The organism is Salipiger aestuarii (genome assembly GCF_003259905.1).
GTDB lineage: Bacteria > Pseudomonadota > Alphaproteobacteria > Rhodobacterales > Rhodobacteraceae > Salipiger > Salipiger aestuarii.
The window spans coordinates 1-50,840 of record NZ_QLMG01000031.1; the positions used below are offsets into that span (position 1 = coordinate 1).

Sequence of the window (50,840 nt, forward strand, 5' to 3'; positions counted from 1 at the left end):
CGCCGGAGGGATACGATAAGGCGGATCGCAAGGACAGCGTGGGAGGTCCTCGAACTGCTGCTCAAGGCCGTCCCTTATCGCATCCACACGATTCTGACGGACAACGGCATCCAGTTCGCCGAGCAGCCTCGCAACCGAAACACAGCATATTCGCGGCAGATGCGCTTCGACATGATCTGCGAGGCGAATGGGATCGAGCACCGGCTGACCAAACCCAACCATCCATGGACCAATGGCCAGGTCGAACGGATGAACCGCACGATCAAGGAAGCGACGGTGAAAAGATACCACTACGACAGCCACGACCAACTGCGCACGCCCCTCGCCGACTGCATGGCGGCCTGCAACTTCGCACGCAGGCTCAAGACACTCGGCGGCCTCACGCCCTACGAATACATCCGCAAGATCTGGACTTCGGAGCCAGACAGATTCATCCTGAATCCGATCCACCAGATGCCGGGACTAAACACCTAAGCCCTTCATATTTGCGAATATCAAATAAGTTATTGAATTAACGGGATTTTAGACTCTTTGGTATCATCCGCGACGCGCAAACTTATGCGCGCCACGCAATTTTATGCGCTTCGCTACAACCCATCAAAAATCCAAATTCTCAACACTCAGCGCATTCTGCTGGATAAATTCGCGCCTCGGCTCCACGACATCACCCATCAGTTTGGTGAAAATGTCGTCCGCCTCGGCCATGTCATCGACTCGAACCTGAAGCAATGTGCGGGCGTCCGGGTCCAGCGTGGTTTCCCAAAGCTGACCGGGGTTCATTTCGCCCAAGCCCTTGTAACGTTGCAAGGAAAGCCCCTTTTCGCCTTCATCCAGGATCGCCTTCAAAAGCCCTATTGGCCCAAAGATTGCTTCGCGGCGATCCTTGCGATCAAAGCTCGCGGGGGTGTTGTAAACCGACTGAAGGGACCGGGTGAAGCTGCCGGTCTTGCGCGCCTCCCCAGAGCGCAGCATGGGGCCGTCGAGCGTGCGAACCTCTTCGACCCCGCGCAGAATCCGAGCGAGACGAACACCGCGATCCTGGGTGATACGCCCCTGCCAGCCCTTTTCGTATTCCAGAGCAACCATGTCGAGACGCGCCGCCACCTGGTCGGCGACGCTTTGCAGATCCCCATCCACCGCGCCAGGCACAAAGGCCCCGGCGATGGCGGCCTGCTCCAGAATGTGGCGCGGATAATGTGTCGGGAAGGCATCAAGTACGCGCTTGAGCTGGCGTGCTTCGTCGATGACGCGCTTCAGATCCTGCCCGGCGATCGCTTCGCCGTTGCCAAGCCGCAACTGGGCACCGTCGATGCCCTGATTGATCAGGTAATCGTCCAGCGCGGCCTGATCCTTGACATAGACCTCGGACTTGCCGCGCGCCACCTTGAACAGCGGCGGCTGGGCGATGTAAAGATAGCCGCCCTCGATCAGCTCGGGCATCTGCCGGTAGAAGAAGGTCAGCAAAAGCGTCCGGATGTGCGCGCCGTCGACGTCAGCGTCGGTCATCAGGATGATCTTGTGATAGCGCAGCTTGTCGATGTTGAATTCATCGCGGCCAATGCCGGTGCCAAGCGCCATCACGAGGTTGCCGATTTCCTGACTGCCCAGCATCCGGTCGAACCGGGCGCGTTCGACGTTGAGGATCTTGCCCTTGAGCGGCAGGATGGCCTGCGTGCCACGGTCGCGCCCGGTCTGGGCCGACCCACCGGCGGAGTCACCCTCGACAATGAACAGTTCGGTTTTGGACGGGTCTTTTTCCGAACAATCCTTGAGCTTGCCGGCCAGAAAATTCACGTCCATCGGGTTCTTGCGACGGGTGAGTTCACGCGCCTTGCGCGCGGCTTCGCGGGCGTGCGCGGCCTCGACGATCTTGCTGACGATGGTGCGGGCCTCGCCGGGGTGCTCTTCGAGCCATTCAGCCAGCTTTTCGTTCACCAGGTTTTCGACGGCGGGGCGCACCTCGGAGGAGACCAGCTTTTCTTTGGTCTGGCTGGAAAATTTCGGGTCGGGCACTTTGACGGACAGCACGCAGGTCAGACCTTCGCGCGCGTCGTCGCCGGTAAAGCTGACCTTTTCGCGCTTGGCGATGCCGCTTTCGGTGGCGTATTTGGTCAATGAACGTGTCAGTGCGCCGCGAAAGCCCGCGATATGCGCGCCGCCGTCGCGCTGCGGGATGTTGTTGGTAAAGGGCAGCACGTTTTCATGGTAGCTGTCGTTCCACCACATCGCCACTTCGATGCCGATACCATCCTTTTCGCCCGTCATGAAGATCGGCTCGGGCAGCATCGCATGCTTTGACCGGTCAAGATATTTGACGAATTCCTTGACCCCTCCGTCGTAATGCAATTCCGTCTTGAGAGGCGTTGCGGGGCGTTCGTCTTCGACGATGATCCGCACACCGGAATTCAGGAAGGCCAGCTCGCGCAGACGCTTTTCCAGCGTCTCGAACTGATAGTCGAGGTTGCTGAACGTGTCGGTGGACGCAAGAAAGCGCACCTCGGTCCCGGATTCGCCGGGGGCGTCGCCGACGACGCGCAGATGTTCGACCGTGTCGCCATGGCTGAACTTGGCGTAATGTTCCTTGCCGTTGCGCCAGACGCGCAGCTCCAGCCACACCGACAGCGCGTTCACCACCGACACGCCGACGCCGTGGAGGCCGCCCGACACCTTGTACGAATTCTGGTCGAACTTGCCGCCCGCGTGCAGCTGGGTCATGATGACCTCGGCCGCAGACACGCCCTCTTCCTGGTGCATGTCGACAGGGATGCCACGACCGTTGTCGCGCACGGACACGCTGTTGTCGGCGTGGATTTTCACGCGCACGAAATCGGCATGACCGGCGAGCGCCTCGTCGATGCCGTTGTCGACCACTTCGTAGACCATGTGATGCAGGCCCGAGCCGTCATCGGTGTCGCCGATATACATGCCGGGGCGTTTGCGAACGGCCTCCAGGCCCTTGAGAACCTTAATGGAATCCGCGCCGTATTCCTGCGGAGCGCCTGCGGGCTCGGCCATGTAGCCATCCTCTTGTCTTGTTTGCGCATTTTATACGGGCAAGAGCCGCCTTTGTCACGCAGATGACACCCTATTTGGGCTTATTCGCCGGTCTTTTCCACGAAGGATCGCCCGTGTTCATCCCGCACCACGATCTGCTGCGCGCGGGGGCCGAGCTCGGCGAAAAGTTCTGGCCCGGTGCCGGTCATCCAGGCCTGTGCGCCAAGGGCGCAGATCTCGTCATAGAGCGCGGCGCGGCGGGTGGCATCCAGATGCGCGGCGACCTCATCCAGCAGCAGGATCGGGGTGTCGCCGTCGGCGGCAAGCGCGCGCGCGTTGGCCAGGATCAGCGAGATCAGCAGCGCCTTTTGTTCGCCCGTGGAACACTCGGACGCGGGTACGCCCTTGGCGGCAAAGACACCGTAGAGGTCGGCGCGGTGCGGCCCGACCAGCGTGCGCCCGGCGGCTGTGTCGCGAAAGCGCCCCTCGGCAAGGGCGTCGCGCAGATCGGCGGCGGTGGCGGGGATGTCGGCTTCGGTCGAGATCAGTTCCAGATCCGCGACCGGGAAATGGGTTTCGGCGCTTCGCTGCGCCTGCGCCAACCGATCCAGAGCAGCCTGCCGCGCGCCTTGAATCGCCGCCCCGCTGGACGCCATCTGCTTTTCCAGCGCGCCGTACCAATGCGCGTCGCGCACCTGATCCTTGAGAAGGCGGTTGCGTTCGCGCATGGCCTTTTCGTAGCTCAGGCTTGCCTCGGCGTGATCGGGAAAGAACGACAGGGTCAGGCGGTCGAGAAAACGCCTGCGCCCCTCGGGGGCCTCGATCCACAGCCGGTCCATCGACGGGATCAGCCACAGCACGCGGGCGATGCGCCCCAGCGCCACCTGAGGCGCCGGCTTGCCGTCAATTTCCACCACACGAGCGGCGCCGGATTCGGACCGGATGTTCAGCTCATGCGTGCCGCGCGGTCCGGACAGCAGCGCCGAGACCTTCCATCCCAGCGCTTCGGGCCGCCGGGTCATGTCCTGGGCCGAGGCGCGGCGCATCCCGCGACCGGGCGACAACAACGAAATGGCCTCGATCAGGTTGGTCTTGCCCGCCCCGTTCGGCCCCCAGATCGCGACCGGGCGCGCGTCGACCGTCACGTCGGCCCTTTGATGCGAGCGGAAATGCGACAGGGTGAGCTTGGAAAGATGCAGGCTCATGCGCAGCGCGGATGGCGGGGCCGGGCGTGTCCGGTCACACCCGCATCGGCATCACGACATAGACCGCGCTGGTGTCGTTGCCTTCGCGCATCAGGGTCGGATCGCCGGACGAATTGAACATGAACACCGCATTCTCACGATCCACCTGGCTGGCGATTTCCAGCAGGTATTTCGCGTTGAATCCGATTTCCAGCGGCTCGTCCGAATAGGCCACGGCCAGTTCTTCCTCGGCAGCGCCGCTGTCGGGGGCGTTGACCGACAGGATCAGCCGATCCTCGTCAAGTTGCAGTTTGACCGCACGCGAGCGTTCCGACGACACCGTGGCCACCCGGTCCACCGCCTTGGCAAAATCCGAAGCGTCCACTTCAAGCCGGCGGGTGTTGCCGGACGGGATCACGCGCGAATAGTCGGGGAAGGTGCCGTCGATGACCTTGGAGGTCAGCGTGATGTCGGGGGTGGCAAAACGCACCTTGGTTTCGGAAACCGATACGGCGATGTCCATATCGTCTTCGTCGAGCAGCTTGCGCAGTTCGTTCACCGTCTTGCGGGGCACGATCACGCCGGGCATCGCGTCGGCCTCTTTGGGCAGCGGCGCGTCGATACGGGCCAGCCTGTGGCCATCGGTCGCCACGCAACGCAGCACGCGACCGTCTTCGCTTTCGGACACATGCATGTAGACGCCGTTCAGGTAGTAGCGCGTTTCCTCGGTCGAGATGGCGAATTTCGACTTGTCGAACAGCCTGCGCAACACCTCGGCCTTGGCGCTGAAATTCGTCGCGTATTCCGACGACGCCATCACCGGGAAATCTTCCTTTGGCAGGGTCGCGAGGTTGAAATTCGACTTGCCCGCCGTCACGGTCAACCGCCCCGCCACGCCATCGTCGGCCAGTTGAACCATTGCACCGTCAGGCAGCTTGCGCACGATTTCATGCAATGTCACCGCCGACACCGTGGTGGCCCCGGCGCGTTCGACCATGGCGGGAGCCTTGTCGAGCACCTCGATATCCAGATCGGTGGCGCGGAACGTGACCGTGCCACCTTCGGCCTCGATCAGCACGTTGGCCAGGATCGGGATCGTATTGCGGCGCTCCACCACCGATTGCGCCTGGCTTACCGCCTTGAGCAGCGTTGCCCGCTCGATACTGACCTTCATGCCCTTATCCTCTCCGCCGGCCGGAAGCGCAGGTTAGCGCCATCGCACGGCCAGTCCAATGCAAATGTTCCGCAATTGATCCGACTGTTTAACGATGACGTCAAGGCCGGGAGGCCCCCCGGTGGCAGCCCCGAGCCGTTTGTGTTGTCAGGAAAACTCAGCCATCATGCTTCCAGCGCGCGGCGCAGCAGTTCGATGTCGTCCGCAATCTGGCTGTCCTTGATGCGCAACTCTTCGATGCGCTTGACCCCGTGCATGACCGTGGTGTGGTCGCGCCCGCCGAAACGACGGCCGATTTCGGGCAGCGAGCGTGCGGTCAACTGCTTGCACAGATACATCGCCACCTGCCGGGGCCGCGCAAAGTTGCGTACCCGCTTCGGGCCGATCAGGTCGGACAGGCGGATATGGTAATGCTCGGCCACCTTGCGCTGGATTTCCTCGATCGAAATCTTGCGATCCGAGGCGCGCAGAACATCGGCGAGGCAATCCTGCGTCAGTTCCATGGTAATCGGCTGCCCGACCAGAGAGGCAAAGGCGAAGAGCCGGGTCAGCGCGCCTTCGAGCACTCGCACGTTGGTGGAAATGCGATGCGCCAGAAATTCGAGGATGCCGTCGTCGATCTGAAGCGACGGGTATTGTTCGCGGTAGGTCAACACCTTCGATTGCAGGATGCCGAGGCGCAGTTCGTAATCGGTGGGGTGCAGGTCCACCACCAGGCCCGATTGCAGACGCGACCGGATGCGGTTTTCCAGATCCTTGATTTCATCCGGGGCGCGATCGGCCGAGATGATGATCTGCTTGTTCTGATCGACCAGCGCGTTGAAGGTATGAAAGAATTCTTCCTGAGTGGAATCCTTGCCGGCGATGAACTGCACGTCATCGACCATCAACACATCGACAGAGCGGAACAGCTCTTTGAAATCCATCATGCGGCGTTCGCGCAACGCCTGAACGAAGCGGTACATGAACTGTTCCGCCGACAGGTACAGCACGTTCAGATCGGGGCGGTTGGTCTTCAGATCATGGGCAATGGCGTGCATCAGGTGTGTCTTGCCAAGCCCAACACCGCCATACAGGAACAGCGGATTGAACGTCACGAGACCGCCTTCGGCGACACGCTTGGCCGCCGCATGGGCCAGCTCGTTGGGCTTGCCCACAACGAAACGGTCAAAGGTGAACCGGGCATCCAGCGGCGCGCTTGGCAGAACGTCTGGCTGGGCGGATTGGGCAGGCGCGGGGCGCGGCTGGGCCTGTTGGGTGTCGGTATTGGCCAGCCGGAATTTCAGGCGGCTGACTTCGGGCGCGACGAGGCTGAGCTTGGCGAGCAGCAGATCGCCGTAATGCTGCGATACATAGGTGCCGAAAAAGTTGGTCGGGACGCTGAAAACCGCGACGCCATCCGCTTCGATCCTGTCGAAGTCGATGGGCGCGATCCAGGTCTTGTAATTGTTTTCGCCCACCGAGCTGCTCAGCTGGTCCTGCATTGCGCCCCATTGCTCTTTCGTCATTTGCCCCCGCTCCGAAACTATTTCTGCCATGTGCCCATCTCGATTTTTCCATCCGCAGCATTTCCGCTACGGCACCCGCGCGAACCGGTGCAAAGGGGAAACACCTTCGATCTCATGCCGCAAGGCATGAGCGAAGATGACACGCATCTCGAAACAGACAACAGCCAACCCGGCCTTCACTTCGCAGGCGAAAGCAGAATCGGGCGCTCTCCGAGCGTATGTTTTTTCGGACTGGCAGGGCTTGCGCCCAGTTCGGCAGGTTTACAGCAGACCACCGACGTTGCGGCGCGACCGACATGCAAAGATGTATGGCCGCCCCGCTTGCCTGTCCCCCCAAGCAATGTGACTCGCCCGGTAAAATTAGCAAGCCTGGCTGAGGGGCGGCAACCGATCTTCAATCTTGACTCAGGGTATTCCAGAAAAAGAATCTCTGAGCCCAAAATAGCGTGGTCGAAATATGAAAAGGCACCACATTTAGTGGTGCCTTTTCCGACAGTAAATTTCGAGGGCTGTGGCTTTTCAGCCCGGCACATTCGGCTTGCCGACACGCGCCAAAACGCGTCAGCCCAGCGACTTGACGCGCGATGCAAGCCGCGAAACCTTGCGCGACGCGGTGTTTTTGTGGAACACGCCCTTGGTCACGCCACGCATCAGTTCGGGTTGTGCAGCGCGCAAAGCGGCGGTCGCGGCTTCCTTGTCACCCGATGCGATGGCCTCTTCGACCTTGCGCAGGAAGGTGCGGATCCGCGAACGGCGCGCCTTATTGATGGCGAAACGGCTTTCGTTCTGGCGGGCGCGTTTTTTGGCTTGGGGTGTATTTGCCATGATGATCGGTCCTTGTGCTTCGTCTTGCGACGGGTGTCTTTGTTAAAAGTCGCTCGGGAAAGTTTTCGCCGGGGCGTCATGGATTCGGGGTCGCGCAATCGCACTCAGACCCGAAACAGTGTCGCCGGACCGATTCTTGCCAGAGCGGGCATCACGCGCATGTAGCGGCGGTCTATAAACCGTTCGGACGGAAACGCAATGAAAAAGGCCCGCCTGATGGCGAGCCCTTGCGTATCCTGACCCGGATCGTGCCTGAAACCGGTTCAGCGGTCGCGGAACTGCGCCGTGCGCTTTTCCTGAAACGCCGCCATGCCCTCGCTTTGATCCTCGGTCGCGAACAGCGAATGGAACAGGCGACGTTCGAACAACAGTCCTTCGGCGAGGGTGGTTTCGTAGGAACGGTTGACCGCCTGCTTGGCCGCCATCGCCGCGATCAGCGATTTCTCGGCGATCTTGTCGGCGGCCTTGCGCGCCTCTTCCATCAACTGCTTCACTGGCACGACGCGGGATACCAGTCCCGAACGCTCCGCCTCTTCGGCGTCCATGAAGCGGCCCGTCAGGTGCATGTCCATCGACTTGGACTTGCCCACATAGCGCGTCAGGCGCTGCGTGCCCCCGATCCCGGCGATGACGCCAAGATTGATCTCGGGCTGGCCGAATTTCGCCGTTTCCGACGCGATGATGAAATCGCACATCATCGCCAGCTCGCACCCGCCGCCCAGCGCATAGCCCGACACCGCGGCGATGATCGGCTTGCGCACCTTGGCCGCCGCATCCACCGTGGGTTCGAAGAAATCGCCCAGGAACATGTCGACAAAGGTTTTCTCCGACATCTCCTTGATGTCCGCGCCGGCGGCAAAGGCCTTGGCCGAACCGGTCAGGATGATGCAGCGCACCTTGTCGTTGGCATCCGCCTCGGTCAGCGCCTGCGCCAGCTCGGCCAGAAGGTGGCTGTTCAGAGCGTTCAGAGCGTCGGGCCGGTTGAGGGTGATGGTGGCGACGTGGTCCTCTACTTCGACGACGATCGTCTCATAAGCCATGACTGCGGGCTCCCGTCCGTTAGCGTCAAAACGCAGCCTTACCAGCTTGCGGCTCTCGATCAAGTTATCTTTGACAGGTGGGGCAGAAGAACGAAGACCGCCCGGATTGCACGATCCGATGCACGGTTTGCGCGCAATCCGGGGTGCGACAGGGCTGTCCTTCACGCCCGTAAACATCAAAGCTGTGCTGGAAATATCCCAGCTTTCCATCCGCTTGACGGAAATCTCGCAAGGACGAGCCGCCTGCGGCGATGGCGTCTTGCAGGACCGCGCGCACGATGGGTACCAATGTCGCGATACGCTTTTCCGCAATTTTATTGACGCGACGTTGCGGATGCAGACCTGCCCTGTAAAGCGCCTCGCAAACATAAATGTTGCCCAGTCCAGCGACGATTTTCTGGTCCAGAAGTGCTGATTTGACCGGCATCGACCGCCCCTTCAGCGCCGCGAGCAGTTGTGATTCATGAAAGCCGTTGCCAAGCGGTTCCGGGCCCAGCGCGGTCAGCAGCGGGTGGCTGTCGGCGGTCGCGGTCCGCATCAGGTCCATCGCGCCAAAGCGGCGGGGATCGTTGAAGGTGACCCGCGCGCCGTCTTGCATGTCGAACACGACGTGATCGTGTTTTTCCGGCGCCGGATGGTCGTGAACGAACTGGCCCAGCGCATCGCCCGATACCAGCATCCGGCCCGTCATGCCCAGATGCACCAGCAGCGTTTCGCCCGAGTCGAGGTCGGCAAGAATGTATTTCGACCGTCTGCGCAACCGTTCGATCCGCGCCCCTGTCAGCCGCTCGGCCATGCGATCCGGAAAGGGCCAGCGCAAGTCCGGGCGGTTGACCTGTGCATGGCGGATGCGGGCGCCTTCCATCACCGGGGCAAGCCCTCGGCGCACGGTTTCGACTTCTGGCAGCTCTGGCATGACGACTCCTTGACCATGGGCCGCATTGCAGCGGTCCCTGCACGCTCTATAAGGAGACAGAGCAAAAGGACGACAAGCCCCATGAGCGACCAGAGCCCCAAAACCACGCATTTCGGCTTCACCGATATTCCCGAATCCGAAAAGGCCGGGCGGGTCCGGGGCGTGTTCGGATCGGTTGCGTCGAAATACGATGTAATGAACGATGCGATGTCCTTTGGCATCCACCGCATCTGGAAGGATGCGATGATGGACTGGCTGGCGCCTCGCGCCGGGCAGACGCTGCTGGATGTCGCGGGCGGCACCGGCGACGTGTCCTTTCGGTTTCTCGGACGCGCCGGATCGGGGCACGCCACCGTGCTGGACCTGACCGAACCGATGCTGGTCGCCGGGCGCCAACGCGCCGAGGCCGGGTCCATGGCCGATATGCTGGACTGGGTGGTGGGCGACGCCATGGCCCTTCCGTTCGCGGACAATACGTTCGACGTTTACACGATCTCTTTCGGCATCCGGAACGTGACCCGCCCTCAGGAGGCGCTCAACGAAGCGTTCCGCGTCCTGAAACCCGGCGGACGCCTGATGGTGCTGGAATTTTCCCAAATTCCCAATGACATGATGCAGAAGATCTACGACCTGTATTCCTTCAACATCATTCCGCGCATGGGGCAGGTGATCGCGAACGACCGTGACAGCTATCAGTATCTGGTCGAATCGATCCGCAAATTTCCCGACCAGGACAGCTTTTTGTCGATGGTCCGCGCCGCAGGCTTCGAGCAGGCAAAGTTTCGCAATCTTTCCATGGGGATCGCCTGCCTTCATTCCGGGTGGAAGCTCTGAATGCGGGGACCTCACAACATGCTGCGGCTGATCCGGACCGGAGCGACCTTTGAACGCACCGGGGCGATGGGCGTCGTGCTGGATGCCTTTGATGCTCCGAAATCGATCCGGATCGCCTTTCGCATGCTGGTCTGGCCGTTCAAGTGGCTCGGGATCGAAGGCGATCCGGCAGCGCCTCCCGTCCCCCGCGCGCTGACGGCGCTGGGACCAGCCTACATCAAGTTCGGGCAGATCCTGTCGACGCGGCCCGACGTGGTGGGCGATGAACTGGCGCAACAATTGCGCGTGTTGCAGGACAAACTGCCACCCTTCGGGCTGGACGCCGCGCGCGCGCAGGTGGAATCGGAAATCGGCTATCCGGTCGATGAGCTGTTTTCAGAATTCAGCCAACCCGTGGCCGCAGCGTCGATCGCGCAAGTCCACAAGGCGCGGCGCACCGACACCGGCCAGGTGGTCGCGGTCAAGGTGTTGCGGCCGGGAATCGAACGCGCCTTTCGCACCGACATCGACGCATTTTATTTCGCCGCCAACATGATAGAAACCCTGTCGCCCGCGTCCCGCCGCCTGCGCCCCCGCGAGGTCGTAAAGCATTTCGAAAGCGTCGTGTCGGGCGAACTCGATCTGAGGCTGGAGAGCGCAAACTCCAGCGAATACGCAGCGAACACCCAAGGCGACGCAGGCTTTCAGTTGCCCGAAGTGGTCTGGGGCATGTCCGGCCGAAGAGTCCTGACAATGAGCTGGGCCGAAGGTGTGCCGCTGGGCGATAACGATGCAATAGATGCCGCGGGGCATGACCGCGAGGCGTTGTCAGAACGCGTTCTGCAATTGTTCCTGAATCACGCCCTGCGTGACGGGTTTTTTCATGCGGACATGCATCAGGGGAACCTGAAGGTCGCCGCGAATGGCGACATCATCGCTTATGATTTCGGCATCATGGGCCATATCGACGAATACACCCGGCGTGTTTATGCCGAGATCCTCTATGGATTCATTCGTCGTGACTACAAACGCGTGGCCGAGGTGCATTTCGAAGCGGGCTATGTGCCCGCTGATCACGATGTCGATGAATTTGCCCGCGCGCTGCGCGCGGTGGGCGAGCCGATCTTTGGCATGGATGCCACTCGTATTTCGATGGCGCGGCTCCTGGCCTATCTTTTCGATGTGACCGAACGGTTCGGAATGCAAACCCGAACCGAGCTGATCCTGCTGCAACGGACGATGGTCGTCGTCGAGGGCGTGTCGCGGTCATTGAATCCGCGGATGAACATCTGGAATGTCGCGAAGCCCGTGGTTGAAGACTACATCAAGCATTCCATAGGTCCGCGCGCGGCACTGAAAGACCTTACAGAAACCGCGCGCGTCCTTGTTCGATTCGGGCCCCGTCTTCCGGGCCTTGTCGAGGCCGCGCTTGTGCGTCAGGCCGAACAGGAGGTGGCCGAAGCGGAGAGCCTCTGGTTGCTTCGCTTCGGCTGGTGCGCAGCCGGGGTGTTGCTTGGCGCCATCCCGGTGTTGATTTGGGTTTCGCTCGTCTGACATCGCGTTATCGCACCGCGGTGATTTCCTCGGCATCGACTTCGCTGCCATCGGACAGGGTCAGCTTGATCGCGTCGCCGACCTGGCGCACCTCAATGACCGGGTTGTAAACCTGCGCCGGGCTTTCGCTTTTCAGGACACCATCGGTATAGCTTTGAATCGAAAAGGAATAGGTCCCGCTTGCAAGCTGTGTGCCGTCGCTGCCGAGCCCGGCCCAAGCCACCATGGGGTCGGACATGTCAAGCGCCAGCGTCTGCACCGCCGCCCCGGAGTCGTTTTTCACCACCAGCTTGGCACTGTTGACCCCGTCGGCATATTCGGGGCGCATGACGACGGGATTGCCGTTGAAATAGACCGGTGCGTCCGCAAGCACCTTACGGTCGATCCAGGCGCCCATTTCCTTGAAGGAGCTGTTGGTCAGGGCCGCGGTCAGGTCGGTCAGCAGATCATTGGTCAGAACCTGTTGTTCCACCGACGAAAAAGTCGCAAGCTGTGTCGCATAGTCGGCTGAATCCAGCGGATCGAGAGGATCCTGGTTTTGCATTTGTGCGGTGAGCATTTTCAAAAATGTCTCAAAATCCGAGCTGACGACAGGCGTGCTCGGATTTTTCGAGGCCGCGCTGCTTGCAGCTGACGCGGTTGTTGCGGTCGAAGACGTGACGGTTCCGGTGTCCATCGGAAGCTCCTTAAATACGAAGGTCAAGACCGCCTGAGGCGATCGGCAGGGGGGCAGCAATTTCGGCGGGATCTGCGGCTTGCGGGATGTCTTGCGGCGTCACTGGCATGGAGCGTCCGCCGCCGTTCTGGCTACCCGCCTGGCCGTCTCCAAAGGTGAAACCGGTTGACGAATACCCAAGATCGGAAAGATAGCGCGAAAGCTGGTCGATGTTCCGGCGCAGCATATCAAGCGTCTCCGGTCGATCCGCCACGATGTTCACGGTCAGGCCGTGCTCACCCTGTGCCATCCTGAACCGCACATTCCCCAGCTCGTCAGGGCTAACCCGCAATTCGATGGTATCGCCGCTTGCCGAGGGGGCCGCTGCGATTGCATCGACCAGTTGACGCACGACCGACGCCGCTTGATCGGCGCGCGCCTGAGGTGCAGCATGACCTGCTGCGGGTCCGATGCGAATGTCTCCGGATGCGACGCCGGGTGACTGGCTCTCGGCAAAACGCTCCGCATCCTCCAGAGATTTTCCAAAGCTCGTGGCCCCCGATTTTGGCGAGGAGGCATCGGTCGTTGTCTCGGGCGTAAAGATGTCAGCCCTGTCGAACGGCGCACTGGGGGCCGTCATCGTTTTCGCCGCTCCTGCGCGGGGATCTCGTAAGGAAAGGTGCCGGGTATCTGCGACAGGCACCGCCTCCTCATCGAGCACGCGGGGCTCTGTCGCTGCAACCGGATGTTTCGAAATGGCTTTTGCGTTCGTTTGCGTGGAAGCTGAGATAACCCGCGCCATATCGATCGTGGCAATGGGTTGCGAAGGTGTAGCAGACATTTGCATGTGTACGACGGGTTCGGCGCCGCTTTGCGGTGTTGTCGGGAACGGTTTGGGCCGACTATCTGCCTGGATGGCACCGATATCGGTGGCGGCTGAAGGATGGTTGACCTGGCCGGTCGATCGCGCGCCGTGCGGCGCGTCGAACGCCGGTTGGTTGCCTGTAATCTCCAGAGACAACGTGCCGGCATCAGGCTGTCCGCTTGGCGCAAGGTTACCCGCGACGGATGCAAGCGGCATATTTTTTGTCGTTTCGACCGTGTTCTCCAATGCAGTCGATCGCTCGATCCTCACTTCGTCACCCGCATTGGTCTTTACATCCGACGCGCGCTGTTTTGGCTCAACCGTGAAATCTGTGTCATTTTTCGTATCTATTGGGGTTGGGTTGTCCGCCAAGGCGTATGGTTTCAGGGATGTTTCGTCGCTCCCCTCGGGCAAAAAGCCGGGCTGCTCTGCGCCAACGGCTTTGTATTTCTCGCCAGCCCCGGATGCAGCAGTACCGCCGCCCCTTGTTCTTTCCAGGTTCCAAGAGCCGCCGCTTTCTTGCTGTGACGTTTCAGCTGAGTCGCCAGTTGCAGGCGATATCGGTGCCCGAAACGCTTGTGGGTCTGTCAGATCGACGTTTGAGCGACGATCAGGATCCACCGATTCCACTTGCACAGCCATGGTTCCGTTCCCCCAACCGCGCTGCGCAAACTTGTCGGGCGAGCCCGGTTCGGCTGCATGCGCGCCTCGTCCGCTCTGTCCGTGAAGATCGGTTGGCGCTTTCCGGATCGCCCCGTCGAAGGACAGCGATGCACCCCTCTCTTTACCAGCCCTCATATCGGTCGAGACACTGCCCGAAACCGAGATGGCCGATGCGCTGCTGTTCGCTCGGGATTTTGCCAGAGAGCTTTTCCACACAGCGCGCGATACAGACTGAGATCTCGGCTTAACGTCACTCGTCTGTTGAACATTTTCCTCTTTCAACGCTGTCCTGACAGATGGGTTTGACTCATCCAACGCGGGCATTCGTTTGATCGGCGCCGGGTTTTCTGGCGGCGTACCGCTTGGTTCCCGAGAGGAGGGCGGCGCGGAAATCGGCATCCTTGTCACGTTCGGCGTATGAGCAGGAACACGGGGCATCGCTGGCCCGCTGGCAGCCTGGCCCGAGACCTTGGGTGATGCGGGCGCGGCGTTCCTTGAAGCTGCTTTTCCCGAATCCAATGGCTGATCTACGGGACCATTCCGAGGCAGTTGTGCTAATTTCTGTGCACCTGCGATCGGGGGCGCAGCGGGCGTTTCCTGCCGTATCGTGCCGTTACGGGTTTCGGTTTTGCTTTCGTTTGTCTTGCGTTGAAACGTCATCAAACGGTCCGCGACCGTTTCCGGTTGGCGAGTCACGTCAGGTGTAGCCTCTGCCGTTATCTCCAGCTTTGCGGATGTGCCTGAAACGCCGTTGCTTTTTACGACCTCTGGTTTAGGCACCGATCCCCTGATGCTTTCAGAAGTCGGCGCCTGCTTTGCCGCGCCAGGTAAAGTACCCTCAGAAATCTCATCCTGAATTTGCGCCGGATCATAACTCCGGGGGGATGAGGCAACATCATGTTGACGCCTGGCCGAGATGGACGCTGTCGGTTCCTCGGCACGCCAAAGGTCACTGCGGCGAGACGAAGACGTGGTCGCAGATTGGACCGGATGATTGTTGACCTTCACTCGCTGGGTTTCGACCGTGGTGAGGTGGCTCTTTTGTTCCTCACGACCCTCTGGCCTTGCGGGACGCAGACGGCTGGGCCCACCAGCGTCCGTTGTTCCCAAGGGCGCGGCAGGCGTTTTTCGCGCGCTGCCATCCAACGACACCGCGGATTCCGAATCTATGGCCTTGCTGCCGGATTCAAGCTGGTTCGCAGCTTTGGGCGTTGATTTCTGCGTCCCAGGAGCCTGCGACCCTGTCTGAGGCCCCGCGATTGCCGGTATCTGTTGGGCGCTCGGCATGCGATCTTCTGTCGAATCGGTCGCTCGCGGCAGGTCGGATGCTTCTGTTGCCAGGCTGATTGGGAGAGAAGGGTCATCCGCGTGTCTCTGACCAGACGTCCCGGCGGCTACCGGAGGCTCGTCCCCCGTTCTGGGGTCGGGCGGGATGTTGCTTGCAGAGGGGTGGGCAGCGCCAACTGGGGCGCGATCTGGCTGACCCCCATCTGGATCCGACGCGGCACCATTCATATCGAACGGCACATCGGCTTCTTCTAAGCCATCGTCGGGGGTTTCATCCTGCCCGGCTTCTGTCGAATCGACCTCGTCCTCGACTTCAGTTGTGGCGACCGGCGCCGATTCATCCGTGGCATCGGAATTCGAGCCGCCGATACCCGCTTCCAACTCCGATTCGGAATCCAAGGCGTTGTAAACATCGGTGAATACGAGATCACCGGCGGCGTCTTTACCGACGGATTGTTTGTCTTTCGGGGCCTGAATGAGGCCGAACAGACCTGACAGTTCACTAAGCATCGCCGCTCCGGGAATTCTTCCACTGGACTGCACTTAGACAGAACATCCTTACCGCTTCTTTACCGAGACCGGGTCAAGTTGGGTCAGTTGAGTCGAATTGGAGAAACCGGATGGACATCAGCAGCCCCGTCGGCCCACCGCATCCCACGGTCGGCACAAACACCGCCGCCTTGCGCGAGGCGACCGTCGCACTTGAGGCGACCTTTCTAAACGAAATGCTCAAGGCAGCCAGGTTTGGCGAACCGCGCAGTGCCTTCGGCGGCGGCGAGGGCGAGGCGCAGTTCAGTTCGTTTCTCCGGCAGGAGCACGCGCGCGCGTTGGCCGAGAATGGAGGCATCGGGCTGGCCGAATCCATCTTCAATGTCATGAAGGACAGAATCAATGACTGATACACCGCACAAACACGACGTGATCCTCGCGGCGCTGAACGCGTTGCTCGACCAGGAACGCCAGGCTCTGCTCGACGGCAACCTCGAGGCCATCGGTCCGATGCTCGAACAAAAAACAGCACTGATTTCGGGCCTTGATGACGCAACCCCGGACGAGGCCGAAAACATCCGGCCCCTTCAACTGAAGCTGCGTCGCAACCAGGAACTTTTTGATCAGGCTCTGGCAGGGATTCGCAATGTTGCGAACCGGCTGGGCGACATGCGTCAGGTGCGCCGGTCCATGGATGTCTATGATGCCAAGGGCAATCGCGCTTCTATCGGAGGAGACGGTGCGGGCAGTTTCGAAAAGCGGGCGTGATGGGATTTGACTCAAAACCTGCGCAATTCACCCGGGACACTTAGCGCCGCATTAGGATTCGAGGCGCATGTTGTGCCTTGCATCCAACACGGATGACGCAGCGGGCGGGACGCCCGGTCTGCCTTCGTCAGAAAGACGTTCAGGACGCCGTTTCCGGCAAACTCAAAATAGCGGTGCAAAGCGCCGCATGACTGTAAGGACGAAATATCCATGTCTAGCATCCTGACGAACAATGGCGCCATGGTGGCGCTGCAGACCCTCAAGTCCATCAACTCCAACCTCGAAAGCACGCAGGGCGAGATCTCGACCGGTAAATCCGTGTCGACCGCAAAAGACAACGCCGCCGTCTGGGCAATTGCCAAGACCATGGAAGCAGACGTGAAAGGCTTTGCGGGCATTTCCGACAGCCTCAGCCTCGGCCAGTCGACCGTTTCGGTTGCACGTTCCGCTGCTGAAACGGTTACCGAGCTTCTGACCGACATCAAGGGCAAGGTGGTCGCGGCCCAGGAAGAAAACGTCGATCGCGCCAAGATCCAGACAGACATCGACGCGCTGCGCGACCAGATCGGTGCCGTTGTCGGCGCTGCTCAGTTCAACGGCCTTAACCTGCTGTCGAACACCGATAAAACTGCGGGTTCGGGCCAAATCAATGTTCTTGCTTCGCTTGACCGGTCGTCGTCGGGCGTCACTGCAAGCGATATCCAGGTTGCAAAGCAAGATCTTGGAACCGGCGCAGGTTCGATCAACGTCGCGGCCGCCTCCTACACTGCGGCAGCCTCGGACGAACTGAGCGGTGCCGCCAACACCGGAGCGGTTGCTCTGGCCAACGCTGCAACGCCGGCGACCACCACAGCAACTGTTGGTCAAACGTCGAACAGCGGCACAACTGCCGTGGCCGCCGGAACGGGTTTCACTGTTACGATCAGCGCAGGCGGTGGCACATTCGCCACAGGCTTCGATACCACTACAACCGCCGGCAACCAAGAAATCGCATATGTTGCTCGTGACGGCGACACCGAGGCCGACGTGGCAAAGGGCCTGGTTGATGCATTTAACGCCTATGTCAGCGGAAACGACATAGCAGTCGCAACCGGTGTTTCGGCGTCGATCAATGCCACCAATGCGAATCAGATCGACATTTCCGGCGGTGATACGTCCGAGGGTGCCGGGACATTCTCAGTTCAGTTCGCGAGCACCGCTGTTACAGACACCACGATCGGCGGACGCCTCGAAGCGCTCGGCGATGTCGATGTGACCACGCAGGCTGGCGCAGACGCAGCGCTCGAGGCAATCGAAGGCCTTCTCCAGACTGCCGTCGACTCGGCCGCAGCCTTCGGTTCGGTTCAGGGTCGGATCGAAACGCAGTCCGACTTCATCTCGAGCCTCACCGACTCGCTGAAATCCGGGATCGGTACCCTTGTCGATGCCGATATGGAAGAAGCGTCCGCTCGCCTTCAGGCTCTTCAGGTCCAGCAGCAGCTGGGTGTTCAGGCGCTGTCGATCGCCAACCAGGCGCCGCAGTCGCTTCTGTCGCTGTTCCGTTAAGACAGATCCTCGAAGGCCGGCACGTCCGGCCTTCGAGCCCTTCTATCCTAGAAATCATAGAAACAGAGTCAGAAGGTTCTGCCGTGAACGCCCAGACAATGGCGCAACGCGCCTACGCAGAGAATGCCCTAAGCACACGCACCGATCGCTCGATCGAATACGAACTGTTCGCACGCGTGACACACCGTATCAAGGCGGCAGCCGAAGCCGGGCCAAGAGCCTTTCCCCGGCTCGTCGAAGCTCTTCATGAGAATAGGAAACTCTGGACCGCTTTGGCTGTCGATGTTGTCGACGCCGAGAACAAGCTTCCTTCCGAACTTCGCGCCCAGATCTTTTACCTTGCGGAATTTACCCAGGTTCACACAGGTAAAGTGCTTGCCAAAAAGGCAAGGATCGCACCCCTGCTTGAAATCAACGCTGCCATCATGCGCGGCCTCAGTGGCAGAGGAGCGAAGAAATGAGCGGTCTTGTTCTAAAACTCGGCCCCCGCGAACGAGTGCTTATCAACGGCGCGGTCATCGAAAACGGAGACCGTCGCAGTCGATTGTCGATCGTCACTCCCAATGCCAACATACTTCGGTTGCGGGATGCGATTCATCCTGATGAGGCGCGTACTCCTGTAAGGCGCCTTTGTTATACGGTTCAGCTCGTGCTGACCGGCGACGCCGAAGCGCCTAGGGCCAAGAACCAGCTTCTGCGAAGCATTGAAGAATTGAGCCGCATCCTGACGGATCCGGATAGCCGTAAGCTGCTGACAACCGCCACGGATGCATTGCTCGAAGAACAGTTCTATCAGTGTCTCAAAGCGCTCCGCGCGCTTATCCCGCGAGAGGATCGGCTTCTCGCCGCGACAAGGCAATGACTTTTTCCCCAATGATCGCCGGCGCTGGCCTGGTTGGCTGGCAAATGCTGCAGTCCACTATGCAATCTCAGCGTTCGACCTTTGATCAGAGCGCTGAGATCGCGAGGGAAACGACCTACTTTAAGGAGAAAATTGGAACTATATCCTCCGCAGAGGAGTTGGTAGATGACCGCCGTCTTCTCAGCGTTGCGTTGGCAGCCTTTGGCATGTCGGATGAGATCGACAGCAAGTATCTTATCCAGCGTATCATCGAAGAAGGCGCTGACGACAACAATTCCATCGCAAACAAACTTGGCGATAGCCGATACATTACTCTCGCTCAAGCTTTCGATTTCCAGGAAATTACGAACTACAAAACCGAAGAGGCTGGGTTTGGCGATCCAATTTTCGCTGCGTATGAAGAGCGGATGATGGTTGAGCTTGAAGAAACGCTTGCGTCGCCTGAATACGCCAATGACCCCGTCTCATCGGTGCTTTTTCGATTGCAAGTCGAGAGTAATATTTCAGAACAGCGCGACCATTTTTTGACCAATATCGCAACCGTCAAATCGGTAGAGGACTTACTTGATAATTATGATCTGAAATCAGTTGTGCTCAAGGCGTTCGATCTTGAAGATCGTGCCAACAGCACAACTCTATTGAAACGAGTTCTGTCAGAAAATCCGGCTAAAACCGGAGCTCTGTCTACGGTGCTGGGCGACCCAAACATGGTCGCCCTTGCCGAGACTTTTGCATTCTACGATGTTGAGACGAAGACAGTTCTTGAAACTGAGAACTTCGCCGAAAATATTGTTAATGAGTATAAGTGGCAGCAGTTCAAATCGGCTGTAGATGAGGTGGATAGCTCAATCGGGGCAGCATTGCAGTTTCAGAAATCCATACCTGATCTTTCCTCAAGCGGCATCAGCGAGAATGCCAAATGGTATAGCGTCCTTGGCAGCACGGTCATGAGGGAGGTTTTTGAAACGGCGCTCGGGCTTCCATCTGGATTCAGCCAGATAGACATAGACAAACAGCTCGAAATAATCAAAGAGAAGGCCGATCAACGCTTCGGCATTTCGACGTTCAGTGACCTTGAAAACGAAAACTCCATGAACAAAATTATACACGGCTACCTGCTGCAGGACCAGTTGGCGCAGGGAAGCGCATTTGGATCGCAACACATTGCCATGACCCTACTAAGCACAATCAGGTACGATAACTGATCCATCGGGCTTACGATCGGTGTTGCTGCTCTGTCTGCGAGCGTGGTTGTGGCACCCCTGTGACGAACTTGTCCCATAAGGCTTTCCCCCAATCCCGCCAAAGGATCACAGCGCCAAACTGTGGGATCAAACACCTGATTTCTTTGAGTGCGCAGGCTATTCAAACACCCGGCGCAAACGTCACGATGGTGCCGGTGGCGTGGGAAAATCATGGGCCGCCGGCTTTTCCCACGCCCTGTCAGCTGATGTCGCCCGAATGCGCTTCGAGCTTCACGGCCAACCGGTCGGCGACATCGGTCAATGCGCCAAGAAACTGATCCCGCGCCTCTTCGGGGCTCATGGTGTGGCGCAGATAGATGATGTTCATGGCACCATACACCCGTGATCGGCTGCGGATCGGAACACCGATACTGAAGAACTGGGACTCATAGTATTCGCGCGAATAGCTTTCATCCATGGTCGCATAGCCCTGCGCCCGTACCGTTTCGAGCAGTTCCTTCAGCGCATCCGGCGCACGCGAGAGGGCAAATTCCGGGGCCGGATTCTCCCGCGCGCGCTGTAGGAAAGCCTGCCGTTCCGCGTCCGGGCAAAAGGCAAGGTAGGCCCGGCCAAGGCTGGTATAGAGCATCGGTGCTCGGTATCCGGGCTTGCGGAAAAACCGCATCGGTTCGGTCTCGCGGGATGTCTCGATGACCAGCATTGCCTCTTCGTCGAAGATCGACACATCCGAGGGCCAGCCGATGCTTTGACGAAACTGTGCCAGATCCTCCGACACGATCGCACCGATGGTTTGATGCCGGTTGTAGCCGACGCTGAGTTGCAAGGTCTTGCCGGTCACGCGGTAGGTCTGGCTTTTGGTGTCGCGGACGACATATCCGGCATGGTTCAGCGTGTGCAGCATCCGCACGATGGTGGCCTTGTCCAGCGCGGTCAGCCTGTGAATTTTGCCCACGGTGGCATCTCCGTTTGTCTTGCTGACCGCAGCCAGAACGTCGAGCACCCGCAGGGCTGCGATCACTGGTTTGTAGGCCATCTCGGCTATCCCCTTCGCTGTCGTTTTCCTGACCGGCACCTGTGCAGGTCGTGAACAGTCCCAAAAGTGCTGTTTGGCATCTGAATGGTGAACGTTACCAGCATCAAACAACAGATCACACCGTCAAACGCGAGGGGACGCGACCCCGGCACGACAGCCATGCGATCAAAGACAATTCCGCTGAAAATGCGGAGTGGTGCGTTCAGCCGTTGGTGAACCTGCGTGATCGTGGATGCGCGTACGCAACTGATCCTCCTCTCCCGAGTGCTCTGGCCAGCGCCGCAACCGCATGCCGGAACTTGGGTGTATCCAGCGAAAGTACGGCGTCGACTTGCGCCCCTGTGATGAGCCGGTTTGCCAATCTGGCGCACGGCGCACTGAATGGGTTGCATCCTGGATTGCATGTGGTAGCACAAAATGAAGTGGTATTTTGCAGAGTGAAATGATGTGGCAAGAGGAAACGGGGGCACACATGTCTGAAACAGGGCTGAGGGCGCGGTATGGATGATTCCACCTATTCCATGGTCATCGAGTCGGCGGAAAAGCTCTTCTCCGACCGGGGCGGCAAGGATTTCGACCCCGCGCTCTGGGCGGCGGTTGAAGAGGCGGGCTTCCCGTTGGCGCTGCTGAGCGAGGATCGGGGCGGGTACGGCTTTTGCGCCCGCGAGGCCTTTGCGCCGGTGCGGGTAGCGGCCGCTCATGGGGTGGCCTTGCCGTTGGGTGAAACGCTGGTGGCGAACTGGGCGCTGGGCGAGGCCGGTCTGGATCCGGCCGAGGGACCGGCGGCGCTTGCCTGGGAGGGCAAGGCGGCGGTTCCGTACGGTCGTTTCCTGAAGACGGTTGTACTGCTTCGCGAAACAGAAGCGGGGCTGGCGGTGTTCGTCCTGCACCCTCGCGGTGACGACTGGCGAACCGCACGCAATTACGCGGGCGAGGCGCGCGATGTTCTGACCCTGGCCGCGCCGGCGCAGCCGGACGCCCACATCGCATGCGCACCGGTCGTTTTGCGCGCCACGTTGGCGATGCTGAGGGCGGTTCAGATCGCGGGCGCGACAGATGCTGTCGCGGCCATGTGCATGAGCTACTGCAACGAGCGCGAACAATTCGGTCGGCCGCTGTCCAGGCTTCAAGCAATCCAGCACCAGTTGGCCGTTCTTGCGACACAGGGCTGTGCGGCCACAGTCGCCGCCGACATGGCCGTGGCAGCGTTCGATACGGCCCTGGCACAGGCGGACCCTTTCGTGCTGACGGCGGCGGCGGCCAAGGTGCGCGCGGCAGAGGCCGCAACGACGGTTTCGTCGATCGCGCATCAGGTTCACGGCGCCATCGGGTTCAGCGAGGAGTATCCGCTGCATCGGCTGACCTGCCGTCTGTGGTCCTGGCGCGACGAAGACGGCAGCGAGGCGCAATGGGCCAGGCATTTGGCAGACTGGGCAGAGTCGCTGCAGAGCGGCGGGCAATTGTGGCCTGCGCTGACCGCCTGCGATCTGAGGGAGGCGACGTAGATGACACTTCCGACTTTTCCGCTTGAGACGACGAGCACCGCACAGGTCGCGCTGAGGGCCGAGGTGCGGGCGTTTCTGTCCGATGCGCTTGTTGATCTTCCAGCCCGTGAACGCGCCCGCAGCTGGGTCGGATTCGACGCGGACTTCAGCGCGGAGCTGGGCAAGCGCGGTTGGCTGGGCATGACCTTGCCCAAGGCTTATGGCGGTCACGGCCGCGATGCGGTGGACCGACACATCGTTGTCGAGGAACTGCTCGCGGCGGGGGCGCCTGTCGCGGCCCACTGGATCGCGGATCGCCAGAGCGCACCGCTTATTCTGCGCCACGGCACCGAAGACCAGCGCCGGACCATTCTGCCGCGCATCGCCGCGGGTACCTGCTTTTTCGGCATCGGCATGAGCGAGGCCAGCAGCGGATCGGACCTCGCCTCGGTTCGGACCAAAGCCGAAAGAACAGCCGATGGCTTTGTCCTGAACGGCACCAAGCTGTGGACGACCTACGGCCACAAGGCGCACTACATGATCGTCTTCTGCCGCACCGGTAAATCCGAGGACCGGCATGGCGGGTTCAGCCAGGTTCTGGTGGACATGAGCCTGCCCGGCATCACCGTCAGTCCGGTTCTCGATATTGCCGGTGAACATCATTTCAACGAGGTCTCGTTCGACAATGTCGTCCTGCCGCCCGATGCGCTGCTTGGCGAAGAAGGCGGCGGCTGGGCGCAGGTCATGTCGGAACTGGCTTTCGAACGCAGCGGTCCTGATCGGTTCCTGTCGTCCTACGTGCTGGTGGAGGACTTGCTGCGCTGCCTCAAACGCGCATCGGCAGGCGGCGAAACCACCGACCTGGGTCGCATGATCGCCCGGCTGATGGTGCTGCGCCAGATGTCGCTATCGGTCGCCGGACGGCTGGCGCGCGGGGAACAACCGGTTCTCGCCGCCGCCATCGTCAAGGATCTGGGTGCATTGTTTGAACAGGACGTGCCGGAAATTGCCCGCCGTGTGCTGCGCGACGACGCGGCAGACGCGGAATATGCGGCGGTGTTTCAACGCATCCTGCTGGCCGCTCCCAGCTTTTCACTTCGAGGAGGAACCCGCGAGATCCTGCGCGGCATCATTGCCCGCGGCCTTGGTCTGCGGTGAAAGAAAGAACAGAGAACATGACACTCGTAACCACAGAACGCGACGATGCAGGTATCGTGACGATGACGCTCAACGCGCCGGATACGCGCAACGCGATTTCCGACCTGCCGATGATCGAGGCAATCCTCGCGGCACTCACCAAAACGCAGGCCGACCCGGAAGCGCGGGTGATCGTGCTGACCGGGGCCGGTCCGGCCTTTTCGTCGGGCGGCAACATCAAGTCGATGTCGCCGGGGCAAGGGCTGGTGGACGCGGTGCCGGCGATCACGCGCCGCAACTATCGCGCGGGAATCCAGCGTCTGCCGCTGGCCTTCGAGGATTGTGATCTGCCGATCGTTGCAGCCGTCAACGGCCCAGCGGTCGGCGCGGGCTGTGATCTGGCGCTGATGTGCGATCTGCGCATCGCCGGGGCTTCCGCCAGGTTTGCCGAAAGTTTCGTGCGCATCGGCATCGTTCCGGGCGACGGCGGTGCCTGGCTGCTGCCGCGCGTGGTGGGCTTTGCCCGCGCTTCGGAAATGGCCCTGACCGGCGACATGATCGACGCCGAAACCGCCCGGGACTACGGGCTGGTCAGCCAGGTCGTGCCGGATGAGCAACTGATGGACGCGGCCCGCGCCCTTGCCGGGCGGATCGCGGCCAATCCGCGCCATGCGGTACGCATGACCCGCCGTCTGCTGCGGCAGGCGTACAACCGGGATCTCTCGGTTACGCTGGAATTGTCTTCGGCGATGCAGGCTCTTGCGCATGAAACCGAGGATTACGCGTCATCGCTCGCGTCGATGCGCGCGCGGCTGGAGGCGTCGAAGTCATGACCGGGGCGCTGGATGGAATTCGCGTGCTCGATCTGTCGCGGGTGCTGGCCGGGCCATGGGCCACGCAAATCCTGGGCGATCTGGGAGCAGAGGTCATCAAGGTCGAACGTCCCGGAAAGGGCGACGACACGCGCGGCTGGGGGCCCCCTTCGACCGAAATCGAGGGGCAGAGCTTTTCGGCCTATTACCTGGTCTGCAACCGCAACAAGCAGTCGATCGCCATCGACATATCCAACCCCGAAGGCGCGGCGCTTGTGCGGCAGCTCGCCGCCGAGTCCGATGTGCTGGTCGAGAATTTCAAGACCGGCGGACTGGCGCGCTATGGGCTTGATTACGACAGTCTGCGCGCGGTCAACCCGCGGCTGGTCTATTGCTCCGTCACCGGATTCGGGCAGACCGGGCCCTACGCGCAGCGCGGCGGCTACGACTTTCTCATCCAGGGGATGGGCGGGCTGATGAGCGTCACAGGCGAAACCGCCGCGGCACCTGTCAAGGTCGGTGTCCCGGTGATCGACCTGTTTACCGGGCTCTACGCGACCATCGCGATTCAGGCCGCGCTGCGCCATCGCGATCAGACGGGTGAGGGCCAGCATATCGACTGCGCGCTGCTGGACACCTCGGTCGCCATATTGGCCAATCAGGGCATGAACTGGTTGATCGGCGGCGTCACGCCCAGCCCGATGGGCAACGCTCATCCGAATGTCGTGCCGTACCGAACGTTCGCGGCGTCCGACGGCCACCTCATCGTTGCCGTGGGCAATGACGGGCAATTCGCCGCGCTGTGCCGGGTTCTGGGTCGCGAGGACCTCGGGGCCAACCCCGATTACCTGACCAACGAATGCCGCAATCGCAACCGCGCGACGCTGGAGCCGGAGCTTGAACGCGAAATCGCCGCCCGGACCAGTGCGGACCTGCTTGCCGCGATGGAGGCCGAAGGCGTGCCCGGCGGGCCGATCAATCGCGTGAACGAGGTGTTCGCCGACCCGCAGGTACAGGCGCGCGGCATGGTCGCGCCGGTCGCGATGGGGGGAGCGGAAACGCCCCAGATCCGCTTTCCCCCGGTCCTGTCAAAGGCGCCCGCCACAATCCGGCGCGCGCCCCCCGCGCTTGGTGCCGACGGCGTAGAGGTATTGCAGGGCATGGGGCTGAGCGACGCCGAGATGCGGCGCCTTGCCAAGGCGGGGGCAGTACATCTGCCCGCGGCCAAGTAACCAAAGGAGAACGCTATGACCCAACCCACTCTGATCCTGAACGGAGAGGCCCGCAGCACGGGATCTTTGGGCACCTTGCCATTGATCGATCCGGCGACCGAAATGGAAATCTGCCTGCTTCCCAAGGCAGGCCGCGCGGAGGCGGAAGAGGCCGCGCGACTGGCCGCCGAAGGGTTTGCCGAATGGTCCGTCGTTTCTCCGTTCGAGCGGGGAAAGATCCTGCGCGCCGCCGCCGCGATCATGCGCGATCAGGCCGACGAAGCCGCCGCCGATATGACGCGCGAACAGGGCAAGCCGCTGGTGCAGGCCCGTGGGGAATGGATGGGTTCGGCTGATTGTCTGGACTGGTTCGCCGAAGAGGGCCGCCGCACCTATGGCCGCCTGATCCCGTCGCGTTCGCCGGATATGACATGGGCTGTCCATCAGCGACCCGTGGGGCCGGTTGCGGCCTTTACCCCGTGGAACTTTCCTGCGTGGACGCCGATACAAAAAATCGCCCCGGCGCTGGCTGCGGGCTGTTCGGTGGTTTTCAAACCGGCCGAGGAAACCCCGATCACCGGCTGGCGCATCGTGCGCGCCCTGCTGGACGCCGGGTTGCCGCCCAAGGCGCTTGCGCTGCTCTGGGGCGACCCGGCCGAGATTTCCGACACGCTCGTCAAGGCCGCCGAGATTCGCAAGATATCCCTTACCGGATCGACCCGCGTTGGTCGGCTGCTGGGCGCGGCAGCGGGCCAGGAACTCAAGAAGGTCACCATGGAACTGGGCGGTCACGCGCCGGTCATCGTCGCGCGCGACGCCGATCTGTCCAAGGTGGTGCCGCTTGCCGCGGAATGGAAATTCCGCAACGCCGGGCAGGTCTGTGTTTCGCCCACGCGCTTTCTGGTCGAGGCGCCGCTTTACGACGATTTCGTTTCTGGCATGGCCTCGGCCGCGGAAAAGATCACTGTGGGCAACGGAACGGATCCGGCCACCACAATGGGGCCGCTGGCAACCGCGACACAATTCGCCAAAATTCAAGAGCTTGCTGGCGATGCGATCGACAAGGGCGCGCGGGTCGTCGCGGGCGGCGGGCGAATCGGCAATCGAGGCTGGTTTTTTGCCCCCACTGTTCTGGCGGATATGACGACAGAGATGCGCGCCATGACCGAAGAGCCATTTGGTCCGCTGGCCCTGGTGACAAAGGTCGACGATCTCGACGCCGCGTTGGCCGAGGCAAACCGGATACCGGTCGGGCTCGCCTCCTATGCGTTTACGGGCGATTCAGGCACGCGGCATCGCATCGCCTCCACCATCAAGGCAGGGATGCTGGGCATCAATCATTTCGCCATGGCGATGCCAGAGACACCGTTTGGCGGTGTTCTCGACAGCGGATTGGGATCGGAAGGGGGCATCGAAGGGATCCATGCCTATCTTACACCGTTCCTTGTCACCGCGCTGAACCAGTCATGAGCGATGACTTCAGGCCTGTCGCGGGCGATACTGCGGGCGTGAAACGGAACATCGCTCTTTCCCGCGTCGCCCGGCTGAATGAGACGGTGCGCCGCACCCTGGGCGACCTGGCCGGAAATGGCCTGGCCAGCCCATCAGGCTCGACCGGATCGAGGGTGCCGAAACGGGTGCTGGCAACCGCTGTTGGATCGTCACGAGGTCGGCCTGAAATCCTTGGGTATGGCGGAGTTTTACCTTGATTATGGTCTATGCTGATGTACCGTATGTCCAAAATGTTGACGAAATATGTAAGAGTTGTGAACAAACGAGAGCCTGGGGAGGAGATTGTCCATGAAAGCCGCCGTTTTGCGCGCTTACCGCGCGCCGTTGAGCATCGAGAATATTGACCTGCTACCGCCGCAATCCGGCGAGATCCGCGTGCGCTTTGCCGCCAGCGGTGTCTGCCACAGCGACATGACCCGCATTGAAGGCGCGCGCGCGTCTGCTCTGCCGATCGTTCTGGGCCACGAGGCCTCTGCCTATGTCGAGGAACTGGGGCCGGGCGTTACCGGCTTCGACATCGGCGACCGCGTCGTGCTGTCGTTCATCTACGATTGCGGACAATGCTATTTCTGCCGCTCGGGGCACCCAAACCTCTGTGAGGTGGGGATCGGGATGCTGCGGAACGGCACCATGCCCGACGGGACGACCCGTCTGCGCAAGGGCGATGAGGTGCTTCACCATATGACCGTCTCGTCCTTCGCGGAAGAGGCGGTGCTGCCCGCGCGTTGCGCCACCAAGATCCCTGACGACATGGCGATGGACGTGGCGGCACTGATCGGATGCGCCGTGCTGACCGGCACGGGCGCGGTGTTCAACGCGGCATCGGTGTCACCGGGGGATTCCGTGCTTGTCATAGGTTCGGGCGGGGTGGGACTGAACGTCGTTCAGGCGGCGGCCATCGCCGGGGCGTCGATCATCATCGTGTCTGACATGAGCCCGGAAAAGCTCAAACTGGCGCGGTCTTTCGGTGCCACGCATCTGGTGGACGCGCGCAGCGAGGATCCGGTCGCGAAGGCAAAGGAACTGACACAGGGGCGTGGCGTCGATTTCGCCTTCGAGGCGATCGGAAACAAAGTGACGATCCAGCAGTGCTATGACGCCATCCGGTCAGCCGGCAAGGCTATTGTGGTCGGTGTTGCAGAGGCAGGAAACTGCTGCGAGATTGAGGCGCTGTCCCTGCCTTTTACCGAGAAGACGCTGACCGGATCAATGTATGGCGGCGCACGTCCGGGACTAGATATAGAGCGTCTGATAGACCTCTACAGTTCCAAGCGATTGCATCTGGACGAGTTGATCAGCCAAACCTATCGGCTGGACCAGATCAACGAGGCGTTTCACGATCTGCACGAGGGACGTCTTGCACGCGGGCTGATCCGTTATGAATGATCTGAGCCTTCGCGAGGAGGCCGGTTTCGTCGGCGTTGTACGACGGATCGAAGCCACCCTGAACACGGTCTTGAAGGGCATCGCCGTCACGCTCATGTGGATCAGCGCCTCGTTGGCCTTTATCAGCGTCGTACTGCGCTATCTCTTCGGGTCGTCCTATGGCATCGTTGAGGAGCTATGTCGCTTCTCGATAGTCTATGCGGTTCTGCTGTATTTCGGACCGCTGATCACCCGCAACGCGCACCTGGCCATGACAATCGTGACTGACCTCATGCCAGCATGGTTTCACCGCTACTTCGATCTCGTCATGACCGTACTTCTTGCCCTGCTTCTGGCGGTCCTGCTGCGTGCGGCATGGGGTTGGGAGGCCGGGCTGTACGCCATGAACCTGGACACGATGTCAGGCGAGTTGAAGGCATGGATTCCGTCTGCGGCCTTGCCCGTCGGAATCGCGCTTGCGCTGCTCTACACGGTGTTTCGCATGATCTACCGCATCGCGGGCGCGCCGCTGAATGCAAACGAGGTGTCTGAATGACTTTGCTGGGCATCGCGTCTTTCTTCATTCTGATGATCATTGGCGCGCCGATCTGGGCAGCGATGCTGACCTCGGGTGGAATCATTCTGGTGTTCGGCCTCGGCATGCCGGTGCAGGCGGCGGTCTCGCAGCTTTTTATTGCAATCGACAGTTGGCTGCTCCTTGCTGTGCCGTTCTTCCTTTTGGCGGGCAACCTGATGACGGACATGGGCCTTGCCGGCCGGCTGTTCCGCTTCATCGAAAATCTGCTGGGTCATCTGCGCGGCGGTCTTCCGGCCACAGGGGTCGTGACCTGTGCCATCTTCGGCGCGCTTTCCGGCTCTTCGACCGCGACAGTCGTGGCGGTGGGGTCGATGCTGCTGCCCTATATGATACGCGCCGGTTATGATCGCCAGGACGCGCTGGGCGTGATCGCCGTGTCGGGCACGCTGGGCCAGATGATCCCGCCCAGCATCTACATGATCCTCTTTGCCGCCATTGCGCAGATGGATGTATCGCGGCTGTTCCTCGCCGGTATGGTGCCGGGGCTGGTCATAACCGTCATGCTTGTGTTTACGGCGGTCGGTCTCAGTTGGTTTGGCGACCGGGAGCTTCCCAAACGGGCAAGCGGCGCCGACATCTGGCAGAGCTTCACCGCGGCTCTGCCCGCGCTCGCCATGCCCGCGATTGTCCTTGGCGGGATCTATGCGGGGATCTTCACCCCTACCGAGGCAGCCGCTGTGGCCGTCGCCTATGTTCTGCTGATGAGTGCCATTTTCGAGCGCAAGAACTTCACCGTGCGCCGCCTCATCCGCAGCGCCGAGGCAGCGGTGGTCACCACCACGATCATATTCGTGATCCTGGGTGGTGCGACAGTTTTCGCCAACTCGCTGACATTCGCCAACATTCCGCAGACCTTTACGGTCTTCATGACGTCGCTGCCGGTCAACGAGCATGTGACAATGGCGCTGATCCTGCTGATCTTCATTGTGCTCGGTACGGTCCTGGATCCGGTGCCGATCCTCTACATCACAATTCCGATCGTTTTTCCGGTGGTGCAGGCCATCGGCTATTCCACAACGCATTTTGCCGTGCTCACAATCACCTGCATGATGATCGCGCAGGTCACACCGCCGGTGGGAATGAGCCTCTTCGCACTCAGCGGTTACTTCAATGTTCCAATCAGCAAGGTGATACGCGGGGCCATGCCCTATTTCGCCGCGCTGCTCTTGGCACTCGCGCTGCTGTGGTGGCTGCCTTGGCTGTCCACCATCGCAGAGTAGAAACAGAACCAAAACCAGATCGACCAAGGGAGAGAGAAACCATGTTCAAACGATTCAGCAAGAAGACGGCCCACCTGTTGGCCGCGGGATGTCTGATGGCCGGAATGGCCACGACGGCACAGGCCGCCGAACTGCGGTTCGTGCACGCCTACCCAACGGCGTCGCAGCACCACAAGAACGTATTGTGGTTCACCGAACAGGTGAGCGAGAAAACCGATGGGGAAGTAACCTTCCGCATCTTTCCCTCCGCGCAGATCATGCCGATCAACCAGGAGCTTCCGGCAATCCTGTCGGGACAGGTGAGCATGACCTATTCCATCGCTCCGGTGGTGGCGAGCGTCGAACCGCTTTGGGGAATCTTCGATTTGCCCTTCCTTTTCGACATCAAGGTGGATGACACCAGCCTTGGCCGGAAATTTTTTGAAAGCGAAAAGGGCGGCGGGATCCTTGCCAAGGCGATGGAAAAGCGCGGCTTCAAGCTGATCTCGATCGCGCCCACCGACTATCCCAGCTCGTTCTATCTGACGGACTCGAACGCAATCGAGACCATGGACGATCTGAAAGGTCTCAAGATCAGGATCGCGGGTGGCCGGATCGGCCAGCTCGCGGGCGAGGCATATGGCTATTCCCCGATCGCCATCGCCGGGGCCGAGCTTGTGCCCGCGCTGTCGCAGGGCGTGGTGGACGGCGGGATTCTTCCGCCGCTTTATGCCTATGACAACAAGCTTCCGGTCAAGGGGCTGACGATTGCGCCTTTCGCCTGGGTAGGCCTGACACCGATCATCATGTCGCTGGCGGAATTCGAGGCCCTGACTGAGGATCAGCAGCAGGTCATGCTGGACACCGGCAAAGAGCTTGGCGCGCGGGCCCTCGCGATCGTGGAGGAGCGAACCGCCAAGGGCCTCAAGGCACTTGAAGACGAGGGCGCGACGGTTGTGATCCTCAGCGACGAGGACACACCTGCCTGGCAGGCCAAGGCCAAGCCGGTCTGGGATGCGTTCGTCGAGGAAAACGGCGAGGACGCCCGCATCATGCTGGAAGAGGCCATCGCGCTTCGGTCGGAATAAGACCCTTTGCTCGCGAACAAAAAAAACGCCACCGGGTTCCCCGGTGGCGTTTCTGTTTGTGCGTTCAGATTAGGGGTGGTGGCATCTCTGTCGCGTGGGTGAGCCGCCGGGTAAAGACAAATGGCGCGCCTGCCAGAAGAATGGCGAACGCGGCCACGACGAAGGCGGCGGAATAGTCGTTGGTCCACGCATAGAGCCGGCCCGAAAGCCAGGACCCGGTGGCTGCACCAAAGGACATCAGCATGAAGATCAGCCCGTAGATCGAACCGACGCGGCCCTGCGCAAAGATGCGGGCGTTGAGCGACGAAATCACCGGCCCGCGTGCGCCTTGACTTGCGCCAAAGCCCAGCACAAAGATCAGAACCAGAACACCGTGGGGCCAGATCGAAAAGGCAAACAGCGCCACAATGCCGATCAGCGTCCCGGCATAGGAAACCAGCGCGCTGCGCCGGATGCCGAATTTCTGACTGGCCCAGCCGGACAGAAGCACCCCAAAAATCGACAGCATCCCTGCAACCCCGAAGGCGAAAGCGGCGTCCAGCGCCGGATAGCCACGGTCGATCAGAAAAGCGATGGTCTGCACTGTCGTGAGATAGGCGGCCATTGCGGTAAAGAAAAACGCCTGCACCAGTAGCCAGAATTCCAGCGTTCCGACAGCGTTTCGAACGGTCCACTCCGGATCGGGCGATGTGCCGTTCGCCGGCTTCATCCGCGCGCGCGGATTGCCCTGGGCACCGCCGGCGATGATGCGCCAGGGCAGCAGCAGCAAGACAGGCAGCAGAGCCGCGACGCACCAAAAGAGGATCGTGTACGTTTCGCGCCAGCCGAAATGATCAATACTGGCCTGCGTCAGCGGCACGATGGCAAGCATTCCGGTTCCGACGCCGGCATAGGCGATGGCAATGGCAAGGCTCATGTTGCGGTCGAACCAGCGACCGATCAACGCCGCCGCCGGCACCATCCCCATCGCCGAGGATCCTGCGCCGCAAAGCACGCCAACCGAGATATGAAGCTGCCAGATCTCGGTGGCGCGCCCGGCGATGAACATGGCCGTGGCGATACAGATCGCTCCGGCGATATAGGTCACCTTCGGGCCCCAGTGGTCGATGATCATGCCGGTAAGCGGCGACATCAGGCCAAGCGTGATCAGGTAGACCGAATAGACCTGCGTCAGCGCGCCGTGGTGCCAGCCGAACTCGGCCTCGACGGGTTGCATGAATACCAGGAAGCTGTCGACGACGCCTCGGGCTACAAAGTTGCCTGAAAATCCCAGAAGCACCACCACAGCGGGGATGATGGCGGCCGAGACGCGGCGCGCGTTGAGGTCAGTCATTTAATTCCGTTCATATGTGGGGTCCCGCGGTCTTTGGTCATGGCACCGGCGTCCTGCAACGTGGCGCCCCGTTCGGGATGAATGCCCGACCCCGCCAGCCTTCCGCCCGCAGAACCGCGCGCCTGCGACCGCATAGGCCGGGGGACGGGCGCGGGCTTCAGGTGCCCGCCGATCTCAGCGTGGTTGCCCCGCGTGTCCCCGCCATAGCTTTCGATGTGCGGGCGGGCGGGCAGGTCATCAATGACGCTGCCCAAGTGGACGGGCCCCGCAAAGAGCACCGCCCCAGGCCGCAGCCCGGCCCGCGCCTCGTCCATCTGGCGACGCAGCAGTGTGCGCGGCTCTGGCGCGCCCCGGCCCGCAGCGATCCGGTCGCTGGGGCGCAGGACTGACGCAAACGATACGCCCTCCGCGCAAATCGACTGCATGGATCAGTATGACTTTGGCAGGTCAAGAACGCGCTCGGCGATATAGGAGAGCACAAGTTGCGGGCTGATCGGGGCGATCCGGGGAACCATGACCTCGCGCAGGTAGCGCTCCACATGGTATTCCTTGGCATAGCCGAACCCGCCATGCGTCATGACGGATTGTTGGCAAGCGTCAAAACCTGCCTCGCCCGCAAGGTATTTCGCGGCATTCGCTTCGGCGCCGCAAGGCTTGCCCGAGTCATAGAGTGTAGCCGCTTTCATAATCATGAGCCAGGCAGCTTCCAGCGCGCACCAGTTCTTTGCCAGAGGGTGCTGGATCGCCTGATTCTGGCCAATCTGCCGGTTGAACACGACCCGTTCCTGCGCGTATTGCGTGGCTTTCCTGAGCGCGCATATGCCCAGCCCCACCGCCTCGGCCGCGATCAGGATGCGTTCGGGGTTCATTCCTTGCAGGATGTATCCGAACCCTTCGCCCTCTTCGCCGATCAGATCCTCTTCGGGGATCTGGAAGTCTTCGAAGAACAGTTCGTTCGAATCGACGCATTTGCGGCCCATCTTGTCGATTTCGCGGACACGAATGCGGTCGCGATCAAAGGTTGTATAGAACAGCGAAAGCCCATGTGTGGGCTTCTTGACCTCTTCCAGCGGGGTGGTGCGGGCCAGAAGCAGCACGCGGTCCGCGACCTGGGCCGTCGAGATCCAGACCTTCTGGCCGGTGACGTGATAGGTATTGCCGCGCTTTTCCGCCCGCAGCTTCAACTGGGTGGTGTTCAGCCCGGTGTTGGGTTCGGTGACCGCGAAACACGCCTTTTCACGACCCTCGGCCATCGGCCGCATCATGCGTTCCTTTTGTTCATCGGTTCCGAAGATGTCGACCGGCTTCAGCCCGAAGATGTTGATATGGACCGCGGAAGCGCCCGACATGCCCGCACCGGATTCAGCGATGGTGCGCATCATGATCGCCGCTTCGGTGATACCCAGCCCGGCACCGCCCTGTTTTTCGGCGGTGCAAATGCCCAACCAGCCTGATTTGGCGAGCGCGTCGTAGAAATCCTGGGGAAAACCGCCTTCGCGGTCTTTCTTCAGCCAATAGGCATCGTCGAAATCTGCGCAGATGCGTGCAATCGCGTCACGAATTGCTTCCTGCTCGCTGCTCAGTTCAAAGTTCATTCCGTTTCCTTTCTCGGGTGTTCCCACCGTATGATCGTCAGGGGAGCGCCTGTGTTTACGCGGCTCTGGCGTCTGCGCAGTTGGGCGCCCAATTCAGATGAACCGCAACGCGGTTGGCCCGAAAGGCGCTGACCCAAGGCGATTCCCAAAGTTCGATTGCACCCGTCCCGGCACTGAAACCCCCGGAGGAACCCGACGGGATCACGGCCGCTGACCTTTTGGTTTCCTGGTCGTAGCAATCAACCCGCACGCCCGCCTCCGGGCGATTGTCTTGTTCCGAACCGCGGCGGCAGGTTCGTCCCCCGAGGCGCCGGGCTTTACAGGTTCGACCATGACGATATCACCTCTATCATGTGCAGTTGCGGCGTGCTGGAGGTTATGCAGATATAGATACAGAATATGCTTGTATATGTGCAATTGGCGATAATGGCTTCTGGGAGGCGAAAATTATCAGGCTGCAACATTCAGATGCACCATTTGTCTTGATATTTGACCATGCATCACGCGGGGCGCCCAGACGCTGAACCAATGGCACCGCTTGGCGGATCAATTCCTCAGCGCAAAATGCCTTGACCGTGGCCAACTTGCATCGAATGCTCTGTCCATGGATGGACTTCTTGTTCCTGCCTGTGGACATGCATGCCCTTGACCGGCCTGTGCCATTCACGGGCGTCCAGCGCGGAAAAGGGTCTAAAGCTACGCAACATTACAAGAAAAGGGTGTCGCCAACGGCGCAGGCGACTATTGGCATCGCGCATTTACCACTATACTTAGACATTCCGCGATAAATCCAGCGAAGCTCTCTCCTCTGCCTCGCATACGTCTGGAGACTGAAATGTTGGTAAGACAGGTTGAAAACGTTCTGGACCTGCTGGAATTTTTTGCCGACCGCGGATCCTCTGCCAGCCTTGCGGAAGTCTCGCAGCATTTCGGCTGGCCCCGGTCTTCGGCCTACAATCTTCTGTCGACCCTGAACGCGCGCGGTTACCTCTACGAACCTTCGGTACGCGGCCGGTATTATCCGACGCCGCGTTGGTATGCCATTGCAGAGCAGATCTCGACCGCTGAGCCTGTGCCTGAGGATCTGGTGCGTCTGGGACGCACGTTGCGGGACCTGACGGGCGAAACCGTGTGCATCGGCGCTGAGGCGGGGTCGAGCGTGGTGTTTCTTGAAGTCGTGTCCTCACCGGTTCGCGTGCGTTATGCCGCCGAAGTCGGCCAGAGAATTCCACTTCACGCGACCGCCTCTGGCTGGTCGATCCTCAGCCAATGGAGCGCCGCCCGACGCGCCTCATTCTTGCGCAAGGTCGAATTCGAACGCTACGGCTCGGGATCGCCGATGAGCGTCGACGCTGTAGAAGACCGGATCCGTTCGGGCCTGCACAACGGCTGGTTCAACAGCGCGTCGAGCTACAGCGTCGATCTCGGCGGCGTGTCCATCCCGCTGATCGTGGCCCAAAGGGTCTATTCCTTTACCGTCGCGGGGCCACTGAATCGGATCGAAGACAAGATACCGCGCATTGCCGCTCAGGTGCACGAAGCGGTTTCGCAGTGCTTCGGCGCCGATTACCTGACGTCCACCATCCCCAATCTGCGAACGCCACCGCATAGCCCGGCCTGACCGAACACCCCAAAGAGACGTCATATGCAGCTTTTTGGAACGGTATCCTTGCCGGGATGAGCGTGAGGTCGGCGCGCAGTATCGGACCAATGGCCGAACGGTCACCGACACCGCTGTGCTGGATCGCTCTTTCTTGATCCGCTCGCCTGAGGCTGCCCGCAGCCTCGCCTCTGCTGTCTTGGCGGCCGCGCCGCCCGTGCCCGGATTGCGGCGGCGGTCGCAGCGAAAGGTGCATGGCCGGGCGTTTGCATCCGGTCAGGCGGAACGAGCCGTCAGTCACGCGCGCGCGGCGTTCCCGTGGCTTTCTTGATGCACTCCGGGCGACGGCCTGCCTCGGACCACCGCCGGTGTGACCCCTATGTTCTCCCCTTCCGTGAGCTGTTCAGAAAGCACCGACCGGCACATCGGGGGCGGGACGCGGCGGCATCCATGCCACCGAAAGGGCGGGACGGGCCGGCCGTGAAAAGCTTGGATAAAATAACTTTATATATGTACATTGCCAGAGAGACCTCTTAGCTTCCGGTCCTAATTCCCGCAGGGAGGAGGAACCTCATGAGCAAAGCTTCTGAAACGGATCTGGTGCAATATCCGCATCTGTACATCGGTGGAGAATGGGTGCTGCCCGAGGACGGTGGCGTGATCGCGAGTCTGGATCCTTCCACAGGAAAGCCCTGGGCCGAAGTCGCCTACGCCGGCAAGCGTGACATCGACCGCGCGGTTTCGGCGGCGCGCACGGCGTTCGACGGTGCATGGGGCCGGTCTACCGGGCAGGAACGTGCCGCGCTGCTGTACAAGGTGGCGGCGATCTACCGCGAGCGTGCCGAAGAGCTGACCCTGCTTGAATCCCGCGATTCCGGCCGGGCTCTGCGCGAGACGCGGGGCGACATTGCCGCGCACGCGAACTGGTATCAGTGGTTTGCCTCATTGGCGGACAAGATCTGGGGCCAGACGATCCCGATGGACGAGTCCGTGCACATCTTTACCTCTCGCCTTCCGGTCGGGGTTGTGGGTGCGATCACGCCGTGGAACGCGCCGTTGCTGACCACCGCCTGGAAACTGGGCCCCGCGCTCGCCGCGGGATGCACCGTCGTCCTGAAACCCGCCGAGCTGACACCTGTAACGGCGATGGAACTTGCAAAGATCTTCGATGAGGCCGGCTTTCCGCCGGGCGTTGTCAATGTCGTTCCGGGATACGGCAAGGGCGGTGCGGGCGAGTACCTGGTAGAACACCCGGATGTCGACAAGATCGCCTTTACCGGCGAGGGCAATACCGCACGCAGCATTCTCAGGACGGGTGCCGCCACGCTGAAACGGTTTTCCTTCGAACTGGGCGGGAAATCGCCCCATATCATCTTTGCAGATGCCGATCTGGATCAGGCGCTGAACGCCGCGACCGGATCGGCCTGGGCGGTTTGCGGACAAAGCTGCGCGCTTGGCAGCCGTGTCCTGGTCGAACGTCCGGTCTATGATCGCGTCGTCGAGGCGTTTGCCGAACGCGCCGGAAAGGTTCGGGTCGGAATGCCGCTTGATGAAGCCACCCATATGGGGCCGCAGGTCGGCCCAGAGCAGCTCGAAAAGACGCTGCGCTATGTCGAGTCGGGAAAGCAACAGGGCGCAAACCTGGTCACGGGCGGACAGCGGATCGACACGGGTGCAATGGCCGACGGTTACTTCGTCCAGCCAACCGTCTTTGCGGGTGTGGACAATTCGATGGCGATTGCACGCGAAGAGATCTTCGGCCCGGTGGCGTCGCTGATACCTTTCGATGGTGAAGACGAAGCCGTGCATATCGCCAATGACACCGCATATGGGCTGACCGCGGGGCTGTGGTCGCGCGATGTCGGGCGGGCCCATAGGGTCGCGGCGCGGATTCGTGCCGGGATCGTCTGGGTGAATACCTACCGCTATATCCGATGGACCACCCCCTACGGTGGATTCAAGGCCAGTGGCTGGGGCCGAGAAAACGGGATGGAGGCGCTTGACAGCTACCTCGAAACGCGCACGACCGTGGTCAGCACCACGGGCCAGTTTCCCGATGTTTATGCAACCTGAGGACAGAGAACGATGAGACTTGAAGGTAAACTGGCAGTTATCACCGCCGCCGCATCCGGAATGGGAAGCGAGGGCGTGAAACTTTTCGCCCGCGAAGGTGCCCGTGTTTGCGCGATCGACATGAACGGCGAAGCGCTTGCCAGGCTGGCGAAAGATATGGCGGAAAAGGGAACGCCGATCGAAACTGTCACCGCGGATCTGACGGAGCCAGAGATGATACGCGGCAGTGTCAACGAGGCCGCCGAAAAGCTTGGCGGAATAGACATAATGTGGGCGCACGCGGGCATTCCCGGCCCCTCCGGGATCGAGGATCTCGATCTGGACGCGTATCGCAAGGCGATGGCGGTCAATGTCGATTCGGCGGCTTTGGGGGCCGGAGAGGTCATAAAGCACATGCGCAAGCGCGGCGGCGGATCGCTGGTCTTTACGGCTTCGGTTTCGGGTCTCGTGGGATCGCGCTTCTCGCCGGTGTATTCCGCCGGGAAATTCGCGGTTGTCGGTCTGGCCAAGTCGTTGGCGCAAACCTTTGCCCCCGATAATGTACGGGTAAATGTCGTCTGCCCCGGGCTTGCCGACACGCCGATGGGCGTGAAATTCGTGAGCCGCAAGGAGGACCCCGACGAGGCAAAGGCCAATACCGAGATGATGGTTTCGGCGGTGCCGCTGGCACGTCTGGTCCGGCCCGAAGAGATCGCCCATGCAGCGCTATGGCTGGCGTCTGATGACGCGTCATTTGTGACCGGCGTGGAATTGCCGGTAGACGGCGGCTTTACCTGCCGTTGACACATCAGCGGGCCGCGACGTTGAGCGGCCCGCTGTTCTTGACCGACCCGTCAGGCGGGTTTGGTGGTTTCGCCGGAAAAGACGCCCGCCGAGACAATATGAAACCCTTCGTCTTGTTCGGTCGCGTTCAGCGTCATGAGGCAGAGGGAAATGTTGCCGTGCTCGGTCACGGTTTGGCTGGCGCATGTTCGAGGACAGTACCGGCTGTGGCGCCCTCATAACGTAAACCTGCCGTGTGATTGCCGCTTTCAGATGGCGGTCCCTGTGGTCACGTCTTCCCCCTCCGGCCCGGTCGCAGCCGAGTGCTTTGAAGTCGGCGCCATCGACCGGACGATCCCCCGCGCGATCAGATCCGAGATCGTGTCTTGCGACAGGCCCATCTCGGTCAGACACTCGATTGTATGCTCCCCCAGGTTTGGCACGGGGCGTGTGGCGGTGATCGGTGTGCCTGACATCTTGACCGGGTTCGCCATGGTCAGGATCGGGCCTTCGGTCGGGTGCTCGAAGGGGCGGAAAAAATTGACCTGTTCGAGATGCTTGTCCTTCAGGATGCTCTGGAGGTCGTGCATCCACAGCATGGGGACGTCGATTTCGTTGAACAGGTCCATCCATTCCGCCGAGGTGCGGGTCAGCATCACATCGGACAGCTCGCCATAGACAACATCGAGATTGGCCATCCGCGACGAAAACGTGGCATAGCGCGGATCAGCGTCCATCAGATCCGCCCGGCCGGTCGCGGCGAGGAAACGGCGCCAGTGGTCGTCGGTATAGATCAACGTGCAGACATAGCCGTCGGCGGTCTTGTAGGGGCGCCGGTCGGGGGAGAGTTGCCGGGCGTAGCCGCCCCCGTCCAGCGGCGGATCGTAGGTAAGCCCGCCCAAATGGTCGCCGAGGATAAAGGCCGCCATGGTCTCGAACATCGGCACATCGACGCGCTGTCCCTTGCCCGTGCGTCCACACGAAACCAGCGCGGCGAGAATGGCGCTCAGCGTCGTCATGGCGACAATTCGGTCGGCGATCGCTGCGGGGACATATCGGGGCTCGTCGCTGCCCGCGAGGGTGAAAAGATAGGGTATGCAAGCCCCGCCCTGGATCAGATCGTCGTATGCGGGGTTGGCGGCATAGGGGCCGTCTTGTCCGTAGCCATAGCAGCCGGCATAGACGATCCGGGGATTGACCGCGGCGATCTCTTCATAAGAAAGGCCCAGCCGTTCCATTGCCGCGGGGCGTATGTTGTAGACCAGCACATCGGCTTCGCGGCACATGTCGAGCAAAAGCTGCCGACCCTCGCCGGTCTTGAGATCAATGGAAATCGACCGTTTGGACCTGTTTGTGTTCAGGAACAGCGGTCCCATGCCTGGCGAACGCATTGGTCCGATCTCGCGGACCAGATCCCCCATGGGGGCCTCGACCTTCACCACATCGGCCCCGTAATCCGCAAGGAACTGTGTCGTGTAGGGTCCCATCAGGACAGAAGTCAGGTCTACGATCCGAATTCCAGATAGGGCGCCCATAAAAGTTCCTGTCATAGTTCATGTATGTAGACCGATATAACACAATTATGCATGGATGTGGGTGAAGGCAAGCCAAATGTTTGCCTCGACCCCGCGACGGTTCATGATCCTCACAAGACAGCATGGGCATATATATGGGCAAGTGTCCGGCGCCGCCCTGACCGACAGGATACTGGGCTGACGGTGCCCATCCCGAGGCGCTTCATGGCGGGCAGGCCGGGCCACAAGAGGCGGCTCCGGACGAACGATGAGAAGCGGAAGCCCTGCAAGCAGGCTTTGGCACCCGGCGCATCCTCGTCTTTCGCGTTCAGGCAAAGACCTCAAGCCGCGCGCCAGCGACGCCTGACAGAAGGCGCAGCGCCGTGGCTTCGTTCTCGGCCAGGCACAGGGCGGTAGAAAGGGCGTCGGCCAACGCGGCGCTCTCGGCGCTGACCGAGACCTGCCGTGGCGCAACCGGCGCGGTCTGTACCGGGTGCAGGATATGGCCCTGCGTGCCTTCGGCATCCAGAACCGTCCCGAGGCTGGCGGACGTCGCCAGGGCGCGATCGTGCAAGATCAGCCGCCTGTTGGTGTTGGCTACCGAGACCGGCCATCCCCCATGTCCTGCCGGGGCGCCATGTGCGGCGATCTCTCCGGTGTCGACAAGCACATCCCGCAGCCCCTCGGCCTTCAGCCGCCGGGCAACCCGATCCGCAATATAGCCCTGCGCGATGCCGTTCAGGGTCAATGCCTGCCCCGCGCCCAGCCGGATTTCTGCCGCGTCAAAGGACACCGCGTCAAAGCCGATCCGCGCGCGCGCCGTTTGCACCGCGTCGGGGGCCGGGGTGCGCCCCGCCGCATGAGCTTTGGCCAGCACCACCCAGAGCGGCTGCACCGTGGGATCGAACCGCCATTCGGTCGCGCGATGCGCCAGCCGCGCCTGCGCAAGACAATCGAGCAGCTCGAACGAGGGCGCGGACAGCCTGCCGTCGCGGTTCAGACGGCTGAGTTCGGATTCGCCCCGGTACAGGCTGAACACCCGTTCCAGCCGCTCGATTTCACTCCGCGCGACGGCGATCAGCCGCGCCGAGTCGGGGTGATCCATCAGGATCTGCGTATGGGCGCCAAGCGCCGAGCCTTCCCAGCGGGCCAGATCGGCGGGCAGGGCTGTCGCCAGCCCCGAGGCCGCGGCGGCGATCAGCAAGCGGCGGCGGGTGATAAAGGCGGTCATGATCCATCTCCTGTGCTGGACAGACGCCGCAGACGGTCGGCCATATCCGGATCGGCGTCCGCGCCGGGTGCGGCGGGTGCCGGAGTCACAAGATCTCGGGCACGGATGTCGTCGAAGGCGCGCACATGACCGCCATACACCGTGGCAAAAGCCCCGGCGGCTTCGGGCGTGGCAAAGGGCACGAACTCCGGTGCCTGCATCCCGCCCATGCGGTCGGAGCCGATGACGAAATAGCCGGCCTGCGCGGTGATCCACGCGCCCGGCGTCTCCCATGTCGCGCCGGTCATGTCCTGCACATAGGCTGCGGTCACCGCGTGGCTTTGTTCCGGCATGTGCAGGTAGGCCAACGCGTCGCGCACCTGGCTGAAGAACAGCGGTGCGGGCATCCCGTCAAGATGGATCTGCGCCTTGGGGCCGTCATGTTCGATCAGCGCCATCTGGCAGTAAAACCCAGCCGCCTCGGCGGTGATCTCGACCGGCGCCGGAAGGTCCGCGGTCTCTTCCTTGCAGCCCGCCAGCAGCGCCAGCAGAATGAGCGTGATCGGAATCATGCGTTTCATGGTTGCACCCTCGCGAAACTCAGCCGCGCCAGAGCGGCGGCCAGCACCGGCCAGAGCAGGAGCGAAGTCAAAGGTTTCCAGATGGCGATGCTGTTTGCCGCCCCCGCGAGGCCCGAAGCCGCGTCCACGGCCTGCGACGCGGCAAGATTGAAGAGGCGGAAGGCGTCGGCGGGGTTCAGCACCAGCGCCCAAGGGAAAACCCGCGTCGTGAAGGCCCCGCCATTGTCGGCCATGACAGCGGCCAGCAAGCCAAGATCATAGAGCACGATCATCACCAGCCACAGCCCGATGACCAGAGCCGCCGCGCCCGACGCGCGCCGCGCCACGCAGGACATGGCATGGCCCAGCGACAGGAAGGCGGCTCCCAGCAGCGCCGAGGTCCAGGTCAGCCGCCAGAGCGCACCCAGCCCCGCGGCGGCATCCGCGCCGCCCGCGCCAAAGGCCATGGCAGCGGCGGCGGCGTAGCCCGCGAGCACCGCAAGGATCACCACGGCCAGTTGCGCCAGAAGCTTGCCCATCAGCAATTCGGACCGCGACAGCGGATAGGTCAGGTCCAGCTGCAGGGTGCCGCGCTCGGCCTCTCCGGCGACGGCATCGAAAGAGATCAGCAGGGCAATCAGCGGCACGAGGTAGACCGCCAGCGACACGAGGCTAGCCACGATCACCGACAGCGGGTCGGCCGCAAGACCCGATGCCCCAGCCCCGGCAGCCGACAGCACCAGCGAAAACAGCACCATCATCGCCGCACCCACCGCCACCCAGCGGTTGCGCAGCGCGATGCGGAATTCGATCCCGGCGGTCGAGAGGACACGGCCCGGCATCACGCGGCCCTCCCGTTTTCCCGGCCACTGATCTGTGCATAGAGATCGTCCAGCGTCGGTGACGAAAGATCGAAATCTGCGATCAGGTCGCGCCGCGCGGCAATCCGTTCCAGCACTGTCAGCTTGTCCTCTTGCGGGCAGGCCAGGATCAGCCGGTCGCCCTCGGCCTGTGCCTCGGGGAAGGCTTGGGCCAACGCGGCCCCCTGACCCGCGCGCGCCGCGAGATGCACCGTCAGCGGCAGGGTGGCTGCGCGGCGCAGGTCCGCCAGCGTGCCCTGCGCGACCATCCGGCTCTGTGCCAGCACCACAATGCGGTCGGTGCGCGCCTCAAGCTCGGACAGCGCGTGCGAGGACAGCAGGATCGCCGCCCCCCGCTCCGCCAGCTCGTCCAGCAGCGCATAGAAATCCCGGCGCGAAATCGGGTCAAGGCCGGTCGTCGGCTCGTCCAGAACCATCAGCCGGGGCGTGCCGATCAGCGCCTGAGCCAGCCCGACGCGCTGCCGCATCCCCTTGGAATAGCCGCCGATGCGCCGCCCGCCAGCATCGCCCAGCCCGACCTTTTCCAGCAGCGCATCCGCCCCGCGCGGGTCCTGCCCGCGCAGACGCAGGTAGTGGCGCAGCATCTCGCGGCCGGTCAGAGACGGATGAAACGCCGCGTTTTCCGGCAGGTAGGCGGTCAGCGACCGCGCAACCGCGCTGCCCGGCGGGTGGCCCGCGATCTGCACCGTGCCCCCGTCGGGCGTCAGCAGACCAAGGATCAGCTTCATCATCGTCGACTTGCCCGCGCCGTTGTGGCCAAGCAGGGCCACACGCTCTCCGGGTGAGATGTCCAGCGACACCGCATCCAGCGCGGTCTGCTTGCCAAACCTTTTGGTCAGGTCAGTCAATGCGAGAATCGTCATCACGGACTCCTTGGGCCCAGAGCGGCACCGCGCCGGCCAGTCGTTCGAAGCGCTCCGGCAGTTCTGGCACCGGCGCGCCGGTCAGCGGATGGCTGTCCACCACGCCCCCCGTCCGCGCGGCCGGAAACTGCGCCTGGCTCCAGCGCACCAGTTGCACCGCGGGTGCACCCATCAGCAGCTTGGCCGCCGGTTGCGACCACAGGATGTGGTCCATCAGATCGTTGGGCCGATATGCGCTGTCCGCCCGCCCGTCACCGTCGAGGTCAAAGACCACGTGGTCGGACCAGTAATTGCCGCGCCCTTCAAAGCTCCATTCCACATCGGTGGTGCCGACGTATTTCACCTGCGTGCGGTTGCCGATAAAGGCGTTGCCCGTAATGGTGTTGCGCTCGGAGCCCGCGGTGAAGTGGACGCCGATCTCGCATCCCTGAAAGACGTTGTCGGCCAGCAGGTTGCGGTGGGCGTTATAGACGAAGGTGCATTTCCCGGTCCCCCCGGTCACAAAGTTGCCGAAGATGTCGGACTGGTTGGTGTAGTTCAGCATCACGCCGTGGTCGCGGTCGTTGATCGAGACGTTGCCCCTGGCCACGATCCGGTCCGAATACATCAGCGCATAGCCAAGGTGATTGCCGATCGAGACGTTGTCCGCGATCACGCTGTCGTTCGTGTACATGTAGTGCACGGCAAACCGCAGGTCGCGGAAAAGATTGCCGCGATAGGTGTTGCGCTTCGAGGTGTTCGAGAAGATGCCGTCGCGGCCATAGCGGATCTCGTTGTCCTCCACCACAGAACCCGGCGCGTTCCAGACATAGACACCGTTGCCCCGGTCGTTCATCCGGCGCAGGCGCAGACCTTCGATGCGGTTGCCTTTGACCAGCGCATCCCGCGCGCCGTGAATATCGACGCCCACGAGGTTGCCGCGCATGTCGTTGTCCAGCACCCGCGCGCCGCGGGCGGTCTTGGTCAGCTTGATCCCGCTGTCGAGCGTTTCCGCAGAGCGCCCGGAGTTGACAACCGTCAGCCCACGCACGGTCACGTCAGGCGCGGCGACGGTGATGACCGTCCCCCGCCCGCCCGCATCGACCACGGCGCCCGGATCGCCGGTCAGGGTCAGAGAGGAATTTATGGTCACCGGGCCGGCGTGCCGCCCCGGTGCAAGGATAAGGCTGTCGCCTTGCCCGGCCCGCGCCAGCGCATCCTCCAGCGCGCCGGGCCGGGGCGGCACCGCGATACGCTCTGCCCAGGCGGGCAAAGCGATCAGGCACAGAAGGAAGGCGATCCGTCGCATCAGCCGGCCCTTGGTTCGACGAGCATGCGGCCGCGCATCTCCATGTGGAGCGCGTGGCAGAACCACTGGCAATAGTACCAGTAGACGCCCGGTTTCGCCGCCGTGAAGGTGACAGAGGCCGTGGCCTGCGGCGCCACCTCCATGGCGACCCCGTGGTTGTTCAGGCAGAAGCCATGGGTCAGGTCGTCGATGTCGTCGAGGTTGGTGACATGGACCGTGACCTCGTCGCCTTCGGTCACGGTAAAGCTCTCCATGCTGAACGCGGGCGCGTTGCTGGACATGTAGACCCGCACCTTGTTGCCGTCGCGGATCACCTCTTCCTGCCAGTCGTCAAGATCGACGCCATCCGCCTCGGCCTGTGCCCGCGCATCGGCCCACATCGGATCGTTGCGGTCCCAGACCGACCTGGGATTTACCTTGGATCGATGCACAAGGATCGAATCGTGCGGTTCGGCAAAGGTCGGGCCGTCATGCAGAAGCGTCAGATCGTCGTCGTCGATGGCAAACAGCTGTTCGTTCTCGGGCTTGAGCGGTCCCACGTTCAGGAACCGGTCCTTCGAGAACTTGTTCATCGACAGATAGTACTTGGCAGTTGCATCCAGCGTCTCGCCCTCGCAGGTCGAGTTGTGGCCAGGCTGATAGTGGACGTCCTTCTTGGTGATGATCGGATCCACGGCTTCGCCATTATAGGCAGCGACGGCCTTTTCGATGTTCCACATCACCACCTGGCTGTCGAGGAACAGCGTGGTAAAGGCGTTGCCCCGGCCGTCGTAGCAGGTGTGAAGCGGCCCGAGGCCCAGTTCGGGTTCGGCCACCACCGCAGAGCGCGGCTCGGCGTCCTCTTCAAACAGCGCGTCAAGCTTGCGCACGTCGATCACCGACACGGTGGGCGACAGTTTGCCCGCCACGCAGAGGTGGATCCTGTCGGGGGCCATGTTGATGCCGTGCGGGCTGTTGGGGATGGGAATGTAGCGGGTGTATTTCTTGTTCTGCCCCTTGCGCCCGTCGATCACCGGCACGCCGTTGAGCACTTGCACATCGCCTTCGGCAATGCCTTTTTCGATCTCCTTGATATTGAAGACGACGACGTGGTCCATCTCGGACTCCATCATCTCGGCCAGGTTTATCCCCATTTCCGAGTTGTACGAGGTCGAAAAGGCGTATTTGCCATCGTAGTCGCAATCGGTGTTGTCAAGGTTGCCCGATACCATCACCTGCCAGGCGACGGTCATCTCATCCGCGTTGATGGCGGTGTAAAAGTTCACATATTTGTCGGGATCGTCCAGCACCGAACCGTCGTTGACCATCGGCACCTCGTCCTCGCCATTGGCGAAGACATAGTCGGTGCGCGGCCAGCGCTGCGGGCGCATACCGTGGATGGCCTTGGCGTTGGGAATGTCGATGATCCTGTCGCATTTCATCACGTCGCAGCGCACGCGGGCGACGCGGGTGTTGGCCTTGTCGTTCATGAACAGGAAACGACCGTCGTACCTGCCCTCGGTAAAGGACATGTGGACGTGGTGCAGGTCGCCGTTGTCGTGAACGGTCTTGCCCTGCGCCGCAAGGTATTCCTTCGTCTGCGGCAGCATGCCTTCCGTCAGCACCTTGAGGCTTTCGTTGGTCTGACCCCAACCTGTGGCCGAGCAGCGGTTGAACACCGGCACCCGCATCAGTTCACGCATGGAGGGGACGCCGAGGATGCGCATCTCGCCGGTCTGGCCCGAGGACCAGAAGCCGTAATATTCATCAAGCTCACCCGGTGCCGGGGTCGCATGGGCGGTCTCGGCCGCGGCGCTGGCCGCGCTGGTGGCGGTGATGGCGGCGGCGCCGCCCATCAGGCCCAGCCGTCCCCCCGCTCCGCCCAGAAGCGCCGCGCCGGTGGCCGTGGCGCCCATGAAGCCGCGACGGCTAAGTCCGTTGTTCCCGTTGTCAGACATGGCTTGTCTCCTTTTGTCTGTTCGGATGATTGGCGACCCCACCGCGCGGCTTTGCGCTGCGTTCGAGATCGGGTTGAGACACCGCCGCGCGCCGCTTCAACTGGCGGATCACGACGGGACATTTCGCTTCGGACTGGTAAAGCACCTGGCAATGCATGCAGTTCAGGCATTCGTTAGGGTTGATCTCGCCGGTCGGGTGGATCGCCTGAACCATGCATTCGTTGGCGCAGATCTGGCACGGGTTGCCACATTCCTTGTAACGCTTGAGCCAGTCGAACATCCGCAGCCGCGCCGGGATGGCCAGCGCCGCGCCCAGCGGACAGAGGTAGCGACAGTAAAAGCGTTCGACGAAAAGCCCGGCGATCAGCAGCGCTGCGGCATAGGCGACAAAGGGCCAGGCACGCACGAATTTCAGGATGATCGCGGTCTTGAACGGTTCGATCTCAGCCAGGTGTTCGGCCTGCTCGATCGACCCCAAAGAGACCCCGAAAAGCCCGAGGAAGATCATGTATTTCACGGCCCACAGCCGTTCGTGCAGGCCCCAGGGCAGCCTGACCTGCGGCACGCCGAGCTTGCGGGCGATGTGGTTGGTCAGTTCTTGCAGAGCGCCGAATGGGCAGAGCCAGCCGCAATAGGCCCCCCGGCCCCAGAACAGCAGCGCCGCAGCAACCGAAAACCAAAGGATGAAGGTCAGCGGGTCCAGCAGGAACGCCTGCCAGCTGAAATCCGCGGTCAGCGCACCGAACAGCGCCATCAGGTTGACGACGGACAACTGCGCATTGGCGTACCAGCCGAGAAACACCAGCGTCAGCGTCAAAAAGCCGTAGCGAAAGATTTTCACCGCGCGATCGGATTTCGTCAGCTGAATCTGAAAGAAGAACGCCAGCGTCAGGACGGCGATCATCGTGCTCAGAACCGCGACCTCGACGGCCTTGTCCTTCCAGATCCGCTGCCAGAGCGCGCTTTGCGCCGAGGCCTCGGCTTCGGGGGGGGCGACCACCGGCTGCGGCGCGGCCAGCGGTTGCAGAAAGGCCCGCGGCAACTGATAGCCCAGTTCGAAGGTGGTAAAGACCTTTTCGATGGCCGCCACTTCGCGATGCACCAACAGTTGCAGGCGGAACGGTTTCGTTGGGTCGAAGCCGCTGTTGGCGGGGATCTTGAACAGATCGCGCTCGGTGAATCCGGGCGCATCGTCCAGCGCGACGGGCCCCATGCGGCGGTGCCCGCGGTCGCGAAAGCGCACTGACACATCATCCTGGATCAGCACGATGCGGTCAAAGATACCCCCCCGCACATAGCCCGACCCCTTAAAGGAATAGAGGCCCCGCCCCACCACGGCGATCGCGTGCTCGCCTTCGTCCAGCCAGTCGCGCAGATTGGCATTCTCCGCCGCGCCCAGCACCGCTTCGCCAATGGCGGGAACGGACACCAGCGTCATCTGCATGTCGATGAAGGTGGTCTCGGGCGCATCGGTCAGGGCGCGCGCGGCGGCGCGCGGGTCGTCCACCGCCTCAAAGGCGGCGTTTACCTGCCCGACGTCCAGCGACAGGCGGCGCACGACCCCGTCGCCTTCCATCTGCATCCAGCTGTCGGGCTGCGGCGCATCTTCGCGCAGCACGAATTTCGGCCCGGACTCAATCACTTCGGACAGCCCGCCAAGACCAAGCGCCCGCGCCACCCTAAGCCCGGACCGGATGACGCCGTCGTCGATCACCATCACTGTCACGGTCGCTCCGCTGATGATGTCGAGATCATGGGCCGACCCGCCCGCCGCTGCCTCGTCCACCAGCGAGACTCCGCGATAGGCCTCCATCATGGCGCGGATCTCGCGCTCGGGGATGCCGATCAGAACGATGGGTTCGGAGTGTTTGACCAGGTCGACCCCAAGGATCGTGGCCGCGTCGTCGATGGCGACAAGTGTATGGATCGGCTTGCCGGAATAGCCGGTCGTGCCGACGAAATCCGAGGTCAGGAAGACATGGCCGACCGCCTTGCCCGCCTTCAGGATCGGGGCCACGGCAATGTCGTCGCGGATCGGGCCGAAGGCGTCGGCGCCTTCGACCAGCGCGGCCGGGTTGGCGCTGGACAGGAATTGCCGGAGTATCGGCTCTGCCTGCTGCGCTCCGGCCGAGAGCGGGGTAAGACACATGGCGGCCCATGCGCAGGCAGCAAGGATGAGGGAACGGATGGACATCGGTCAGGCACCTGTCACGGTTGGTGGGCCACGCGAGCGGTGTATCGAGACCCCTGAAGAGACGAAGCGCGCCGGGCGGTTCATGGCGGCCTGCCGGTTCCCCAGAACCGGCGCCGAACGCGATGCCGCCGCGTCCGCAATTGCGAAGGAAGCCAACATGCAATCGGCGCAGTGATCGCAGGAAGACGGCGCCGGTTCGACCGGGTTGCCGTTGCGGTCAAGAGTGATCGTCTCGATGCCCGAACTGCCGCAGATGACGATCGCCTGCTGTCCGGCCATCGCAAGACCATGCGCGAGCCGAAGGGAACCGCTCGCCGCGGTTGCAAGCCCCAGACCGAAGGCAAGGACCGGCAGCACCAGAATGATCGCAAGTCGTTTCATGCCTACAGCCTGTAGACCTGCGGAGGCGCGGCTCCTTGACCTAAATCAACCGTGGATGCCGGGACGTCCCGCGCACGCCCGATTCCGCCCCGAACCGTCGTCACCGGCGGGTCGGTCTCGCACGGGCGGACCGCTTTCCCGACTTGCCGTGGCGATCTGGAGCAGGGGGAGCTGTCTGCTCTGCACGCCGGGCCAGGGTTGCTGGACACAGGAATTTTCCGGCTGCTGCATGTTGCGGGTCAGGTGGGAACAGTCGCCGTTTTCGAGTGGGATGTCGGTGGTCACTGGCGTGTTGCCTGCATGTTTTGCGCGGCACGCCGTGTCATCCGTCGCAGTACCGAAGCCGTGTCGGTCTATCGACCAGGTCGATATTCTTGCGATTCGCCATGTTGGCCCGATTTGGCTTATCCCGATCATCGAGGATTTGTGTGCTTCGCCGACAGCCGTGGCGCGATGCCTGGCCGGTTCGGCATGTTTCGGACCCGTATGGCACCGGGCGCGATCGCCAGAACCTTGACAAGGATCCACGACAGCGCGGGCCCGATGTTGGTAAAGCGTTTGCTCGTGGCCTTAGGCTCAGGATCCATTGATTTCAGCCTGAGTAGATGATTCATCACTCGAAAAAGCGAGCGGTGACATGTCTGATCTCTTCTGGCTGAGCGACACACAGATGGCGCGTCTGGAACCTTACTTCCCAAAGTCCCACGGTAAGCCCGGGGTCGATGACCGGCGCGTTTTGAGTGGGATTATCTTTATCAATCGCAACGGGTTGCGCTGGCGAGATGCGCCGAAGGAGTATGGCCCTCACAAAACGCTCTATAATCGGTGGAAGCGTTGGAGCGACAAAGGCATCTTCGCGAAGA

General features: G+C 61.8%; 43 protein-coding genes. 22 read left to right on the forward strand and 21 right to left on the reverse strand.

Annotated features, from left to right (window positions below):
• A partial coding sequence (locus ATI53_RS15245; RefSeq protein WP_146609936.1) for an integrase core domain-containing protein occupies positions 1-474 on the forward strand: 474 nt, incomplete at its 5' end.
• A 123-nt stretch (positions 475-597) separates the two neighbouring features.
• On the opposite strand, the gene gyrB is transcribed toward ATI53_RS15245, so the two are convergent.
• The 7 genes from gyrB to mutM all read right to left on the reverse strand — a co-directional run bounded on the left by gyrB (position 598) and on the right by mutM (position 9,641).
• A complete protein-coding gene (gyrB, locus tag ATI53_RS15250) occupies positions 598-3,015 on the reverse strand; it encodes a DNA topoisomerase (ATP-hydrolyzing) subunit B (RefSeq protein ID WP_111550765.1) in 2,418 nt (805 codons plus the stop codon).
• Positions 3,016-3,095: 80 nt separating this feature from the next.
• A complete protein-coding gene (recF, locus tag ATI53_RS15255; protein ID WP_111550766.1) occupies positions 3,096-4,199 on the reverse strand; it encodes a DNA replication/repair protein RecF in 1,104 nt (367 codons plus the stop codon).
• Between the two features lie 34 nt (positions 4,200-4,233).
• A complete protein-coding gene (gene dnaN, locus ATI53_RS15260; RefSeq protein ID WP_009504007.1) occupies positions 4,234-5,352 on the reverse strand; it encodes a DNA polymerase III subunit beta in 1,119 nt (372 codons plus the stop codon).
• Positions 5,353-5,516: 164 nt separating this feature from the next.
• Positions 5,517-6,860: a chromosomal replication initiator protein DnaA gene (gene dnaA / locus ATI53_RS15265; protein WP_034452116.1), complete on the reverse strand. Its 1,344-nt coding sequence runs from the start codon at positions 6,858-6,860 to the stop codon at positions 5,517-5,519.
• 561 nt (positions 6,861-7,421) lie between these two features.
• Complete coding sequence (gene rpsT, locus ATI53_RS15270; RefSeq protein ID WP_009504005.1) at positions 7,422-7,685, reverse strand: 30S ribosomal protein S20; 264 nt, start codon at positions 7,683-7,685, stop codon at positions 7,422-7,424.
• 263 nt (positions 7,686-7,948) lie between these two features.
• Positions 7,949-8,725, reverse strand: a complete 777-nt coding sequence (locus ATI53_RS15275) for an enoyl-CoA hydratase (RefSeq protein WP_009504004.1) — start codon at positions 8,723-8,725, stop codon at positions 7,949-7,951.
• A gap of 64 nt (positions 8,726-8,789) precedes the next feature.
• On the reverse strand, positions 8,790-9,641 hold the full coding sequence (mutM, locus tag ATI53_RS15280) for a bifunctional DNA-formamidopyrimidine glycosylase/DNA-(apurinic or apyrimidinic site) lyase (protein ID WP_009504003.1): 852 nt from the start codon (positions 9,639-9,641) through the stop codon (positions 8,790-8,792).
• A gap of 81 nt (positions 9,642-9,722) precedes the next feature.
• On the opposite strand from mutM, the gene ubiE reads away from it, so the two are divergent.
• Both ubiE and ubiB read left to right on the forward strand, forming a co-directional pair.
• Positions 9,723-10,475 carry a bifunctional demethylmenaquinone methyltransferase/2-methoxy-6-polyprenyl-1,4-benzoquinol methylase UbiE gene (gene ubiE, locus ATI53_RS15285; protein WP_009504002.1) on the forward strand — a complete coding sequence of 251 codons (753 nt, stop codon included), beginning with the start codon at positions 9,723-9,725 and terminating at the stop codon, positions 10,473-10,475.
• The gene (gene ubiB / locus ATI53_RS15290) at positions 10,476-12,008 is read left to right on the forward strand and encodes a 2-polyprenylphenol 6-hydroxylase (RefSeq protein WP_034452114.1); all 1,533 of its coding nucleotides are present in this window, start codon (positions 10,476-10,478) and stop codon (positions 12,006-12,008) included.
• A 7-nt stretch (positions 12,009-12,015) separates the two neighbouring features.
• Here ubiB and ATI53_RS15295 read toward each other — a convergent pair whose 3' ends face one another.
• Both ATI53_RS15295 and ATI53_RS15300 read right to left on the reverse strand, forming a co-directional pair.
• Positions 12,016-12,744 carry a flagellar hook capping FlgD N-terminal domain-containing protein gene (locus ATI53_RS15295; protein ID WP_240778603.1) on the reverse strand — a complete coding sequence of 243 codons (729 nt, stop codon included), beginning with the start codon at positions 12,742-12,744 and terminating at the stop codon, positions 12,016-12,018.
• Positions 12,695-15,988, reverse strand: coding sequence for a flagellar hook-length control protein FliK (locus ATI53_RS15300; protein WP_111550768.1), 3,294 nt, complete (start codon positions 15,986-15,988; stop codon positions 12,695-12,697). The genes ATI53_RS15295 and ATI53_RS15300 overlap by 50 nt, the downstream gene beginning before the upstream one ends.
• A gap of 110 nt (positions 15,989-16,098) precedes the next feature.
• Here ATI53_RS15300 and ATI53_RS15305 point away from each other — a divergent pair, with 110 nt between their 5' ends.
• From ATI53_RS15305 to ATI53_RS15330, 6 genes are all read left to right on the forward strand, one after another.
• A complete protein-coding gene (locus ATI53_RS15305; protein WP_009503997.1) occupies positions 16,099-16,377 on the forward strand; it encodes a rod-binding protein in 279 nt (92 codons plus the stop codon).
• Entirely contained in the window at positions 16,370-16,735 is a 366-nt protein-coding gene (locus tag ATI53_RS15310) for a flagellar protein FlgN (protein ID WP_009503996.1), read from the forward strand. The genes ATI53_RS15305 and ATI53_RS15310 overlap by 8 nt, the downstream gene beginning before the upstream one ends.
• Before the next feature lie 210 nt (positions 16,736-16,945).
• Positions 16,946-18,280, forward strand: coding sequence for a flagellin N-terminal helical domain-containing protein (locus tag ATI53_RS15315; protein WP_009503995.1), 1,335 nt, complete (start codon positions 16,946-16,948; stop codon positions 18,278-18,280).
• 83 nt (positions 18,281-18,363) lie between these two features.
• On the forward strand, positions 18,364-18,741 hold the full coding sequence (gene flaF, locus ATI53_RS15320; RefSeq protein WP_170134592.1) for a flagellar biosynthesis regulator FlaF: 378 nt from the start codon (positions 18,364-18,366) through the stop codon (positions 18,739-18,741).
• Entirely contained in the window at positions 18,738-19,142 is a 405-nt protein-coding gene (flbT, locus tag ATI53_RS15325) for a flagellar biosynthesis repressor FlbT (protein WP_009503993.1), read from the forward strand. The genes flaF and flbT overlap by 4 nt, the downstream gene beginning before the upstream one ends.
• 11 nt (positions 19,143-19,153) lie before the next feature.
• Positions 19,154-20,347: a DUF1217 domain-containing protein gene (locus ATI53_RS15330; RefSeq protein ID WP_111550770.1), complete on the forward strand. Its 1,194-nt coding sequence runs from the start codon at positions 19,154-19,156 to the stop codon at positions 20,345-20,347.
• A gap of 238 nt (positions 20,348-20,585) precedes the next feature.
• On the opposite strand, the gene ATI53_RS15335 is transcribed toward ATI53_RS15330, so the two are convergent.
• Complete coding sequence (locus ATI53_RS15335) at positions 20,586-21,380, reverse strand: IclR family transcriptional regulator domain-containing protein (RefSeq protein ID WP_009503991.1); 795 nt, start codon at positions 21,378-21,380, stop codon at positions 20,586-20,588.
• A gap of 500 nt (positions 21,381-21,880) precedes the next feature.
• Here ATI53_RS15335 and ATI53_RS15340 point away from each other — a divergent pair, with 500 nt between their 5' ends.
• The 9 genes from ATI53_RS15340 (at position 21,881) to ATI53_RS15380 (ending at position 31,786) form a co-directional block, all read left to right on the forward strand.
• Positions 21,881-22,885, forward strand: a complete 1,005-nt coding sequence (locus ATI53_RS15340) for an acyl-CoA dehydrogenase family protein (RefSeq protein WP_111550771.1) — start codon at positions 21,881-21,883, stop codon at positions 22,883-22,885.
• Positions 22,886-24,022, forward strand: a complete 1,137-nt coding sequence (locus ATI53_RS15345) for an acyl-CoA dehydrogenase family protein (RefSeq protein WP_111550772.1) — start codon at positions 22,886-22,888, stop codon at positions 24,020-24,022. It begins immediately after the preceding gene.
• A gap of 17 nt (positions 24,023-24,039) precedes the next feature.
• Entirely contained in the window at positions 24,040-24,834 is a 795-nt protein-coding gene (locus tag ATI53_RS15350; RefSeq protein ID WP_111550773.1) for a crotonase/enoyl-CoA hydratase family protein, read from the forward strand.
• Positions 24,831-26,045 (forward strand): CaiB/BaiF CoA transferase family protein, encoded by a 1,215-nt coding sequence (locus ATI53_RS15355; RefSeq protein ID WP_009503987.1) that lies wholly within the window; start codon positions 24,831-24,833, stop codon positions 26,043-26,045. Before ATI53_RS15350 ends, ATI53_RS15355 begins: the two co-directional genes overlap by 4 nt.
• Before the next feature lie 15 nt (positions 26,046-26,060).
• A complete protein-coding gene (locus ATI53_RS15360) occupies positions 26,061-27,494 on the forward strand; it encodes an NAD-dependent succinate-semialdehyde dehydrogenase (protein WP_111550774.1) in 1,434 nt (477 codons plus the stop codon).
• Positions 27,495-27,824: 330 nt separating this feature from the next.
• The gene (locus ATI53_RS15365) at positions 27,825-28,922 is read left to right on the forward strand and encodes a Zn-dependent alcohol dehydrogenase (protein WP_111550775.1); all 1,098 of its coding nucleotides are present in this window, start codon (positions 27,825-27,827) and stop codon (positions 28,920-28,922) included.
• Positions 28,915-29,457, forward strand: a complete 543-nt coding sequence (locus ATI53_RS15370; protein WP_009503984.1) for a TRAP transporter small permease — start codon at positions 28,915-28,917, stop codon at positions 29,455-29,457. Before ATI53_RS15365 ends, ATI53_RS15370 begins: the two co-directional genes overlap by 8 nt.
• A complete protein-coding gene (locus ATI53_RS15375) occupies positions 29,454-30,719 on the forward strand; it encodes a TRAP transporter large permease (protein WP_009503983.1) in 1,266 nt (421 codons plus the stop codon). Before ATI53_RS15370 ends, ATI53_RS15375 begins: the two co-directional genes overlap by 4 nt.
• Positions 30,720-30,760: 41 nt before the next feature.
• Positions 30,761-31,786 (forward strand): TRAP transporter substrate-binding protein, encoded by a 1,026-nt coding sequence (locus ATI53_RS15380; protein WP_009503982.1) that lies wholly within the window; start codon positions 30,761-30,763, stop codon positions 31,784-31,786.
• A gap of 64 nt (positions 31,787-31,850) precedes the next feature.
• Here the strand turns inward: ATI53_RS15380 and ATI53_RS15385 are convergent, their stop codons facing one another.
• A complete protein-coding gene (locus ATI53_RS15385; protein WP_009503981.1) occupies positions 31,851-33,119 on the reverse strand; it encodes an MFS transporter in 1,269 nt (422 codons plus the stop codon).
• A gap of 428 nt (positions 33,120-33,547) precedes the next feature.
• On the reverse strand, positions 33,548-34,714 hold the full coding sequence (locus ATI53_RS15395; RefSeq protein WP_111550777.1) for an acyl-CoA dehydrogenase family protein: 1,167 nt from the start codon (positions 34,712-34,714) through the stop codon (positions 33,548-33,550).
• Positions 34,715-35,549: 835 nt separating this feature from the next.
• Between ATI53_RS15395 and ATI53_RS15400 the strand changes: the two genes are divergently transcribed.
• From ATI53_RS15400 to ATI53_RS15410, 3 genes are all read left to right on the forward strand, one after another.
• Positions 35,550-36,335 carry an IclR family transcriptional regulator gene (locus ATI53_RS15400; RefSeq protein WP_009503978.1) on the forward strand — a complete coding sequence of 262 codons (786 nt, stop codon included), beginning with the start codon at positions 35,550-35,552 and terminating at the stop codon, positions 36,333-36,335.
• 552 nt (positions 36,336-36,887) lie between these two features.
• Positions 36,888-38,387: an aldehyde dehydrogenase gene (locus ATI53_RS15405; protein WP_009503977.1), complete on the forward strand. Its 1,500-nt coding sequence runs from the start codon at positions 36,888-36,890 to the stop codon at positions 38,385-38,387.
• Positions 38,388-38,399: 12 nt separating this feature from the next.
• Entirely contained in the window at positions 38,400-39,170 is a 771-nt protein-coding gene (locus ATI53_RS15410; protein ID WP_009503976.1) for an SDR family NAD(P)-dependent oxidoreductase, read from the forward strand.
• Positions 39,171-39,418: 248 nt separating this feature from the next.
• Here ATI53_RS15410 and ATI53_RS15415 read toward each other — a convergent pair whose 3' ends face one another.
• The 9 genes from ATI53_RS15415 to ATI53_RS15455 form a co-directional block, all read right to left on the reverse strand.
• Positions 39,419-40,699, reverse strand: a complete 1,281-nt coding sequence (locus ATI53_RS15415) for a CaiB/BaiF CoA transferase family protein (protein WP_311136005.1) — start codon at positions 40,697-40,699, stop codon at positions 39,419-39,421.
• Positions 40,700-40,991: 292 nt separating this feature from the next.
• Positions 40,992-41,894 carry an FAD:protein FMN transferase gene (locus ATI53_RS15420; protein ID WP_111550779.1) on the reverse strand — a complete coding sequence of 301 codons (903 nt, stop codon included), beginning with the start codon at positions 41,892-41,894 and terminating at the stop codon, positions 40,992-40,994.
• Entirely contained in the window at positions 41,891-42,454 is a 564-nt protein-coding gene (locus tag ATI53_RS15425) for a nitrous oxide reductase accessory protein NosL (RefSeq protein WP_111550780.1), read from the reverse strand. Before ATI53_RS15425 ends, ATI53_RS15420 begins: the two co-directional genes overlap by 4 nt.
• The gene (locus ATI53_RS15430; RefSeq protein ID WP_111550781.1) at positions 42,451-43,275 is read right to left on the reverse strand and encodes an ABC transporter permease; all 825 of its coding nucleotides are present in this window, start codon (positions 43,273-43,275) and stop codon (positions 42,451-42,453) included. The genes ATI53_RS15425 and ATI53_RS15430 overlap by 4 nt, the downstream gene beginning before the upstream one ends.
• Positions 43,275-44,177, reverse strand: coding sequence for an ABC transporter ATP-binding protein (locus ATI53_RS15435; RefSeq protein ID WP_009503971.1), 903 nt, complete (start codon positions 44,175-44,177; stop codon positions 43,275-43,277). The genes ATI53_RS15430 and ATI53_RS15435 overlap by 1 nt, the downstream gene beginning before the upstream one ends.
• Positions 44,155-45,465, reverse strand: a complete 1,311-nt coding sequence (locus ATI53_RS15440) for a nitrous oxide reductase family maturation protein NosD (protein ID WP_009503970.1) — start codon at positions 45,463-45,465, stop codon at positions 44,155-44,157. The genes ATI53_RS15435 and ATI53_RS15440 overlap by 23 nt, the downstream gene beginning before the upstream one ends.
• Positions 45,465-47,402: a TAT-dependent nitrous-oxide reductase gene (gene nosZ, locus ATI53_RS15445; protein ID WP_009503969.1), complete on the reverse strand. Its 1,938-nt coding sequence runs from the start codon at positions 47,400-47,402 to the stop codon at positions 45,465-45,467. Before nosZ ends, ATI53_RS15440 begins: the two co-directional genes overlap by 1 nt.
• Entirely contained in the window at positions 47,395-49,596 is a 2,202-nt protein-coding gene (locus ATI53_RS15450) for a NosR/NirI family protein (RefSeq protein WP_111550782.1), read from the reverse strand. The genes nosZ and ATI53_RS15450 overlap by 8 nt, the downstream gene beginning before the upstream one ends.
• 3 nt (positions 49,597-49,599) lie before the next feature.
• Entirely contained in the window at positions 49,600-49,953 is a 354-nt protein-coding gene (locus ATI53_RS15455) for a hypothetical protein (RefSeq protein WP_146609937.1), read from the reverse strand.
• Between the two features lie 661 nt (positions 49,954-50,614).
• Here ATI53_RS15455 and ATI53_RS15460 point away from each other — a divergent pair.
• Positions 50,615-50,840 (forward strand): transposase (locus ATI53_RS15460; RefSeq protein WP_146609938.1); only part of this gene is annotated, 226 nt, incomplete at its 3' end.

What these genes read in the sequence shown, in the direction of transcription:
- ATI53_RS15415 (WP_311136005.1), bottom strand. Translation starts at nt 40,699, where the DNA reads ATGACAGGAACTTTTATGGGCGCCCTATCTGGAATTCGGATCGTAGAC.
- ATI53_RS15420 (WP_111550779.1), bottom strand. Translation starts at nt 41,894, where the DNA reads ATGACCGCCTTTATCACCCGCCGCCGCTTGCTGATCGCCGCCGCGGCC.
- dnaN (WP_009504007.1), bottom strand. Translation starts at nt 5,352, where the DNA reads ATGAAGGTCAGTATCGAGCGGGCAACGCTGCTCAAGGCGGTAAGCCAG.
- ATI53_RS15400 (WP_009503978.1), top strand. Translation starts at nt 35,550, where the DNA reads ATGTTGGTAAGACAGGTTGAAAACGTTCTGGACCTGCTGGAATTTTTT.
- ATI53_RS15305 (WP_009503997.1), top strand. Translation starts at nt 16,099, where the DNA reads ATGGACATCAGCAGCCCCGTCGGCCCACCGCATCCCACGGTCGGCACA.
- ATI53_RS15430 (WP_111550781.1), bottom strand. Translation starts at nt 43,275, where the DNA reads ATGCCGGGCCGTGTCCTCTCGACCGCCGGGATCGAATTCCGCATCGCG.
- ATI53_RS15380 (WP_009503982.1), top strand. Translation starts at nt 30,761, where the DNA reads ATGTTCAAACGATTCAGCAAGAAGACGGCCCACCTGTTGGCCGCGGGA.
- ATI53_RS15435 (WP_009503971.1), bottom strand. Translation starts at nt 44,177, where the DNA reads ATGACGATTCTCGCATTGACTGACCTGACCAAAAGGTTTGGCAAGCAG.
- ATI53_RS15370 (WP_009503984.1), top strand. Translation starts at nt 28,915, where the DNA reads ATGAATGATCTGAGCCTTCGCGAGGAGGCCGGTTTCGTCGGCGTTGTA.
- ATI53_RS15310 (WP_009503996.1), top strand. Translation starts at nt 16,370, where the DNA reads ATGACTGATACACCGCACAAACACGACGTGATCCTCGCGGCGCTGAAC.
- ATI53_RS15300 (WP_111550768.1), bottom strand. Translation starts at nt 15,988, where the DNA reads ATGCTTAGTGAACTGTCAGGTCTGTTCGGCCTCATTCAGGCCCCGAAA.
- ATI53_RS15365 (WP_111550775.1), top strand. Translation starts at nt 27,825, where the DNA reads ATGAAAGCCGCCGTTTTGCGCGCTTACCGCGCGCCGTTGAGCATCGAG.
- ATI53_RS15405 (WP_009503977.1), top strand. Translation starts at nt 36,888, where the DNA reads ATGAGCAAAGCTTCTGAAACGGATCTGGTGCAATATCCGCATCTGTAC.
- ATI53_RS15425 (WP_111550780.1), bottom strand. Translation starts at nt 42,454, where the DNA reads ATGAAACGCATGATTCCGATCACGCTCATTCTGCTGGCGCTGCTGGCG.
- ATI53_RS15345 (WP_111550772.1), top strand. Translation starts at nt 22,886, where the DNA reads ATGACACTTCCGACTTTTCCGCTTGAGACGACGAGCACCGCACAGGTC.
- ATI53_RS15335 (WP_009503991.1), bottom strand. Translation starts at nt 21,380, where the DNA reads ATGGCCTACAAACCAGTGATCGCAGCCCTGCGGGTGCTCGACGTTCTG.
- ATI53_RS15410 (WP_009503976.1), top strand. Translation starts at nt 38,400, where the DNA reads ATGAGACTTGAAGGTAAACTGGCAGTTATCACCGCCGCCGCATCCGGA.
- ATI53_RS15385 (WP_009503981.1), bottom strand. Translation starts at nt 33,119, where the DNA reads ATGACTGACCTCAACGCGCGCCGCGTCTCGGCCGCCATCATCCCCGCT.
- ATI53_RS15330 (WP_111550770.1), top strand. Translation starts at nt 19,154, where the DNA reads ATGATCGCCGGCGCTGGCCTGGTTGGCTGGCAAATGCTGCAGTCCACT.
- ATI53_RS15340 (WP_111550771.1), top strand. Translation starts at nt 21,881, where the DNA reads ATGGATGATTCCACCTATTCCATGGTCATCGAGTCGGCGGAAAAGCTC.
- recF (WP_111550766.1), bottom strand. Translation starts at nt 4,199, where the DNA reads ATGAGCCTGCATCTTTCCAAGCTCACCCTGTCGCATTTCCGCTCGCAT.
- nosZ (WP_009503969.1), bottom strand. Translation starts at nt 47,402, where the DNA reads ATGTCTGACAACGGGAACAACGGACTTAGCCGTCGCGGCTTCATGGGC.
- ATI53_RS15395 (WP_111550777.1), bottom strand. Translation starts at nt 34,714, where the DNA reads ATGAACTTTGAACTGAGCAGCGAGCAGGAAGCAATTCGTGACGCGATT.
- ubiB (WP_034452114.1), top strand. Translation starts at nt 10,476, where the DNA reads ATGCGGGGACCTCACAACATGCTGCGGCTGATCCGGACCGGAGCGACC.
- ATI53_RS15350 (WP_111550773.1), top strand. Translation starts at nt 24,040, where the DNA reads ATGACACTCGTAACCACAGAACGCGACGATGCAGGTATCGTGACGATG.
- ATI53_RS15315 (WP_009503995.1), top strand. Translation starts at nt 16,946, where the DNA reads ATGTCTAGCATCCTGACGAACAATGGCGCCATGGTGGCGCTGCAGACC.
- ubiE (WP_009504002.1), top strand. Translation starts at nt 9,723, where the DNA reads ATGAGCGACCAGAGCCCCAAAACCACGCATTTCGGCTTCACCGATATT.
- ATI53_RS15275 (WP_009504004.1), bottom strand. Translation starts at nt 8,725, where the DNA reads ATGGCTTATGAGACGATCGTCGTCGAAGTAGAGGACCACGTCGCCACC.
- ATI53_RS15450 (WP_111550782.1), bottom strand. Translation starts at nt 49,596, where the DNA reads ATGTCCATCCGTTCCCTCATCCTTGCTGCCTGCGCATGGGCCGCCATG.
- gyrB (WP_111550765.1), bottom strand. Translation starts at nt 3,015, where the DNA reads ATGGCCGAGCCCGCAGGCGCTCCGCAGGAATACGGCGCGGATTCCATT.
- ATI53_RS15375 (WP_009503983.1), top strand. Translation starts at nt 29,454, where the DNA reads ATGACTTTGCTGGGCATCGCGTCTTTCTTCATTCTGATGATCATTGGC.
- ATI53_RS15440 (WP_009503970.1), bottom strand. Translation starts at nt 45,465, where the DNA reads ATGCGACGGATCGCCTTCCTTCTGTGCCTGATCGCTTTGCCCGCCTGG.
- ATI53_RS15360 (WP_111550774.1), top strand. Translation starts at nt 26,061, where the DNA reads ATGACCCAACCCACTCTGATCCTGAACGGAGAGGCCCGCAGCACGGGA.
- dnaA (WP_034452116.1), bottom strand. Translation starts at nt 6,860, where the DNA reads ATGACGAAAGAGCAATGGGGCGCAATGCAGGACCAGCTGAGCAGCTCG.
- flbT (WP_009503993.1), top strand. Translation starts at nt 18,738, where the DNA reads ATGAGCGGTCTTGTTCTAAAACTCGGCCCCCGCGAACGAGTGCTTATC.
- ATI53_RS15355 (WP_009503987.1), top strand. Translation starts at nt 24,831, where the DNA reads ATGACCGGGGCGCTGGATGGAATTCGCGTGCTCGATCTGTCGCGGGTG.
- mutM (WP_009504003.1), bottom strand. Translation starts at nt 9,641, where the DNA reads ATGCCAGAGCTGCCAGAAGTCGAAACCGTGCGCCGAGGGCTTGCCCCG.
- rpsT (WP_009504005.1), bottom strand. Translation starts at nt 7,685, where the DNA reads ATGGCAAATACACCCCAAGCCAAAAAACGCGCCCGCCAGAACGAAAGC.